This window comes from Halalkalicoccus jeotgali B3, from assembly GCF_000196895.1.
Lineage (GTDB): Archaea > Halobacteriota > Halobacteria > Halobacteriales > Halalkalicoccaceae > Halalkalicoccus > Halalkalicoccus jeotgali.
Genome location: NC_014297.1, coordinates 615,469 through 671,251 on the forward strand (window position 1 = coordinate 615,469; position 55,783 = coordinate 671,251).

The following is a 55,783-nucleotide window of genomic DNA, read 5'->3' on the forward strand; positions in this document are numbered from 1 at the left end:
CCCCATCCGGGTTTCATTTCCGGTTCCAGTCCCTTCGACGACCTCCGCACCGGCCGAAATCGTAAAGCTGGTCGCCTCCGCACCGGCTTCATCCCCAACGACGACATAGAACTGCCACCTGTTGCCCGGACGCAGATCATCGATGTCCTCGGTAGACGCATCGACGAACGCATCGATGACGGTATCGTCGTTGTAGAGTGTCACTGTGACTTCGATGTCGTCGAGACGATTGTCGCTGACGTTTTCGACGACTCCCAATACGCCTACATCGTCACCCGTCGAATACGCGTTGAACGACGGGATTTCCAAGTACTCCGGCGTTTCTTCGATCTCCCCGCTGACCTCTTCCGACGGCCAGTCCGTTTCGTTCGTATCACCATCCGAGCTACTACCGGAACCGCCGATACAACCGGCGACGGCGATGCTGGCGACGGTTGCTCCCGTGGTCGTGAGGAGCGCTCGTCGATCGAGCTCTTTCACGACTCGTGTATGTGCCTGGAGGCGAAAAAATCCATCCGTCTCTGCGACCCTACGTTTACTCATCCAGTCGGATTCCTATGGGGGCGCTGGTCTCCCGATATCGATCTGCGCAACCGATGAAGACGCCGCGACGGGAGGCTTGCGGTCGGCGAGCGTGTCGAGGTTCCGCGTCGTACTCCCTTGAGCTAGCACGCTTCTCGCTACGGTTATGCCGTTACGAAACCATAATTATTGTACACACTATGACTCCACAAACCCTCACTACTGAGAACCACGAGATCGCAGAGCGCGTCTTTACCGACCTCCTCGACGGCCACGATCTCGCGCTCATCCCCGACCTGTACGCAGCGGATTGTGCCCTCTACGGGATGACCGGGCCCGAACCCATCGACCGCGAGGAGTACGAAACCTTCCTCTCGATGTACTTCGAGGCGTTTCCGGACCTCTCGTTCGAGATCGAGGAGACGATCAGCGACGGCGACCGCGTCGGCGTCCGATGGACCTCGCGCGGGACCCATACCGGCGAGCTGATGGACCTCCCCGTGACCGGTAAGCCGGTCACCGTTACGGGGCTCTCGTTCATCCACATCGACGGCGGAATGATTACGGCGGTGTACAACAACCACGACCGGCTGGGACTGCTCGAACAGCTCGGTGCCATCCCCGATTCGCCCCGCAAGATGGTGGGGTTCGTACTCGGTCAACTCCGAGGCCGGCTCGCTCGCCGCTGAGCCCACCGGCGAGCGAGCGGGTCTCAGCCCGAGGGGGTGTCTTTCGTCACCACGCGCTGCTGGCCGCCTTTCGGTCGTCCGAACGAACGTCTTTTCTCGAACGACGGATCGTGCTTCTAGTCCCCGTCGAGACACCGCCCGTCCGCTCGTATGGTTTGAGTGTGACCTACGAAACCGCATCCCCTTACCGGGAGTATTATATGACATGATAGATAAGCCGCCACTCGGACGTTCATACGAGACATGATATCACACAACGAAATTGGACGACGAGAATACATTACCGCAGCCGGAGCCCTCGGGATGAGCGGACTGGCCGGCTGTGCCGGCGAACTCGGTGGCGGCGAGGAAGAAGAGGACTTCCCGACTCAGGACATCGAGATGATCTGTCCGTGGGCGGCCGGCGGTGGTACTGACCTGACCGGTCGCCGGCTCGCGGAACTCGGCCAAGACCCGCTCGGTACTTCGCTGTACGTCACCAACCAGACCGGCGGCAGCGGCAGTGCCGGCTTCAACGCGATCGCGAACGCTGAGGCCGACGGGTACACCGTCGGCATCACCACCGTCGAGATCTGTACGATCTCGCATCTCGGAATCGCGGACGTCACCCCCGAGGACCTCGACGCGGTCATCCAATACAACTTCGATCCGGCCACCCTCACCGTTCCCGGGGACGCCCCCTACAGCACCCTCGAAGAGTTCGTCACATACGCCGAGGAGAATCCCGGTGAGATCCGGGTTTCGAACTCCGGAACCGGGGCGATCTGGCACCTCTCTGCGGCAGGTTTCGCCCAAGAGGCCGGTATCGAACTCAGCCACGTCGGCTACGACGGCGGGTCGCCCGCGACCCAGGCCGTCGTCAGCGGCGAGGTCGAAGCAACGGCGGCGAGCGCACCGGAGGTCGCCGGCCAAGTCCAGGACGGTCCCCTTGAGATCCTCGCCGTGTTCGGCGAGGAGCGCCTCGATATGTTCCCCGAAGTGCCGACGCTTCAGGAGTCGGGCTATGACTTTACCATGGGTGCGTGGCGCGGACTGACGGTCCCGCAAGGGACCGACGAAGAGCGGATCAGCACCCTCGAGGAGGGCTTTACGAGCGTCTATGAGTCCGAGGACTTCCAGTCGTTCATGGAAGAACAGGGCTTCGGGCTCGTCTACCGCGACGCCGAGGAGTTCGGCCAGTTCATGGAGTCGGAGTACGAGCGCTTCGGCGGGATTATCGACGAACTCGGACTGGCACAATCGGGCTGATCGGTGAGCATGGTCTATCGTGTGTTCCGATCGGACGTCATCGCTGCCGGACTCCTGTTCGTGCTCTCGGCGGCCGTTTTCGTCGTCAGCGCCGACTTCCCGGCCGGCCGTGGCGGCGATCCCGGAGCGGCGCTTTTCCCTCGACTCATCACGGGGACGATCGCGGTACTGGCGCTCGGGTTGCTCGTCAAAGATCTCACCGCAAGCGAGCGATCCGCCCACGAGATCGATCCGACCGTCGTCCGCCGACTCGCGGTCGTCGTCGCGTTCCCGACGATCTACATCTTCGCCATGCCGATACTCGGGTTCCCCCTGACGACGGTGGCCTTTCTGGCGGGGCTCATGTGGTACTCCGGAGCGCGATCGGTCCCGGTCGTTCTCGGGAGTTCCATCGGCGTTATGCTCGTTCTGTACTACCTCTTCGGGGTCCTCTTTCAGGTCCCGCTTCCGGAGGGACTCGTTCCGATCGATGCGGTGTTACCGTCGATCGTCGTGGGGCTGATCTGACGTGCCGCCCCTCCTCGACTTCTTCGCTCAGGGTGCCGCGCTCGTTTTCGAACCACTCGCGCTCGTATTGATCGTCATCGGCGTGGTGATCGGGCTTACGATGGGCTCGCTGCCCGGGATGACGGCGACCATGACTGTCGCCGTGCTTGTCTCGTTTACCTTCGGGATGGAGCCCGTCGAGGGGATGATGCTGCTCTTGGGGATCTACGGTGGCGCTCTCTATGCGGGCTCGATCCCGGCGATCCTCATCCGAACGCCGGGGACGCCGAGTGCCGCCGCGACGGTCTTCGACGGCTTCCCGCTGGCTCAGCAGGGAAAAGCCGGTCGAGCGATCGGAATCGCGACCGTCGCCTCGTTCGTCGGTGGCGTCATCAGCGTCGCCGTTCTCGCGATACTCGCACCGCAGATCGCGAACGTCGCACTCGCGTTCCGGTCGCCCGAGAACTTCGCGATCGCCGTCTTCGGATTGACGATCATCGCCAGCATCAGTGGCGACTCCATCATCAAGGGGCTGATCTCGGGGCTGTTGGGTATGTTCCTCGCCACCGTCGGACTCGACCCGAACCTCGGCTTTCCCCGGTTCTCGTTCGGAATCGACGTGCTCACCGCCGGTATCGAGTTCATCGCCGTGATGATCGGGCTGTTCGGTATCGCCGAAGGGCTCACCCGGTATCGTGCCGGGATCGACACCGGCCACGCCGAACAGGACCTCTCTGCGGTCCGGCCGACCCGCGGGGACCTCAAGAACATCGGCAACGTCACCTTCGGGTCGGGTGTGGTCGGCGCGTTTATCGGCGCTATTCCCGGCGCAGGCGGGGACATCGCGTCGTTCGTTACGTACAACGAGGCCAAACGCTGGTGTAGTAATGCGGTCCCAGAGTTCGGCGAGGGCAACGTCCTCGGCGTCGCCGCCGCAGAATCGGGCAACAACGCGAGTACGGGCGGGGCGCTTATTCCAACGCTCACCCTGGGGATTCCCGGCGACTCGGTCACGGCGATCCTCATCGGGGCGTTACTGGTCCACGGTATTCGACCGGGTCCCGGCCTCTTCGAGAGCGAACCCGGCTTGGTCTATGCGATCTTCATCGGGTTCTTCCTCGTGTACGTCGTTATCCTCGTACTCGGACTGCTCGGCGCGCGCTACTGGGCTCGGCTGATCGACTTCCCGTCGATGTATCTCTGGCCCGTGATCTTCATCCTCTGTATCATCGGGTCGATCGCCCTGCGGGGCAATCTGCTCGATGCGTGGGTGATGCTCGGTGCTGGCGTACTCGGCTACTTCATGCGCATGGACGATTACCCGCTGGCACCGATGGTGCTGGGACTCATCCTCGGACCGATCGCCGAGTCGAACCTCAGGCGGTCGCTGCAGGTTTCCGGCGGCTCGCTGGACATCATCTACACCAGTCCGATCGCGATGACGATCCTTCTGTTCAGCGTGGTCTCGTTGTTCCTGCCGTTCGTTCGCCAGGGAATACGGCAATATCAGAGCTGAACGACGAGTTATCCCGTTTTCTCCGGCTCGTGGGCGTTCTTTCTGCTACGAGATGCTTCCGAGGAGGCGTCGTTAGAAATCCTCCCCAAGGGCCTGTGGGTCGACGTCGAAGCCCTCCTCAAAGGTGGATTTAGGGATCTTGCCGTGGATCCCTTTGTTGATGTCGACGACCTGTGAGACGTTGAAATCAACGGCGAGGCTACAGTAGCGATAGGCCTCCGTGGGGGACATTCCTTTCTGGTGGACCAGCACGGAGATCGCCTCCTCAATCGCCTGCTCCATCGCGTCGTCGAGGTCCTCGTTGATTCCCATGATGTAGACGTCGTCGTCGGTCTCCGCGACGGGCCAGTCCATCTGGGCGGCGTCCTTGTGGACGGTGAACTTCAGCGTCCCCGTAAGCGACGTTTCGAGCGCCGTGAGATCTACCTCGCCGTTTCCTTGGAGTGCATGGCCATCGCCAGTGAAGAACAGGGCACCGGGGCGGAAGACCGGGAAATAGAGTGTCGTCCCGACACCCGTTCCCTGAATGTCGATATTACCGCCAAACGGTCCCGGAGGTACGGAGTTTACCCGGCCGGTCGTCAGCGTCGGGCCGACAGCCATGATACCAAGGAACGGCTCCAGGGGTATCTCGATGCCCTCCGAGAGCAGTGCGACCCCCCGTTCCAGATCGAACTCGATTACCTTGCTATCGTTCCACGTAAACTCCGACGGCAATCCACCCTTCCCCTGCCGGAACGTGTTGGCGCCGTAGGGCACACGGAACTCGAGGTCGAGCACTTCGACCTCCAGTACGTCGCCCGGTTCGGCGTCCTCGATATAGACCGGCCCGGTAACCACGTGCGGGCCGGCACCGTCGTGTGGCACTTCGTCGTGAACCCTGACCTGGTCCTTCAAGATCTCCGACTCCGGAATACCGTTGTTCGTAAAGAACTCCTCAGGACCGGGCTGGTCCTCTAGAATGCCCTCGTGCGAAATGGTCTCGATCTCGACCGTCGATCCGGATGGAACCGTCTCAACTGGTTCTTTCGTCGGGTCAATCGCTCCCCAGACCACGTTCTCCGGCGTCGATTCGACGCGGTACGATTCGTCTGCCGATCCACTTTCGCTTGAATCCGCCGATTCGTCGTGTTCTCCCTCGTGTGAGAACGCAACTCCCGTGCCAAGGCTCGCAATTCCTACCGATCCGATTGACTTCATCAGCAATCTCCGATCCATTGTAGACATATAGGCCTCAAACGATTTGTAAATAAACTTCCGCATAGAGACAACAATTGCGAATATGGTGGGGAAATATTCGTACTATTGAGGCACCTTCGAACGAATGACTGCCATAGTCTCGGTTTAAATCCACACTTTCAACACGAATTTACTCCAATCCCCTGTACGCAGTTTCTTTTCCTGTTGCACAACTGAACAGCCAGCGGTTTCTGAGTATGAGGCGGGAACGCCGGCGCTTCGACTCGCAATCTTTGACCGATCGTATCAAGCATTCTCGTTCTCCGAGCTGTACACGCTACGAGCGCCTTCGATAACCGTCGATGCGGGCAGTAGGACGTCCTTGATAGAGTAAGTAAATCCGGCCCAGCTATTACGGTCCATCGACCAATACTTGCATAGATGAGGCCCGATCCGATCGCGATCACCCGTTTCGGGGCGTTGGGACAGATCGGGACGATCGCTCTCGCAGTGATATTCTGGTCTCTCGGACTGACTGGTGGGGTCTACGCGACGTGTATCGCGTATCTCGTCGTCACGATAGCGGGTATCGTCGGCATAGCCAGAACCGAGTCGACTATCGTCGGTCCCCTCGTGTACCCGTTCGTCCTCCCGGGTCTCGTCCCGCTCTACTACTTCGCGACTCGCTGAGCGATCCCGCGGCCGGCCGGTTCGTGGTCCGTTCTCTCTTACTCGTCCATTTCGTCGGCGAGTTCACGGGCCGTTTTTCGCACCGCCCGGTCGCTCTCGAGGGAGACGTCCCATCCCAGTCCCGTGAGTTTCTCGATCGAGAGGCGCATCTTAGGCACGTCGCCGGTCCAGCCGCGCTCACCACCCGTGTACTCGTAGTCGGGATCCAGCCCGAGTTCGTCGCTGACGATGTCGGCGATCCGATTGACCGAGGTCGTCGTCCGCGTACCGAGGTTGAACGTGTTGACCGGGCGCTCGGTGTGCTCGATGACGTGTTCCATCGCGTCCAGACAGTCCTCGATGTACATGTAGGACTTCTCCTGGCGGCCGTTACCGAGGATCGTCAGCGTCTCGGGGTTCGCCCGAAGTTTCTCAACGAAGTCGGGGATCACCGCCCCTCGGAGGTGCGGGCCGACGATGTTCGCGAACCGAAAGGTCCACACTCGCATTCCGTGGGTGTGGGCGTACGTCGAGAGCAGGCTCTCGTCGGCGATCTTGCTCGCCGCGTAGACGCTGATCGGTTCAAGGGGGGCATAGTCCTCGGGTGTGGGACGCGGGGCCTCCCCGTAGACCGTCGAGGAGGAGGTGAAAGCGATCTCGGAGACGTCGGCGGCGTCCATCGCCTCGAGGACGTTGTACGTCATCGCGGAGTTGTCCTCGAACTGCCCGCGTGGGTTCTCATCGTTGACCGATTTGCGTGCGGCGAGGTGGAACACGCCGTCGATATCGCTATCGATCGCCTCGCTTGCGACGTCGCTGTCGGTGAGGTCGCCCTCGATCAGTTCCGCCCCGTCGGGAACAGTTGAGGGGTCGCTGTTGGCGAAGTTGTCGACGACGACGACGTCGTTTCCGGCGTCGAGGAGTCGCTCGGTCAGGTGGGTACCGATGAACCCGGCACCACCCGTTACGAGGAGACGACTCTCGGTCACGTCCATACCCGCCTATCTCACATTCGTCGTATTGATGTTTCGGTCGATGGGAGGTCCTGGAATGCCTCTCGTCCCGTACTGAACGGCGCTACGGCGCTCGAAACACCCGGATAGTGTCCCGCGACGTCGGCTCGCGGATCAGCTGGGCGAGCCCCGCCGTCGAGAAGACCCGCTTCCAGTCGCGGTGATAGAGCGGGAACTCGTCGTCGACGTAGCTGACGGGCGTCTCCTCGCGACCGCGTGTCGGACCGTTGCCCTCGTTTTCGGCCGTCACGAGCAGATCGCTCGTGATGCGGGCGAACTCCTCGAAAACCCACTCGTCATCGGGATGGACGTGCTGGAGGGTCTCGACCGAGTAGACGACGTCGAACGCGTCGTCGTCGAACTCCGGGACGAGCTCCTCGATGGCACCGGTATGGAAGGTTCCTCCCTCCGAGAGTCGCGGGTAGTGCTCGGCCATCACCGAGAACGCCTCGTCGTTGATATCGATTCCGGTGAGGTTCCCGAAGCCGTGCTCGTGCAGGTGGGCCAGATGGCGGCCCGAGCCACACCCGACCTCGAGGATCGCGGCCGAATCGTCGACGTAGTGGGTGAGCACGTCGACGAGCGTCTCGCTGACTTCGTTGGGGCCGATCCGGGCGTAGTACGCCGGCGAGAACTTCCCGGAGCGTTCGGCCCAGTCCTGACGGACGTCGTCCGGGCGCATACCTCGCTACACGTGCGTGGGCAGTATATACTGTGCGAAACGGCGACCGGTCCTGCGATTCGCCCGACGGAAGACACCCGTCGTCGATCCCTGCTCTGATACGGATCCGAATGTTCGAATTCGAGCCTATAATATAGATGATCGTTCGAAAGATACGAGATAACTAGGATAATCAAATGGAATACTGAGTATTATAGACCAAAGTACTATATAGAGGGGTGGTGTAGTGTGGTATAACATGTCTCAATCCAATACCGGATGCGGGCGGATCGTTTCGGGACACGTTCCCAAACGAGCCAACCGCCGTCGCTGGTACGTTCTACGATACCTCGGCGCCTGTACGTATCCCGCTTCCGTCGGCGAACTCGGGGATCACGTCGCCCCGCGGGTCGGTGCCGACTCGGAAACCGTCGCGGAGGCGCTCCGGGAACGGGACCTCTCCACGCTGGCCGACTGTAGTGCCATCGAGTACGACGCCGACTCCGGGCTGGCGTGTCTCTCCGACCGTTACGACTCGTACGGGGAGTGTGCCCGCCGCGCGCTCACCGCTGGTGTCGTCTCCCATCATCAACCGCCGCGTCTCGATTGGCTCCCGATCGAAGAACCCGACCTCGGCGACGTCGCACTATCGGGCGTCCGGTAGGAAAACTGATCGCCGAACCCGAACCCAATCCGTGTTCATCTCCTCCGGACGCCGCGAGTGGGGACTGGCCGACCATCGTCTCAGTCGTTGCTCACCGCCTCCCCACTGGTGTCTCCGATACCGATCCCCGAACCGGTGAGGTCGCTCTCGCGCCACGTCCCGCGCTTGAACCAGCAGTAGGCGACCAGTCCGCCGATGGCGTTCGAGATCGGAAACGATATCCAGAGGCCGAGCGCCCCGAACGTCCCCGCGGCGATCCACGCGACCGGCAGGCGAACGACCCCAAGCGTCAGGATCGAGATGGCCGCGGCGACCAGCGTATCGCCCGCGCCCCGGAACCCCCCGGTGTAAGCGCGCATCACGCCGATGAAGCCGAACGACAGCGCCGCGACGCGCAGGAACGTCGCGCTGTGTTCGATCACCGCCGGGTCGTTAGTGAAGATCGCGGCCACTGGCCGTGCGGCGATCATGATGAGCAGTCCGAGGACTGTCAGGATCGCGAGCATCGAGCGGGCCCCAAAGTGGTTCGTCTCGGCGGCCCGATCCTGCCTGCCGGCGCCGATGTTCTGGCCGGTCATCGTCTCGATCCCCTGGGAGACCGCAAGCGCCGGCAGGAAGATGACCGAGAAGATCCGCGTGCCGATCCCGTAGGCAGCGACGACCGACTCGGGAAACGCCGCGATGACGAACAACAGCAGGTTGATCGACAGCGCGCGGGCGGTCCCCTCGATCGAGGCAGGCACGCCGATATCGATCACCTTTCGAGCGAACGAGAGGTCGGGCGCCATCTGGCGCAGTCTGATCCGGACCCCGCGATCGCCCCGCAGCATGATCGCGAGGCCGACGGCGAAGGCAAGCGCCCGCGAGAACACCGTCGCGACGGCCGCCCCCTCGATGCCCGAGCCGGCGAACCCACTCAGTCCGAACAGCCACGCTTCGAGCCCGCCAAGACCCAGCCACGCGAACAGCGGGTTGTTCTCGAAGCCGAAGATCAACAGCGGGTCGAGCACGATGTTGATGAGGACCGAGCCGGCCATCACGTACATCGGCGTGATCGTATCCCCGTAGCCCCGCATCAGCGACATGAAGACGGCAAAGCCGAAGACGAACAGCAGGCCGACGGCGTACACCCGCATGTACTCGACGACCAGCGGCGCGATGTCGGGGCTCACACCAAGCAGCACCAACGCCTCGTCGACGAAGACGGAGCCGACCACCCCCAGCACGACCGAGGCGATGGCTGCGTAGGCGACCGTCTGGGAGGCGGCGTACGCCGCCTCCCGCTCTCGCCCGGCACCGGTGTACTGGGCCACGAGGACGCTCCCGGCCACCGAGAGCCCGAGCGCAAGCGAGATCATCAGAAACACCATCGGGAACGCGAAGCTGATCGCGGCCAGTGCGCTCGTGCTGTGCTGGCCGAGCCAGAACGTGTCCGCGAGGTTGTAGGCGGTCTGAAACAGGTTCATCACGACGATCGGCAACGAGAGGTAAAACAGCGGCTTGCCGATCCCGCCCGAGGTCAGATCGAACTCGTCGGAACTCTTGAACAGGGCATTGATGGCTCGCCGAACGCCCATCACCACTCCACCCCGAGAGAGCCTGATCGGTCGGTATGTCGTTCGTGATCCCGCCCGCTCGCCTCCTCGCGTCCGCTCTCGTAGCTGTCCCCTCTCGACGGCGTCGGGCGCAGACCTCGCCTGCCCGCCCCGTTCCTTCTCGGACGATTCCGCTGCCCGCTCGCGTCGAGATCCCGGTAGAACACGGCCGCGATATCCGCCAGTCGTTCGTCGCTCGTCTCGGTCATTGCTGTGCTTACTAACTAGTCAGTCAAAAGCATTCTGATCGGGGTACTGTGACGCATACACGCGCGATATTGCGGCTATAGCCCGAATAAGACCTCGATAGTCGGGTGCCGCTATCTAACGAACGAGTCAAAACCGTTAACCGGGTTGCAGTCCATTCGTTCTCTAATGGCCGACTCACCGGATCGATCCGACTCGGATCCCGACGAGGAGATCATGCGGGCGACCTATCGGGCGCTGCGCGAGCACGGCTACGCGGACCTCACGGTCAAACGGATCGCCGACGAGTACGGCAAATCGACGGCCGCGATCCACTACCACTACGATACGAAGGACAACCTGCTGGCGGCGTTTCTGGACTACGTCCTCGGGCGGTTCAAGGACAGCGTCCACGAGGTCGAGACTACCGACCCCGAACAACGACTGGAACTGCTGTTGGATCAACTGCTCGTCGAACTCGAGGACCACCGTGATCTGTTGATCGCGATGCTGGAGATGCGAAGTCAGGCCCCCTACAAGGAGACCTTCAGCGAGCGCTTCCAGCAGAACGACGAGTACGTCCGCTACCTCCTCGAGACGGTGATCGCCCAGGGAATCGAGGCGGGCGCCTTCGCGGAGGTCGATCCCGACCACGTCGCCCGCGCGCTCATGACGATCGTCGACGGCGCACGCACCCGGGAGGTCGTCCTCGAGGGGGACGCGCTTGCTACGGCGAGACAGACCGCCGACGAGTACGTCACGGCCGTGTTGCTCGAGGACGAACCCTGATCGCTCTCACCCACTGATTGATCCTCCCTCCGGACCACTAGTATCGGGAGATCGAATGGACGAACAGCAGCACCTCGAAACGAACGGTCCGTACGTCGTCTCCCTCGACGACGCGGCGACGACCGACCCCACCCTCGTCGGGGGGAAGGGCGCGAACTTGGCCCGCCTCGTCGCCGCCGGAGTGGCGGTTCCCGACGGCTTTTGTGTGACGACGCCCGCGTACCACCATCTGGCGAGCGACGCGTCGGTTCGACGCGCCGTCCGTCGCCTCTCGGAGATCGACCCCGCCGATGGGGAGGCGATCGCGACCGCGGGCGCGACCCTTCGGGAGCGAATCGAAGGCCTCGCGGTTCCCGAGGAAGTCGAGGACGCCATCGAAGCCGGCCTCGCGGGGCTCGGAGGCGACCCCAAGGCGGGCTTTGCCGTCCGGTCGAGCGCGACGGCCGAGGACCTCCCGGCGGCCTCCTTTGCGGGCCAGCAAGAGACGTTCCTCAACGTCCGGGCGGCGGCGGTCGTCGATCGCGTTCGGGCCTGCATGGCGAGTCTGTTCACCGACCGCGCGATCGTCTACCGGGCGCGAAACGGCATCGATCACGAGGACGTCGCGCTCGCCGTCGTGGTCCAGCGGATGGTCGACCCCACGGTCTCGGGAGTCCTCTTTACCGCCGATCCGACCACGGGCAACCGCCGGATCACCGCTATCGAGGCCGGCGTCGGGATCGCCGACGCGTTCGTCTCGGGCGAGGCGACCCCCGACTCGGTCCGCGTCACGACCCGAACGGCCCGGATCCGCGAATACGAGGTCGGAAACCAACAACTGGCGGTCAGATCGCTCCCTGAGGGCGGCACCGAGACGGTCGAACTGCCCGGCGGCCGGACGGCGCGCGCGCTGAGCGACGAGCAGGTGCGCACGCTGGTCGCTCTCGGCGCGCGGATCGAGGCGCTCTTTGGCGCCCCACAGGACGTCGAGTGGTGTCTCGCTGACGGGCGCTTCTGGGTGGTCCAGTCCCGGCCGATCACCACCCTGTTTCCCGTTCCCTCGCCCGAACCCGACGACGACCGCCTCCACGTCTACTACAGCGTCGGCCACGCGCAGGCGTTCCCGGAGGCGATGCCCCCGCTCGTCAGGGACGTCTGGATGTCCTACACCGAGTCCGCTCTCGCGGCGTTCGGACTCGCCACGGAGGCCCCGCTGGGCGCCGAGGCCGGCGGCCGGGTGTACGTCGACATCACGCCGGTCCTGCGGATCGACGCGCTCCGAGACGACGTCCCGGAGCTTCTCTCGGAGGTGAGCGAGCCGATGGGCGCCGCCATCGAGGACCTCCTCGCACGTCGCGGCGACGAGTTTCGAACCGAGCGCTCGGCGCGGGACGTCCTCGGAGTTCTGTCCCCCCTCACCAACACGGCGTGGGCCGTCGTCCGGGGGCTCCCATTCGTCCGGGGGATGATGGGCGGGTTCGTCGGTGCGTTCGTCGGGACGCCGAACCCGCCGACGGACGAGGAGGCGCTCTGGATCGAGTGGGGGAGGGAAGCCGCCGCACAGATCACCGGGCGCGAGACGCTCGTAGAGCGGGTGAAAGCACCGTTCGGCCTCTTCGAGACCGTCGACGCAGTCACAACGTTCCCCCGAACCGGCCCGTTGTTTGCGGCCCTCGCGGTCGACGGGTGGCTCCGATGGCGATTCGCGGACGCGCCGGCGGACGTCAACGCCGTCGGGCGGGGGTTCCCGGACGAACTGGTGACCCGGATCAACTTCGGACTCGGCGATCTGGCGGACGTGGCGCGCGACCACCCCGAGGTCGCAGCCGCGCTCCGCGAGGGCGTCTCGCTCGAGGAAATCGGGTCGGTGGCGGGTGGGGACGTCTTCCGTGAGGCGTTCGAGGCCTATCTCGAGGAGTTCGGCCACCGCGCGACCGGCGAACTCGACCTCAGCAGGCCCCGGTGGCGCGAGGACCCGTCGTGGCTGCTGGCGACCGTTCGCGCGAACCTCGAACACGCCGGGAAAGGCACGCACCGCGAGCACGTCGCGCGGATGGAACGCGAGGCGCTCGCGGCGGCCGCGCGGCTCGAACGGCGGGCGGATCGCGGCCCGCTCGGCCCGATCCGGCGGCGAGCAGTCCGGCGGCTGATCCGCACGTATCGCGGGTACATCCAGACGCGGGAGTACCCCAAGCAGGGGTCAGCATACCTGTTCGCCGCGTGGCGCGAGGTGCTGTGTGAGGCCGGCGAGCACCTCGTCGCCGACGCACGGCTGGACGACGTTGACGACGTCTGGTTCCTGCGAAAGGACGAACTGTTCGCGGCGCTTGCGGGCGAGGCGATCACCGTCGATATCGCCGCGAGACGCGACGAGTTCGACCGACACGCGGCAATGACCGCGCCGCCGGTGCTGACAAGCGAGGGCGAAGCGCCGACTCCGGCGGTCGGTCGGGAGGACCTGCCGGCGGGGGTACTCGTCGGGACTGGCGTCTCCGGCGGCGTCGTCGAGGGCGTGGCACGCGTCGTTCGTGACCCGACCCGCGAGACGATCGAACGGGGGGAAATCCTCGTCGCGCCGTCGTCGGATCCCGGCTGGACGCCGCTGTTCTTGAACGCGGCCGGGATGGTCGTAGAGGTCGGGGGCCGGATGAGCCACGGCGCGCTCGTCGCCCGCGAGTACGGGCTGCCGGCGGTGGTCTCGGTGCCGGACGCGACCCGCCGTATCGAGACCGGACAGCGGGTTCGCGTCGACGGGACCGACGGGACCGTCGAGATCCTCGAGTGACCCGGCCCGCGAACTCCGTAGCTGCTGGTTCCAGTCGGTACATCCGCCCCGCCTACACCGGCCCCAAAAGGAGTACGACACACGACCGTGCCGCCGGGAGGTCCTGCACGCTCGGATCGCTCGTCGACGGGACGACTGTGGGTCTCATCCTCGCCCGGCCGCCGAGTCCTCGTAAACGGACTCCCCGTGCTCAGGTCGAGGCGACGGGCGGTACACCCACTGCCGCAGTCCGCGATCAGTCGATCGAAACGACTTCGACGTCGAACTCGAGGGTCTCGCCGGCCAATTCGTGGTTGAAGTCGATCCGCACGACGTCCTCGCCGACGTCGATGACCTCACCGATCTGTCCGTTTTCCGTCTGGATCTGCATCCCTTCCTCGGCGGCCTGCCCGTCGAGTTGGCGCTCGAACTCGTCGCGGTCGTGTTCGATGACCTGCCCGTCGCGTCGCTCGCCGTAGCCCTTCTCGGGGGGGACGGTGATGGTCTCGGTGTCGCCCTCCTCCAGTCCCATGAGTCCCTCCTCGAATCCTTCGATGAGCTGTCCGGCACCGAGTTCGACCGACAGCGGGTCGTATTCGCGGCCGGGCTGGGTCTCTGCTAGTCCCGAGTCCGCCGCGACCTGCTCGCGGGACGTATCGAAGACGGTCCCCTCCTCGTCGGCCAGTCGTCCGGTGTACTCGATCGTTGCCTGATCGCCAGGTTCGATTCCCATGGGAGCGCTATCGTCTCTAGGGGGAAAAACCCCGTATCTCGTCCGCACTCGTTCGGATCGTTGTCACCTGCATCACCCGCCCATCCCGACCCCGAGTACCGCCGGTCGCTACGGACCGTTGCCCTCGTGGCAGAACGGAAGGCGTATTCGGGTCGTAGCGGTATGGAGGTCGTACTGATGTCCGGAGATCGCATAGCGTCGGTCCGGCGGGAAGCGAGCGGGCTCTGGGCGGGTGGAACGGGCAAACTGCTGATCGTGATCGCCTGCGGATGGGGGCTGTTGAACGGCACGCGGATGATCTATCCGGTGTTACTTCCGTATCTCAGTGCCGAGTTCGATCTCACGCTCACCACCGCCGGCCTGCTGGTGACGCTCATCTGGCTCGGGTATGCGATCGGACAGGTGCCAAGCGGCGTCCTCGCCGACCGCCGCGGCGAGCGAGCGGTTCTGACTGCGGGCGTCGCGATCGTCGCGGTCAGTCTCGTCCTGGTCGTCTTCGCACCCTCCGCGTTCGCGTTGTTCGTCGCCACCGGATTCGTCGGGCTTGGACTGTCCCTCTATCCGGTCGCCCGGATCACCGTCCTCTCGGATATGTACCCCGACCGAATCGGACGGGCCCTCGGCGTGACGATGGCGATGGGCGATATCGGACAGACGGTCCTCCCGCCGGTGGCGGCCGCGATCGCGGCCGCGGTCGCGTGGCAGGCCGGTCTGGGGTTCATCGTTCCCCCCTTGCTGGCGGTCGTCCTCGCGCTGTGGGTGACGCTTCCTGCAGGGACCACTACCCCGGGAGATGAATCCGTTGACGACGGCCCCAACGGGATCGGTGAGGCCCTCGCGACGTTGCGCCATCCTACCCTCCTTACCATGGGGATTATCCTGTTTTTGTATATCGGCACGCTTCAGACGTTCTCGGCGTTCTATCCGATCTACCTGACCGACCAGAAGGGACTCTCATCGACGGCGGCGAGCGTGCTGTTCGGCCTGTTTTTCGCCATCGGCGTCGTCGCCAAGCCACTGGCCGGAACGGCCTACGACCGGATCGGGATCCGCCGATCGCTGCCGATCGTGCTCGCGGGCGCCGTCGTGGGGTTCGCAATCCTTCCTCTCGTCGAGCGACTGGTCTCGCTCGTCGCCGTCACCGTACTCATCAGTACAATGCTCGGATCGGGGGCGATCACGCAGTCGTATCTCTCGGATACGATCCCCGCGGAGATCCAGGGAACCGGTCTGGGGCTGATCCGATCGAGCGCCGCGATGCTGGGGGCAACGGGGCCGGTGCTCTTTGGCGCCGTGGCCGACCGCGGGTACTTCAACGAGGCCTATTTCGTGCTGGCGGCCCTCGTCGGGGCGATCACCCTCCTCACGCTTCGCCTTCCCCGCGAGTGAGGAACGAGCCTCCTCGAGACGGCGTTCGTTGACCGACGTGCCGTTCGTCCGTTGGACTCAGACGTCGATTCGCTCGAATCGTCCCTCCCCGACCTGCCTGTGACTTTCGGCCAGTGCCGAGGACAGCACCGTCCGTTCGGCCTTCCGGAGGTGCTCGTGGAGCGTCGCACGGCTGATTCCCAGTTTCTCGGCGAGTTTCTCGTTCGTTATCCCCCGCGGCCAATCATAGTACCCGCGTGCGAGCGCTTGTGCGGCGACCTCGTGTTGTCGTTCGGTCAGGGGCGGCTCGACACCAGGAGTAAACTCCTCGAGTTTGCCGAGTGTAACTGTACCAAACGTCCCCAAATCCTCGATGATGTTTCTGAGGTCCTCGCGGCGAAATACGAGAACCGTGTACTCTCGTTGACGACCCGAGACGGTGTTCGAGCGCCGGAGCGTGCCGTGGTTCCGGTAGATCGCCGAGTACGCCCCACAGGACGGCTTCGTCACGAGCAGGTTCTCCTCGTCCAGTCGCGTGACGTGTTCGACGTGTTCGGCGGCTTCGAGTTCCGATTGGAAACCGTCCGTGTGCTCGCCCGACCGGAGGACGAACGTCACGACGCCGTTTTGGATCTCCTCGATCTCGATCGGGATCGGCGCGTCGACGCCCGCCGTGAGCCGTCGGAGAATGCAGTTTCTGTGCTGTGTGAAGTGAACCGTCGCAGTGAACATCCCGGATCTCGTGTGTCAACGGAACCCACGGTGAAAAGCGTATCCGACCGATCCCCGACCAGTCGCTTGCCGGCTGCATCTATATAAAGAGCCAACAGCTGTTGGGGGAATTCTTACTCCCCGACGTGCCATCCGACATAGTGTACGATATCACATGACACACAATCTCGGTGTCGACGTCGGTGGGACGTTCACGGACGTGATCATCTTCGACGAGACGACGCACGAACTCACGATAGACAAGGTGCTCTCGACGCCCGCGAATCCCGCGGAGGGAGTGATACACGGCATCGAGGAGGCAACAGCCAAGGCTGACACCACGGTGGCGGATCTGAAGCTCCTGTTTCACGGTACGACCGTCGTAACGAACATGCTCTTAGAGGAGGCGGGCTCGCGGGTCGGGCTCGTTACGACGGCGGGCCACGAGGACGTTCTACACCTAGCGCGGGCGTGGACGCCCGGCCCGCTGTACGGCTGGATGAGCATGGAGAAACCGGCCCCGCTCGCCGATCTGGTGGACACACGAGGAGTCGGCGGCCGGATCTCCTCGCCCGCAGGAGAAGAGATCGAGCCGCTCGACGAGACCGCAGTCAGGGAGGCGGTTCGGGAACTCGAGGCGGCCGGCGTCGAGTCGATAACCGTCGCACTGTTGAACGCCTATCTGAATCCCGCACACGAACAGCGAGTACGGGAGATCGTCGCCGAGGAGGCCCCGGAGCTTCCCGTGTCGATCTCTTCGGAAATCGTCCCCGAATACGGCGAGTACGAGCGAACCCTCACGACGGTCATCAACGACTACGCGCGGCCGACAGTGATCAGCTATCTCGACGATCTCGACGAGTCGCTCTCGGCGGCCGGCTCGGAAGCGACGATGAACGTCGTGCGCTCGGACGGCGGGCTCATGAGCTCCGGGGCTGCAAAGGAGCGTCCCGTCGAACTCGCGCTCTCTGGGCCGAGCGGCGGCGTCGTCGGGGCGGCGACCATCGCCTCGGCGAAGGGCGTTCCCGACGTTCTGACCCTCGATATGGGTGGGACCTCGACGGACGTCTCGCTCGTCGAGGACGGCACCGCCGAGACGACACGCCAGACGAAGGTCGGCTATCGGGAGTTCAAATCCCGGTCAGTCGACGTCAATACTGTGGGCGCCGGCGGCGGTTCCATTGCTCGCGTCCAGTTGAACGGATCGCTGCAGGTCGGCCCCGAGAGCGCCGGTGCCGACCCCGGACCGGCGTGTTACGGCCAGGGCGGCGAGGAACCGACCGTCACGGACGCGAACGTCGTCTTAGGGCGGATTCCACCCTCGGTTCAGCTCGGCGGTCGGATGGAGCTGGATAGAGAGGCCGCCCGCGATGCGGTCGCGACGATCGCCGACGAGCGAGGGAGTACCGTCGAGGAGGCCGCCCAAGCGATCCTCGATATCGTCAACGAGAACATGCACGGTGCGCTCCGGGTCGTCTCGGTCGAACGCGGCTACGACCCACGCGAGTTCGGGCTCGTCGCCTTCGGGGGCGCCGGCCCGATGCACGCCAACGCGCTGGCCGACGTGATGGACACGTATCCGCTACTTATCCCGCCGGGTCCAGGGGTTATGTCCGCCTTCGGGTTTCTCACCTCCGACATCCAAAACGAGTTCGCAGAGACGTACCTCGAAACTGACGAGGACGTCGACGGGGCGGACGTCGCCGAGGAGTTCCGCGCGCTCGAAGCCGAGGCGACGTCGTGGCTTGCTTCCGAAGGCGTCGACGAAGCCGACCACGCCTTCGAGTACGCCGCCGACTGCCGGTACTTCCGCCAGGACATCCAGATGTCGATTCCGGTCTCCCCCGAGAACCTTCAGCGCGAGTCCGGGCTCGCGGAGATCAAGGACGACTTCGAAGCCCGTCACGACCGCCAGTTCGGCTTCTCGCTCGATGCGCCACTCGAAATCGCGAACCTACGCGTGATCGGCAAAGGCCGGCTGCAGGGGGTCACGATCGAGGACCAGCCACTCGGTGACGCCGATCCGAGCGATGCCGAACTCGCCATCGAGGAAGTGTACTTCGACGGTGAGCACTACGACACGGCGATCTACGACAGAACCGAACTCCGGCCGGGTAACGCTATCGACGGGCCAGCCATCGTCACGGACGCCGACTCGACGGTCGTCGTTCAGCCCGACCACGACGCGACCATCGACCGCTATGGTAACATCGAGATCAACCGAGGTGAAAACAGATGAGTGAGACGCCCGACTTCGTCGGCGAACACGACGTCGACCGAACGACGCTCGATATCATCGAGAGCACGCTCTCGAACACCCGCTACGAGATGGATCGCGTGGTCGAAACGACGGCCATCAGTCCAGTCATCCGCGAACAGTCCGACCAGTTCCCGCTGATCGCCGACGCGAAGGGGCGAATGGTCATAGGCCAGTTCGGTTCGGCCATCGACACCATCCTCGCGAACTCGGCGTTCGAGCGCGAGGACCTCGCCGATGGCGACGTGATCGCGACCAACGATCCGTACATGTGTGCCGGTGCGGTCTCGCACACGCCGGACATGCTGCTGTTGCGACCGATCTTCTACGAGGGCGATCTCGTGGGCTTTTCGAGCCAGTGGGGCAACCTGATGGACGTCGGCGGGAAGACGCCCGGCAGCATGCCCGTTCAGGCGCGGACGATCTTCGAGGAGGGGGTGCGACTGCCGCCTGTAAAACTCTACAAGGGCGGCGAGATCGACGACGAACTGCTCGAAAGCTTCGCACACAACACCCGCCTGCCCGAACACGCCGAGGCCGACATCAAGGCGCTGGCGGCGGGGACGAAAGCTGCAGAAACCCGCATCCACGAGCTCTGTGATCGCTTCGGGAAGGAGACGTACGTCGAGGCCTGCGACGCCATCCTCGACCGCACCCGCGACGGAATGATAAACCTCATTCACGAGTTCGTCCCCGAGGGCGAGCGCTACACCTTCGAGGACTACGTCGACGACGACGGGATGGGCAACGGGCCCATCAAACTCCACCTCGAGATCTACCGGGAGGGCGAGACCGTCTACCTCGACTGGACGGGCACTGACGAGCAGGTCCCGGGGACGGTGAACTTCCTGTTGAACGAGAAGATGTTCAAGATGTTTACGGGAGTGTTCCTCATCATGGCCTTCGACCCGCTGCTCACCTTCAACGACGGCTACTACGACCTCTTCGAGGTGACACTGCCCGAAGGATCCGTGGTCCAGCCGGAGTTCCCGGCCGCACTGGGCAATCGCCTCCCGCTGATGGCCCGGCAGTTCGACGTCCTGCAGGCGACGTTCTCGAAGCTCATCGAGGGCTTCTCGGTCGCGGGCAGCTACGGCACCTCGCCGAACCTCGTCTACGCCGGGACGGACTCGGAGGGCAACGACTTCCAGATGCTCGAGATCCTCTACGGTGGGATCCCCGCTCGGCCGGGCGGCGACGGCCTCGATGGACACTCGTGGTGGCCAATGTTCCGAACAGTACCTGCCGAATACCAGGAGGCGTACTACCCCCTGAGCATCGACGAGTACAGCACCCGCACTGACACCGGTGGTCCCGGCGAGTTCCGCGGCGGGCACGGCATCACGAAGGTCTACACCTTCGAGGAGCCGGGTGCGATCACCTTCCAGGACGATCGGGCCCACACCTACCCGTGGGGCGTCGACGGCGGTAGCCACGCCGAAACGAGCGAGAAGACACTGGTGCGGACCGACGGGACCGAAGAGGAGTTACCGTCAAAAGTCGAAAACGTCGCCGTCGCGGCGGGTGATAAACTCGTCTTCAGTACCGCCGGCGGCGGTGGGCTCGGCGATCCACTTGAACGCGATCCCACGGTCGTCGCACGCGAGGTCCGTCGGGGGCTCATCTCGGAATCCGCTGCCCGCACCGAGTACGGGGTCGTCCTCGACGAGGGGAGCGTCGACGACGTAGCCACCGAGGATCGACGCGGAGAGCTCGACGGGACCCGCGACGAGCCACCGGCGTTCGATTACGGTCCACTACCGGACGACGAGACCCTCGAAGCACGCATCGCCGCCGAACGACGCGAGTTCGCCGAGCGTCACGATTGACCGTCGACACCGATCATGGACTGGCCACACGACATCGACACCGAATACGACGAGGCGGATTTCGGCGCGAGCGTCGGCCTCGGCGACCGGCCCGCGCTGCTCGTTATCGACCTGATCAACGCCTTCACCGATCCGACCACTCGCCTCGGCGCGGACGTAACCGACGTCCTCGAACAGACGGAACGGTTGCTCACGACCTTTCGTGAACACGACCTGCCGCGTTATTTCACGACCGTCGCGTTCGAGGACTCCTATGGTGACGCCGGGCGGTTCATCGAGAAGGTGCCCGCCCTGAAGGAGCTCCGTCTCGGCACCGAGGCGGTCGAAGTCGACGAGCGAATCGCACCCGTCGACGACGAACGAGTCATCCTGAAGAAGTACGCCAGTGCCTTCTTCGGAACCGATCTGGCAACGGAGCTGACGACCGACCGCGTGGACACGCTCGTCCTCGCCGGCGTCACGACGAGCGGCTGTGTCCGTGCGACCGCGGTCGATAGCCTGCAACACGGCTACCGGACGATCGTCCCCGCCGACGCGGTCGGCGACCGCGCCGACGGCCCACATCGGGCGAACCTCTTCGACATCGACGCGAAGTACGGTGACGTCGTTACGACCGATGCCGTACTCAACCACCTCTCACATGACGTATAACGACACCCACGACGACCGACTCGAACCGACAGCTACCTCCGTGTGTCCCTCGCGAGGCCAGCCATGACCACCACCGGTGGAGCGCTCCGCGAGCGTCTCGCGAGTGACGAGATCCTCGCCTGTCCCGGCGTTCACGATCCGCTGACGGCCGCCGTCGCCGACCACGTCGGCTTCGACGCTATCTACATGACCGGCTACGGCACCTCCCTGTCGAAGACCGGCTACCCCGATGCTGGCTTCATTACGATGCCCGAGATGATCGAGAACGCCGCGAACATCCAGGAACGGATCGACGTCCCGCTGATCGCCGACGCCGATAACGGCTACGGCAACGCGACGAACGTCGTTCGGACGGTCCGCGAGTACATCAAAGCCGGCGTCGGTGCTATCCACATCGAGGACCAGACGTTCCCGAAACGCTGCGGGCACACGAAAGGCCGGCAGGTCATCCCACGAGCGGAGGCGGTCGGCAAGATCGAAGCCGCGGCCGCCGTCCGCGACGAGCGCGACCCCGAGTTCGTGCTGATCGCCCGGACCGACGCCCGCGGAACCGGCGACGGCTCGCTAGAGGAGGCGATCGGCCGCGCGAACGACTTCCTTGATGCGGGCGCGGACGTCGCCTTTGTCGAGGGCCCCACCGACGAAGCGGAACTCGAACGCATCGGACAGGAGGTCGAGGGGCCGCTCGTCTACAACTTCGTCGGCGATCTGGGCTCCTCGCCGTACGTCGACCTGTCCGCGCTCGAACGATGGAGCTTCGATCTGGTGGTGTTTCCCGTCGCCTCGACGCTCTCGGCGATCGCACACGTCCACGAGGACCTCTCGACATTCGCCGACGATCCAGTCGCGGCCATGCGGGACATCGACGACGCGTTCAACGCTCAACCCGTCGGGAGCCTCCACGACTTCTCGGGCTTTCCCGAGGTCGTCGAGTGGGAGCGACTGTTCCTCTCCGACGCCGAGCAGGACAAGTACGACGGCTCGCTCGGCGACGACCTCTGAGCCGGGGCCCGTGTGCGATTGAGCCTCGGCTCAGGCCCGGGCGATGCTCGGCGCTTCGCCGAGTCCGCCGAGCGCGAGCGCGGCGGTCGAGTCGGACTCCTCGGGTTGGAGTTCGACGGTCGTCCCGTCGTCCTCAGGGATATCGATCTCGCCAAGCGAGGCCGGCTCGTACCCTTCGGCCGCGATCTGCGTGTCGTAGCGACACGTCGTCGGTGAGAGGGTTTCGGCCTCGAGTTCGCCGCTCGCGTTCGACTCCCCGGTGATGTACGCGTCACCGCTCGAATACCACAGATCACACATCCCGCTGATCTCGGCGCCCTCGATCGGCTCGCCGGTCCCGGCGTCGAGGACGGTGTAGGTGATCGAATCGCCCTGCTGGAGGGTGATCGTCCTGTCCTCAGCGACGCCGATCGACAGCATCGGATCGACGTACTCCTCCTGTTCGGCACTGATCTCGTACATGTCTTCGAGGACGGTGAACTCGACCGTCCCGTCGGTGGCCTCGCGCGTCGTGGTCGCGCCGTCCGAGAGGCGCTCGATCGTTACCGGCCCCTCAGCCTCGACGGTCAGCGTGTACGTCTCGGGGTCATCGCTTTCGTTCCCCTCACTGCTGTTTCCGTCGCTTTCGTTCTCGTCGGGAGTGTTCTCGTCACTGGTGTTCCCATCCTCAGCAGTCCCTTCGTCGTCCTCGCTCTCATTGGCGGGTGGTTCCTCGGGCGATGACTCATCACCGTTATCCGCCCCATCATCGGATCCACTCGACTCGTCTCCGGTCTCGTCGGTATTGTCGTCCGCTCCGTCGTCGGCGTTATCCGAGGACCCGTCCCCGGCGTCGTCAGCGTCGTCCGCGGAGCCGCTGTCGGTGTCTTCGGATCCTTCGGTTGCGTCTTCACTGTCCGACCCTTCACTGTCCGACGCGTCGGTTCCGCTCGAGTCGGACGCCGGGTCGTCGTTCGAGCCGGCGCTCGCGGACGACGCCGACGCCGATGCCGATGACGCCGAGTCGTCGCTCGACTGTGTCGCCACCGTCGAATCGTCGTTCGACGAGGTGGACTGATCCACCGACTCGCTCGACTCGGAGTCCGTGTCCCCGACGCTCGTCTCCGAGTCCGAATCCGCGTTCGGGTCCCCGTCGTCGCTTCCGGCGTCGTCCCCGCCGTCAGTTCCGCCGCTGTCGCTTTCCTCGGCGTTCGTCTCCTCTCCGGACGCGTTCGTGGCGTTCGTCCCGTCCGAGGAGTCGCCGCCGTCCTGTTCGTCATCGATGTCGCCACTGCCCGCGTTGGCGACGTCTGGGTCCTCGGCTGGCGAGCCGGTTCCCCAACCGGCACACCCGGACAGAGCGACCGCGAAACAGAGCAGTAAAAGTACCACAAGTCGCCGTCGGGAAGGTCGTAGTTCTGGTGTCATGTGCGTTGGTTCGTCGCGTCGGCTCCGCGGTGAACCCCGATCGTCGGTTCGCCACCGCGAGCGCGTCCGTCGACTATTTTCACCGTGTTTAACGGTTATCCGTATCAATAATACGGGTGTATTATAAATGCTACCATCAGGTCGTTCTCGGTCCGCGTTCCGGTGGACGCTCGTGGCTCCCGTATGCGCCCGGACCGGTACGGTCGCTCGGAGGTATTCGACCGGATTCGTCCCGTTCGTATCAAAAGACTTCAACCGCCGTCTCGAAATCGGCGTGCTACGACTGTCCGTCGGTCATCGAAATACGGCCACTATCCCTGCGACTCGAGCGACCTGAGGGCAGCCCGAAGCGCCCGGCGGCGCTCCTCGCTGAGCAGCGGTTTGCCGTCCATCGGGTCGTCGAGGTTGACCGGCGCGCCGACTCCCGATTCGTGGGTCTCGCTGACGCCGTATTGGTTGTCCGAGGCGTACCAGCCCGACCAGGTGCCCGACCCGAGGTTGATCTGTCGGTAGGGGACCGGCTGGTAGCTCGTGTTCGCGGGGTTCTCGAAGCCCGGCTCGATATCGTGGAGGAACCGGTTGTTCTCCGTGACGTACTCGTCGTCGGGATAGCCCCGGAACGCGATCGCCTGGCAGTTGTTGTCCTTGATGCTGTGGGTGAAGGCGAACGTACACCGGCGAACCTCGACGCGCCCGCCCGCGGTGAGGTCGTCGCCGCCGCCGTTCTCGGCAAGACAGTGCATGTCGACGGCGCGGCTGTAGGTCGTCGGCCCGAACAGACAGTCTTCGAGCGTGTACCCGCAGGTCGGGTAGCCAAAACCGTTGACCGAGTGGCGCGTCGCGTTGAAGTAGCTCAGCTCGATGGTCGGGTGCCCGTTGATCACGTCGATGACGTAGCCCGCACCCACCATCATACAGTCGTGGCCGTAGATGTGGTGGATGTGCGGCGAGACGACCGTCGAGGAGGCGCCGATGGAGATGGCCTGGTTTGGCCAGCCGTAGATCTCGCAGTTGTCGACCTCGGCGTCGTCGGTGAGGATCCGGATGCCGCGAGCGTATCGGCCCTCACGCTTGCGCCGGCGCTCGCTTACTTGCCGCTGTCGAACGGGAGGTAGCCGGATACTCACCGCTATCGTAGTAGTCGTGGTACGGACCGCGGTACCTGATCCCGGAGATGCGCGAGCCGCCACGCATAGTGATCACATCCCGATCCGAGGAGCCGTTACCCCATGCGGGACTGTCCTTCCCGTGGTCGGTGGCGTACAACAGCGCACCCGCCGAGCCATCGACATCGCAATCTGAGACGATGGTCTGATCCGAGCAGGGTCGGAGATCCCGATCTCGCTGGCCGACGACCCGAGGGCGTCGAAGAACGCCTCACGGCTCTCGACGATCACGTCGGCGTCGTCAAGGCCGACGTCAGCGCGATGACCGACGCCGCCGCCGATCCCGCGTCCCTCGATGCATTTAAGAACTCGTTCGTTGGTGAAGTACGGTGTCATCGTTCAGAAGTGGGCGTCTTCGTATGCGGCCATGTTTAGATCGAAGTAGTATACCACAAGCGGTTGTCGCTGAAATCGAGGTTACCTCCACAGTGAAGTGTCAGTCCGTCGCCAATCTGGCTCTCTCAGCCCGACCACACCGTACGGCGCAGAGGGAAGCTTCCGTCGCGCGTGGTTCTCGCTCATGCCCAGTCCAACAAGCACGTGCGGGTTTAACTATACGGAGTTGTCGACCTGTGAGAGCCCGGCGACCATCAACAGGAGCTTGATCTATGTGATGTCCGGTAGACCCTGCTGCCGATGGCCCGTCTTTCCAGAAGGATCGTCCGCCGCCGTTTCCAGCCATCGACGCATAAACGACCGCCCCCGAAAGCCGCGTGTGCCACTCCATTTGGTTCCGCTGACGGGCGGTCATATCGCAGAAGAGTTCTTTCGCTATCGTATTCGATATCGCAGTAGCTCACCCGACGAACTAGCGGTGTGCTTACCACTCGAGTCGGAAAGCAGTACGACCGTTTCGCTCGAACCTGCGCCCGATTGAACACAACGTCCGGGACGACGATTGGTTTTCCCGAACTGTCATCCCGCTCAGTACACGCCGTCGATTCAACTAGCTATAACGAACCTATATGCGTCTGACAGTTCCTGACGCAGAGGCCATGCAGGCACAGAGCGCACGCTCCTCGTCGGGATCGGAGCGATAGTGGCGGGTATCGCTACGGGTAGTAACGCACTGGCAGACGAGCATTCGGACGGTGCGGACGGCAACTCCACAGACGGGAATACCGGCAGTGGGGACGCCGGGATCGATCTCCCGCGGGAGTACCACGTACACCTACAGGACGAGGCCGAATCATAGGACGTCCGGACCGAAGCGTCCGGAGAGGCACGCTTTCACGTCGACGCCGACGGGACGGAAGCCACCTACGAGGTGACGATCGCGGACATCTGCAACGTCACGCAGGCGCATATCCATTTGGGATCCGAGGGCGAGGACGGTCCCGTCGTCGCCTGGCTCTATCCAGAAGGAGGAATGGAGCCGGAACGCATCGGCGGTCGGTTCTCGGGCATCCTCACCGAGGACTCTATCACGGCCGAGGACCTTGTCGGGGAGTGGGAGGTCGCCGACTTCGAGGATGTGGTCGGGACCTTCGAACAGGTGGGTGCGTACGTCAACGTCCACACGGAACAGTATCCGGACGGCGAGATTCGCGGTCAGATCCTGCCGCCCCACGAGTAAACGCACAGAGTCGGGCCGTCCCGAATGGGGTGCCGTTTCCGACGGTTCGACTCGCTCGGCCGATCGGATATGAGCCTTCCGACGGTCGAATCACGTCCGAATGGCTACGACTATGCCGTGGGACACCGAAGATGGGAGAATGGACCGAGACAATCGTTCCCACTGTAGGGGGATCGCACCGTGAGCGAGATCTCGTTTACCTTCCTCGGGTCGGGCGACCCGCTCGGGAGCGGCGGCCGATTACAGACCTGTTTTCACGTCGCCGCGCCCTCCGGTCGATTTCTCATCGATTGCGGGGCGACGTCCATGGCGGCGATGAAACGGGAGGGCGTCGATCGCAACGCCATCGAGGCGATCTTCATCACGCACCTCCACGGGGATCACATCGGCGGGCTCCCGTATTTCGTCCTCGACGCGCAACTGATCGCCGAACGGACGGAACCGCTGGTCATCGCCGGGCCGCCGGGGCTCGAAGAGCGCCTTCGGGCCGCGATGGACGTCTCGTTTCCGGGCCTCTCGGGGGTCAAGCAACGCTTCGAGCTCCAGATCGTCGAACTGGAGGCAGACCGGAAGACCGCCATCGGGCCCGTCGACGTGACCCCCACCGAAGTCGTCCACGCCTGTGGCGCCCCGCCGTACGCGCTTCGACTCGACATCGACGGGAAGACGCTCGCGTACTCCGGGGACACGGAGTGGACCGACGCGCTCTTCGAGGTCGCACGCGGCGCGGATCTGTTCGTCTGTGAGTCCTATTTCTACGAGAAGGCAGTTCCGAACCACCTGAACTACCGGACGCTATCATCCCACCGAGACGAACTCGACTGCGAGCGACTGGTGATTACCCACATGGGCGAGGACATGCTCTCGCGGCTTCCCGACCTCGACGTCGAGTACGCACGGGACGGCAAGCGGATCTCGATCTGAGTCCGTCCTCGACTCGCCCGGTCGACCGTCGGCGTCCGCTCGCGATCGGAAACGAGGGTATTATACATCACTCGGTGTGACCACTGGGTAATGAAACGACGAACGTTCCTCGGATCGGGGGCGGCCGTGACGGCCTGCCTCGCCGGTTGCTCGGCGAACCCGGTAGACAGCGACGAGAGCGACGACGGGACGCTTGCCGTTGCGACCTACGGATCGTTCGTCGACGCCCCGAGCGACAGCCCGGGCGCGTGGATCAAAGAGGAGTTCGATGCACGCCACGACGCTACACTCGAATGGCACACGCCCGATCAGGGCATCAACTACTACATCGAACGCCACAATTCCGACGTCGAAATCGAACCGGATCTCTATCTCGGATTCGGTCCCCACGAACTCGTGCGCGTCGATCGGAACACGGACGGTGAGCTGTTCGGCCAGTGGGACGAGAGTCGCTTCGAGCACCTCGCTGACGTCGACGAGCAGTTCTATTTCGATCCGCAGGACCGGACCATCCCGGTCGACAGCAGTTACTGTGCGCTCGTCTACGACGGCCGAACTGTCCCCGAACCCGAAACCCTCGAGGACCTCCTCGACCCGGCCTACGAGGGACGAATCGCGCTCGCGAACCCTCAGGGAGCGACGACGGGGCTGCTCTTTTTGCTCTGGACGATCGACGAGTTCGGAGAGGAGGGGTACCTCGAGTACTGGCAGGGGCTGCTCGAGAACGACGTCCGGATCCTCGACTCGTGGGCCGACGTCTATACGCAGTTCGAGGAGGGCGAGGCCCCCGTGATCGTCTCGTACTCGAACGACCGGGTGTACGCAAAACGGGCCGGCAGCGACCTCGAGAAACACCGTGTGGCGATGCCAAACGGCGAGGCCTACGCGAGCATCGAGGGGATGGCCCGCTTTGCCGAGGGAACGAACGACGGGCCGGCCCACCAGTTCGCCGATTTCGTCCTCTCGCCGGAGGTCCAGGCGGTAATCGCCGAGCGAAACGTCACCGGGCCCGTCAACACCGAGGCGACACCGCCAGAGGTCTACCGGGAGTTCGCAAGAGAACCCGACGAACCGGTTTTCTTCGGGTACGACGCGCTCGCGGAGGGTCTGCCGGGCTGGATCGAGGACTGGAGCGACGCCGTTGCCGGTGGCCGATAGCCCCCGATCTGGGATGGACGCAAGCACCACGTCGACCGCGGGCGACGACGCCGCCGAAAGCGACGCGCCCGAACCCACCGACTGCGGGCGCGTACGCCGTGCTCGCGACGCCCTCGAGCGACGAACCATCGCACTCCTCGCGGTCGGGACGACGCTGGTGCTCGCCCTCCTGTTCTATTACCCGGTCACGACCGTCTTCGTCGAGTCGCTCCTCGTCGAGGGGCGGCTCACGCTTTCGGCGTTCGGGGCCCTGCTCCGTGATCCGTTCTACTTCGGCGATCTCGCCCGCCTGTTCGCGGGCGATTCACCGTTCGTGGTCGGTCGGGCGCTCCTCTCGGGCGAGCGGCGACTCGGGATCGTCGGTTTTACGGCCTTTCAGGCGGCCCTCTCGACGCTTGCGAGCCTCGCGCTCGGCCTCCCCGCGGCGTACGTCCTCGCGCGCTACGAGTTCCGTGGGCGGCGAACGCTTCGGTCGCTGACGATCCTGCCGTTCGTGCTCCCCTCGATCATGGTCGCGATCGGCTTCGTCGCCACGTTCGGCCGGAACGGCACGCTCAACGCCGTCCTCGGGACGATCGGGCTCGGGCCCGTCGATCTGTTGTTCACCCTGGAGGCGGTCGTGATCGCCCACGCCTTCTATAACGCGCCACTCGTCGCCCGGGTGACCACCGCCGCCTGGGAGTCGGTCGACGCCCGGACCGTCGAGACCGCACGCAGCCTCGGGGCGAGCCCGATTCGGGCCTTCCGGGACGTGATCGCCCCGCAGCTCTATCCTGCGGTGGTGATGGGGGCCGCGCTGACGTTCGTCTTTACCTTCGGGACCTTCCCGATCATCTTGGCGCTCGGCGGGTTCGAACTCGCGACCGTCGAGGTGTTCGTCTACCAGCTCGTCGGGGACCTGAACTACACCGAGGCCGCGGCGCTGGCGATCGTCGAACTCGCGATCTCGCTCGGCGTCCTCTACGCGTATCTGCGCTACGAGGCCCGCCACACCGTCCGTTCGCAGGGGGTTCGCCCGCTCGCCCGAGCGCCCCTCGTCCCGAGCGAGCGTTCGGTACGGGCGCTCCTCGCACGCTTCGGGATCGGCGCTTACGCACTGGTCGCGCTGGTCGTGTTCGTCGCCCCGATCGCGAGCATGCTCTATACTAGCGTCGCCGGTCCGGACGGGCTGACCCTCGACCATTATCGGTTTCTCCTCGACCGACAGGCGACCGGGGCGGCGTTTCAGGTCCGGCCGTGGGACGCGATCCGCAACTCGCTGGTGTTCGCCCTCGGCGCGCTCGCGCTTTCGGTCCCGATGGGCGTGGTGATCTCGGTGCTGACGACCCGGCGATATCGCGGCCGGAAGCTGGTCGATACCGTCGCGATGGCGCCGCTTGCGGTCTCGGGGGTGATCGTCGGGATCGGGCTACTCCGGGGACCGGTCTTCGGCGTCGAGATCGCCGGGTGGCGACTCTCCGTCGGCGGGGCGCTCGCGATCGTCGCCGCCCACGCCGTCTCCTGCTATCCCTTCGTCGTCCGCACCGTCTCCCCGGGGTTCGAGTCGCTGGACGGGCGGTTCGTCGAGTCCGCCCGGGCGCTCGGTGCCTCCCGGGTGCGCGCCCTGCTCGACATCGAACTCCCGCTTGTCCGACCGGGAGTGATCGCGGGCGCGGCGTTCGCGACGGCGATCTCGATCGGGGAGTTCTCCTCGACGGTCGTGCTCGCGACGGGGACCGATCAGTACACGATGCCGGTCGCGATCGAGCAGTTCATCGGCCGGCGGCTCGGACCTGCGACCGCGATGGGCGTCGTCCTGCTTTTGGTCTCGAGTGCCAGTTTCGTGATCATCGACCGTCTCGGGGGTGAGACCGATGGCCTCTGAGCCGACCAACCCGGTCGCGCTCTCGCTTTCGGACGTGACGGTCCGCTACGGGGAGACGACCGCCGTCGAGGGGCTCTCGCTCGGGGTTCGGGAGGGGGAGTTTTTCACCCTCGTCGGCCCCTCGGGCTGCGGGAAGACGACGCCCCTCCGGCTGATCGCCGGCTTCGAGTCGCCGACGGCGGGGTCGGTCGCCATCGGCGGAACACGCGTCGCGGAGGTCCCCCCGGAGGAGCGAAACGTCGGCGTCGTCTTCCAGAACTACGCGCTGTTTCCCCACATGAGCGTCGCCCAAAACGTCGGCTACGGGCTCCGCTTTGCGGACCCGCCCGGCGGCGTCTCCCGCGAAAAGCGCGTCGCCGACCTCTTAGACCTCGTCGATCTCGCGGACGCCGGCGAGCGCTCGCCCGAGGAGCTCTCGGGTGGCCAACAACAGCGCGTCGCCATCGCGCGGGCGCTCGCGCCCGGCCCCGACGTCCTCCTGCTCGATGAGCCCATGAGCGCGCTCGACGCCCGGCTGCGCGAACGGCTGCGCGGGCAGGTCCGGTCGATCCAGCGCGAACTCGACATCACGACGGTGTACGTCACCCACGACCAGGAGGAGGCGCTTGCGATCTCGGACCGCGTCGCCGTCATGCGTGCGGGCCGGGTCGAGCAGATCGACCCCCCGCGAACGGTCTACGACGCCCCCCGAACGCGGTTCGTCGCCGAGTTCGTCGGCGATAACAACGTCCTCACCGGGACGGTCGTCGAGCCGTCCGCGGACCGTTCCCCGGAGCCCCTTCCCGTCCGAGTCGGCGAGGAGACGCTCGCGATCGCGGCCGACGCCATCGAGTGTGACCGCGGCGATCGCGTGACCTTCTGCGTGCGCCCCGAGGACCTCCTCCCGGGGGCCGAAACCAACCGGCTCGAAGCGACGGTCGAGAGCGCGGAGTTCCTCGGTTCGAGCACTCGAACCCGTCTGCGCTGGCAAGGCCGGGAGCTGATCGCCCGAAGCGAGGCCCGACCGGGCGATCGGCTTCGCATTGGGTTCTCCCCCGAGGACGCCCACGTGGTCTCTCTCGACGCCGACGGGTGAGCCTGCGTCCTACAGTTCGACGACGTCGCCGCCCTCGGCGGCCTCGTGGATCGCCCGGATGATGCGCATGTCCTCGAGCCCGTGGCGCCCGTCGGGGCGGATGTCCTCTCCGGTCAGGACCCGATCGGCGAAGTAGTCGAACTCCTCACGCATCTCCTCTTCGGCGTCGAAGGTCTCGTGGTCGACCTGCACCTGCAGGTCGTTTCGCGAGAGCCGGAGGGTCACCTCCCCGTGGAACGCCGGCTGGAGTTCGATCTGGCCCTCCGTGCCGGTGATCTTCAACTCGGTGTCCGTGTAAGCGCGCTGGCTCGCGGTCGTGACCATCTTCACGTCGTCTTCGAGGACGAGCAGGGCAGAGGAGCGCTCGTCGGGGACGTCCCCGAAAGCCTCGTGGTGGGAACTCATCTCCGAGCGGACGGCGACGGGATCCCGATCGAGCAGGTAGCGGGCGGTGTTGATCGAGTAGATGCCCAGATCCATCACCGAGGTACCGTACCCCGACAGGTCAGGGTCGAGACGCCACTGATCGTGATCGGGGATCATCTCCAGTAGTCGCTGGCTGTTGTGGCCGTGGACCGACACCGGCTCGCCGAGAAAGCCCTCAGAGATCAGTTCCTTCGCGCGCTGGACGGCGGGCTCGGTGTGCATCCGGTAGGCGATCATCAGGGGGACGTCGGCGTCCTCACACGTCTCGACCATCCGCTCGGCGCGCTCGACGGTGCTTTCCATGGGTTTCTCACAGAGGATCGCCTTGTCCAGCCCGGCGGCCGTCTCGACGTACTCCAGATGATAGGCATTGGGCGTCCCGACGTAGACGGCGTCGTACGTCTCATGTTTCGCGCCGTCGTGGAACTCCTCGTAGCTGATGCCGTGGACCACGCCGTTGTCCTCGGCGAGTCGCTCTGCCTTCTCGGTCGAACTGCTCACGAACGTTGTCACCTCCCCGAGGTCGGAGGACTCGATTGCCGGCAGGGCGACGTCGATCGTCCACCAGCCGAGCCCGATCAGGGCGTATCTCACCGTCCCCTCGGTCGTCGTCTGCCACTCGCGGTCCTCGTAGGAGTCGATCCAGTCGAGCATTGGTCGTACTACCGGCCGTGGGAGTAAAACGCTCGGGTCTTCGGACGGATTGGCACCCGCCCGCGGGCCGACGGTTCCGAGGATCTCGATTCTCGCGGGAACGAACCGGTTCGTCTCCCCGTTCAGACGCCGAGGATCGCCCGCGCCAACCCGAGGAAGATGAAAAACCCGAGCACGTCCGTCGCGGTCGTGATGAAGATCGTCGCGGAGGTCGCCGGGTCGACCTCGAGGCGATCGAGCACCAGCGGGATGACCGTCCCGAAGAACCCGGCGATCACGAGGTTCAACACCATCGAGGTGCCCAGAACGAGGCCCAACAGCGGGCTCTGATTGAACACTGTCGCGATCGCCGCGACCAGCACACCGGTGATCGCCCCGTTGGCCCCGCCGGCGAGGATCTCGTTGAGGACCGCCCGCCCGCCGGTCGACAGCGAGACCTGCTCCAGGGCGAGTCCGCGTACCGTTACGGCCATCGACTGCGTTCCCGCGTTGCCGCCCATTCCGGCCACGACCGGCATGTAGACGGCAAGCAGCGTGAACGCGGCGATCGTTTCCTCGAACAGCCCGACGACGGCCGCGGCCAGAAACGCCGTCCCGAGGTTGACGATGAGCCATTTGTACCGATTGCGGACCTTCGAGAGCGCGCCATCGAGGACGCTTTCCTCCTCGACGACGCCCGTAAACTCGTAGAGGGTCCTGTTCGCCTCCTCCTCGACGATCCGGAGGACGTCCTCGGCGTCGATAACCCCGATGACCGTCTCCCCATCGTCCTCCTGATCGAGGACCGCCACCGTGCTCTCGGGGTTCGCACGGAAGACTTCGAGGACGTCCTCCCGGTCGTCGTCGAACCCGGCGGTCGGCGTCTCCTGGACGTAGTCGGTGATGGCCTCCGAATCGCCGGTGTCCATCGCGAGCGCCTGGCCGGGCAACTCGCCGATCAGTCGCCCGTTTTCGGTCACGAGGATCGTCGGGAACCGATCCGTCCGGTCCTCGTAGCGACGGACCCGTCGGGTCACGTCCGCGAAACTGCTGTGGCTGTCGACCGTGACGTAGTCGATATGCATGATCCCCGCCGCGCTCTCGGGGTCGAACTCGAGGAGAAACTCGATGTTTCGGCGCCGATCCTCGTCGAGGCGGCGGAGGATCGCCTCCCGAGGCCTCTCGTCGGTCAGCGCGAGGACGTCGGTCGCCTCGTCCGGATCGAGGCGACGGACGAACCGGTGGAGCTGCTGGCGACTCAGGTCCGCGACGATGTCCGCTTGGGTCGGATGGGACAACTGGAAGAACACCTCCCGTTGGCGCGACCACGGGAGGGTCCGAAACCGCTCTCCCGGCGACGGTGCCGTCGATAATGCCAGTTGAACCTCGGCTGTATCCGCCATGATCTGACCCGTTATCACGACGAGTAAGAAGGTGCTACGATCCCGGCGTGACGGGAGCACCATCGCGGGCCCGCCCGATCAGCGCCGCGTCGGCGCTCAACTGACGAACAGCCGACGGTCGGCCCGTTCGTGGCACATTCCCTGTACGTCGATCAGCGGCGTACACGAGCGAAGCGCCTCCAGACCCCGGCCCGCCGCCTCGCGCTCGACATCCTCGATGACCGGAAAGAGGCCATGGAGGACGCGCTGAACCTCGCTGTGGCCCAGCCGGAGGAGGCGCTGGGCCGCCCCCAACAGGCCGGTGACGAAGGCGTACCCACAGACGAGTCGGGCTTCACGCTCGGAGAGCCCTTTTCTCGCGGTCACGACGCCGAGTGCGGTCGGAAAGTGACCGCGAACCGAGTCCCCGACTTGGGCCGCGTACTCGTCGACGAACGCGCGTTCCCCGGCGACGACGTCAAGCAACCGTTTGCCCGACGTCAGCGAACTCTCGCGGAACTCGCGTGCGAGCAGCGTCGCGTGCAGTCGATCGTCAATCCGTGCGAGGCGCTCTCGGTCCCCCTCGCGGGCCGCTCGGTGGGCCACAGAGAGCGCGACCATGTCACAGGGACCGACCTGCCCGCGAAGGTAGTCCGCCAGCAGCCCCCGCAGATCGTCGGCGTCCGCGACCCGGTCCTCCTCGACGAACGTTTCGAGGCCGTACGAGAGGGTATAGGAGCCAACCGGCAGAAACGAGTCGGCGAGCCTGAGCGCCGAAAGTAGGCCGCCGTCGTCCGTCCCGCCCATCAGTGCTCACCGTGGGGATGGCCGTGCGCGTGGTCGTGGTCTGCCGTCGCGTCGTCGAACAGCGCCGGGTCGACCGCCTCGGTCCCGATCGTCGCGCCCTCGGACAGCTCCTCGCGGAGGGTTCGCTCCATCAGCCGGCGCTCGCCGACGATCGGGACCAGCAGTTCGTCGCCGCGGACCGCGAGTTCCCAGTGTTGGTTGCCCATGTGGTGACCCAGTTCGAGCGCCTCCTTCCAGTTCATCTCGGGGACCGAGACCACGAGCACCTCCCGACGCTCGAACTCGACGACGACCATTCGCTCGTCGTCCGCGACGAGGACGTCCCCCGGCGAGAGCTCGTGATCCCCGAGGACGATCCCCAGTTCGGTGCCGTCTTCGAGTTCGGTCTTGAACCGCGAGCGGTTCCGCTCGCGCTCGTCGACGGTGATCCGTTCGAGGGTTCCTCGCTCCTCGTGGTGCTCTCGTTTCCCGGCCAGTTCCTCGACGGTGCCGAGTGTCTCGCGGACGACGATCACGGCCGGCCCTCCGGGATCCGTGCTCCTAGATGCGACTCCCGGATGGCGGCCCAGGCCTCCCGGAGTGCGTCGGTCACCGGGGCTCGGCGCTCACCGAGCGCGCGGACGATCACGCCTCGGTCGCCGGGAGCGAGGCTCACACCCGCGTGGGCCTCGCTGTCGAGTCGGTCGTGGATCCGGTCCGTTATCGCATCGGGGTCCTCGACCCCGAGTGCGTAGAGGGTCCCCACCACTGCGAACTCGCCGAGGACGCCCGGCGACTGGGGCGAGCGCTCGTCGGGTGCGAGATCGAGCGCGTCGTACACGAGCGGCGTTCCGTCCGGCGCATCGACGCACAGTCTGGAGCGATAGCGGTCGTACGCGAAGCACTCACCGCGCGCCAAGCGACCGGGGACGACGACGTCCGAGAACAGGAGCGTTCCGCCCTCGTGAAGCGTCACGTCGGCCGTCTGCAGACACCGGGTCCCCTCGTGGAGGATCACCGGCTCGGGCAGGTACTCGAGGTACGCCCCCTCCTCGACTTCGAGGTCGACCGCGAGTCGGGCGTAGTTCCGGGTCATCGACTGGACTTTCGTCGCACTCTGGGCGGTGACGTGGGCCTTTGTACCCTGTTTCGCGACGACCTCGGTCCGATGGCGATCCCCCTGTGCGACCCCGCCGGTCGGCGTCTGGATACAGCGGGTGAGAAGCCCCGGAACGGGGTCGTGATACAACCCGCGGGTGAGGTGGAAGGGCACCTCGACGTACTCGTGGACCGCTCGCGTCACGCCCTCGGTATCGGGCGCGAGCGTGAGTTCGAGGCGGCCGTCCTTGCCGGGCGAACCGGCCGGGGTCGGAAGCTCCTCGGCGGCATATCCCTCGAAGGCGGCGGGCACCGACCGGGTCATCAAAAGAGCACCCGCTGTTCGATGTCCGCCACCACCTCGTCGATCCCGTCGCCGGTCTTGCAGTTCGTAAACAGCGAGGGTCCCTCGCGCACGTCGGCGGCGTCGGTCCGCATCACGTCCAGATCCGCCCCGACGTGTTCTGCGAGGTCGGTCTTGTTGATCACGAGCAGGTCGGCCTCGACGACGCCCGGGCCACGTTTCCGGGGGATATCGTCTCCCTCTGCCGTCGAGATGACGAAGGCGTAGTAATCGGCGAGCTCGGGGTTGAACGTCGCCGCGAGGTTGTCCCCGCCGCTTTCCAGCACCACGAGATCGAGGTCGGGATACGCTTCGAGGAACGAGTCGATCGCCGCGAGGTTCATCGAGGGGTCCTCCCTGATCCCGGTGTGTGGACACGCGCCGGTCTCGACGCCGACGACGAGATCCTCGGGGAGGTCGTCCGCAAAGGCCCGTTTGAACTGCTCTGCGTCCTCCTGGGTGAGGATGTCGTTTGCGATCACACCGATCTCCAGACCCGCCTCGCGGAGTCGGGGAACGAGCCGTTTGATCAGCGCCGTCTTCCCCGAGCCGACGGGGCCGCCGATTCCCACAGTGGGTACGTCCCGGTGGGTCGGTCCGCTGCTCATTCGTCCTCACCTCCTTCGAGCCGAATGGGGTCGTGGACGGTCACGAGCTTCGTCCCGTCGGGGAAGACGGGCTCGACTTGCACCATGTCGATCATCGACGGGACGCCCTCCATGACGTCCTCACGGGTGAGCAACTGGGTCGCCTCCGAGCGCAATTCGGCGACGCGTTTGCCCTCGCGGGCGCCCTCACAGACCCAGTCGGCGATGTAAGCGACGGATTCGGGGTGGTTGAGCGGCACGCCGCGGTCCTTGCGACGGCGTGCCATCTGTGCGACGTTGAACAGCGTGAGGCGTTCTTCTTCTTTGGGTGTTAGGTTCATGATAGGGTGAGTGGGTGGTGGCGTTAGAGCAGGTAGCGCTGGGTCAGGGGCAGTTCCTCGGCGGGCTCGGCGGTCACCGGCTCGCCGCCGATGAACACCTCGAAGGTCTCCGAATCGACCTCGAGATCGTCGGGACAGTACGTGTTGTGCACCATGTCCTCCTTCGAGAGTGGGCGGGTGTCTTCTACTGGAACGACCTCCGACTGGAGGCCGTATTCGTCGCCGACGCCGGCCTCGGCGGCCGCACCGCTGACGAACGTCATGCTGGTGGCGTGACGGGCCGTTCCCTCCGCACCGAACCAGGGGCGCTGGCGTTTGGGCTCGCAGGTCATCAGCGAGCCGTTGGCCTCGCCCATGTTCGCCGAGGCGGGATACCCACCTTTCAGAACCCATTCGGGTTTGATCCCGAAGAACGCGGGCTTCCAGAGCGCGACGTCTGCGAGCTTGCCGGGTTCGAGCGATCCCACATGGGAGCTGATCCCCGCCGTGATCGCGGGATTGATGGTGTATTTGGCGATATACCGGAGGATACGGGCGTTGTCGTTGTCGCTTCCCTCGTCGGCGGACAGGGGCCCGCGCTGGCGCTTCATCTTATCGGCAGTCTGCCAGGTGCGAGAGATCAGCTCGGCCTGGCGACCCATCGCCATCGAGTCGGTCGCCATCATGCTGATCGCGCCGCGATCGTGCAAGACGTCCTCGGCGCCGAGCGTCTCCGCGCGGATGCGCGACTCGGCGAAGGCGACGTCCTCGGGGACGTCCGGGTTGAGGTGATGACAGACCATCACCATATCGAGGTGCTCGTCGAACGTGTTGGTGGTAAACGGCATCGAGGGGTTCGTCGAGGAGGGCAGCATGTGGGGATGGCCCACGAGCTCGAGGACGTCCGGCGCGTGGCCCCCGCCGGCGCCCTCGATGTGGAAGGTGTGGATCGTCCGCCCGTCGATTGCGTCGAAGGTTTCCTCGACGAAGCCCGACTCGTTGAGAGTGTCGGTGTGAAGACAGACCTGCACGTCGGTCTCCTCGGCGACCGAGAGGCAGGTATCGATCGCGGCGGGGGTCGCTCCCCAATCCTCGTGAACCTTCATTCCGCAGGCGCCGGCCTCGACCTGCTCTCTGAGGGGCTCGGGCCGACTCGAGGATCCCTTCCCGTAGACGCCGACGTTGACGGGCCACTCGTCGGCGGCCCGCAACAGCATCTCGATGTTTCGAGGGCCGGGGGTCGCGGTGGTCGCCCCGCCGCCGAAGCCCCCGCCCATCATCGTCGTGATCCCGCTTGCGATGGCGTGGTCAGCGAGTTGCGGCGTGTTGAAGTGGACGTGGACGTCGATCCCGCCGGGGGTGGCGATCAGGCCCTCGCCGGGGATCGCGTCGGTGCTCGGGCCGACGATCAGCTCCTCGTCGACGCCGTCCATCGTCTCGGGGTTGCCCGCGGAGCCGAGGCCGACGGTACGTCCGTCCTTGATCCCCAGATCGCCCTTCTCGATGCCCAGTACGGGGTCGATCACGGTGACGTTGGTCAGCACCCAGTCGAGGGCGCCCTCGGCGCTCGTGACGCCCGAGGTCATCCCCATGCCGTCCCGCAGGGTCTTTCCGCCGCCGAAGACGCTCTCGTCACCCTTCGCCGTGTGATCGCGCTCGACCTCGGCGATCAGGTCGGTGTCCGCGAGTCGCAGGCGGTCGCCCTCCGTGGGCCCGTACAGCCGGGCGTACCGGTCGCGGTCGATCTCCCGCATCAGTCCGCCCCGCCGAAGCCGCTCTCGCGGGCACGTTCGAGTGCGCCCGCTTGTTCCACATCGAGATCACCGTCGACGAGCCCGTGCATCCCGTAGATCACTCGATCCCCGCCGATCGCCACCAGATCGACTTCCTGGCGGTCGCCCGGCTCGAACCGGGTCGCGGTGCCCGCAGGAACGTCTAGGCGCATTCCATAGCTCGCCTCCCGATCGAACGCCAGTGCGGGGTTGACCTCGAAGAAGTGAACGTGCGAGCCGACCTGCACGGGCCGATCGCCCGTGTTCTCGACGGCGACGTTCGCCGTCTCACGACCCTCGTTGATCCGAACCGTCCCGTCGGCCGGCAGTAACTCGCCCGGGTTCATCTTCCCCTCCGTCGTTCGGTCATGTCCACTCCTTTTCGGAGGTCCGGTATATCCGTTGCCGTCGAAGAAATATTTGTCCAGTCTACTCCGAAGAACTAACTGATATCGACTATATTGGATCGAATATATGACGTACGTTCGGATAAAGAACTCCCGGATAGCCCGTCGTGGACGTTCGTCTACCGGTGATGATCGTTCCGTACCGGGTCCGATTCGAAGACCGGTTTTCCGACCCGGAGAACGACCGCTTCTGGACGAACATCTGGTTAATTTCCGAACATTAGGGGTGCATTATACAATATAGCCGAGTTAATGAACGGAAAGGGGATCGTAGGGAACCTTTTTGTAGATGGATCGGAACCGACTGACGTCAACAACGAATGGACGGACAACCACTAGTAAGAGATTTTAGATCAAATGACGACGAGTAATCCGCTCTCAACTGGTCGTTCGTCGACCCGTCGAGCCTTTCTCGCGGCGGGAGCGGCGGGGATCGCCGCGACGGCGGGCTGCACTGGCAGCGCCGAGCCGAGCGAGGACGTCGTCAGGATCGGAGTATTGGAGGACCGATCGGGGGGATTCGCGCTCAACGGCACCTCGAAGTGGCAGACGAGCGTGTTGGCGATCGAGGAGCTAAACGAGTCGGGCGGTATCCTCGGCAAGGAGATCGAGCTGTTCGATCCCGACCCGCAGTCGGACAACCAGCGCTATCAGGAGCTGACTCGACGGCTGATCCAGCGCGAGAAGGTCGACGCGCTGTGGGCGGGCTATTCGAGTGCCGCCCGCGAGACGATCCGGCCGCTGATCAATCAGTACGAGCAGCTGTATTTTTACACCACCCAGTACGAGGGCGGCGTGTGTGACAGTACGATCTTCCCGGTGGGCGCGACCGCCCGTCAGCAACTCGGTGCGGTCGTCCCTCATCTGATCGAGGAGTACGGCCCACGGATCTACACCATCGCCGCCGATTACAACTTCGGGCAGATCTCCGGGGACTGGGTGCGGATCCTCGCCGAGGAGAACGGTGGGGAAGTGATCGGCGAGGAGTTCATCCCGCTGGACGTCTCGCAGTTCGGCTCGACGATAAACAGGATCCAGGAGGCGGACCCGGACTTCGTGATGTCGATGCTGGTCGGCCAGAACCACACCTCGTTTTACAACCAGCGCGCCTCCGCCGGACTCGACATACCGATTGGGAGTTCGACGACGATGGCCCAGGGCTACGAGCATCGTCGGCTGAACCCGCCCGCACTCGCTGATATGTATGTTGGGGTCAACTACATGGAGGAGGTCGACACCGAGGCCAGCAACGCGTTCGTCGAGCGCTTTTACGACCGGTGGCCCGACGCGCCCTACCTCAACCAGGAGGCCCAGAACAACTACTTCTCGATCCACATGTACGCCGAGGCCGCAGAACGCGCCGGGACGACCGATCAGGAGGCGGTGATCGAGGAATTAGAAAAGGGCGTCGAGATTGAGGCCCCGGAAGGCACGATCGAACTCGACGGCGACACCCACCACATGAACCACCACATGCGAATCGGGCATGCCGACTCGAATCACGACCTGAGCTTCGGCAACGAGCAGTACATCGGCGCGGGCTTCCTCCAGGAAGTGGGCTGTTCGCTGCCCGACGACCCCGAGACGACCCAGTACCTCCCCGCGGAGGTCTACGACCTATGATATACGACACGCTCAACCTGTTGTTCCAGTTCCTGGATAGCTTCGCCTTCATCGTGCTCGCGACCGTCGGCTTGGCGGTCATCTTCGGCATGATGGGCATCATCAACCTCGCACACGGCGAGTTCATCCTCGTCGGGGCCTATGGGACGACCCTCTCGTATGGGGCGGGCCTCCCGCTCGCACTAGCGATGGGCGTCGGCGTCCTCGCGACCACCGTCTTCGGGCTCGTCCTCGAACGAACGGTGATGAGACGGCTCTATCACCGGCCGCTGGACTCGATGGTCGCCACGTGGGGCCTGAGCCTCCTCTCGATCCAGCTCGCACGGATCGTCTTCGGCAACACGCTGTCCCAAGTCGGGACGCCGCTGGGAAGCATCTCATATGGAGCGTTCTCGTACTCGGCCTACCGGGTCGCCCTCGCGGGCATCGCCGTCGCGGTCCTCGGTGGACTGTACTGGCTGTTCATGTACACCGAGTTCGGAACACAAGCCCGCGCGACGATGGAGGACGAACCCACGGCACGGAGCATGGGCATCGATACCGACCGGATCTATCTCGGAACCTTCGGCCTGGGCTCGGCGCTCGCCGGACTGACGGGGGCGCTGTACGCCCCGACGATCACGATGACGCCCGAACTCGGCGCGTCCTTTCTCGTCGAGGCGTTCGTCACCGTCGTCGTCGGCGGTTCCTCGGTGCTCGTGGGCACCTCGCTTGCAGGTGGTTTCCTCGGAGTGGTGAACGCCACCTTCACCAACCTCGCAGGCACGTTCATCGGCCAAGTCGCGATGCTGCTCGCGGCGATCCTCGCGATCCGCCTGCTCCCGGAGGGTATCACCGGCCTGATCGACTCGTGGCGTGCGAAGCGCGCGGAGGGCGGCCAATGAGTCTCAGAACTGTCCTCGACGGCCCCAACACCCGCGGGACCTCCGACCGATTCTGGGCGGGCTTCGGGCTCGCGGTGTTCGCGCTTCTTGGCTACCCGCTGGTGGCCTCGACGTACGCGGTCGCCAACGCCGCGCTGTTTCTCCTCTATGCGATTCTCGGCCTCAGCCTCTGTGTGATTTGGGGCTACTGCGGGATCCTCAGCTTCGGGCAGGTCGCCTTCTTCGGAATCGGGGGCTACACCTTCGGGATCGTCGGGATCAACCTCACGGGCGGGATCGGCCCGACGCTCGGCCTGCTCGCGGGTATCGGGGTCGCGACGCTGTTTGCGTTCGTGCTGGGTTATTTTATGTTCTACGGCGGGGTTCGGGACGTCTACGTGACGATCATGACGCTGGTCGTCGCGCTCGTGATCCACACGTTTATGGGCCAGACCGCCGGCAGCGAGTGGGCGATCGGCGAGGCCGCACTGGGCGGGTTCGACGGGATGACGAACATCCCCAACCTCGCGGTCGGCGGGGTCGAACTGATCGACACGGCCTTCTATTACGTGGTGCTTCTCGCGCTCCTCGGGACGTACCTCGGGCTGCGCGCGCTGGTCAACAGCGACTTCGGCCGGGCGATGGTCGCGGTCCGCGAGGACGAAGAGCGGACCGAACTGCTCGGCTACGATACGAAACGGATTAAACTGCTCGTGTTCACGCTCGGCGGCACGCTCGCGGGCCTCTCGGGCGTGCTGTACGCCTCCTGGGGCAACTACATGAACCCCGCCGTCTTCGGCATCACCTTCGCCGCCCTGCCGGTGGTGTGGGTCAGCGTCGGCGGCCGGGACTCGCTGCTGGGCGCGATCGGCGCGACCTACGCCGTCGAGTGGTTCTCCCAGCAGCTCTCGATCACCGGCAACGAGTACGCGCTGGTGGTCGTCGGCGGGCTGTTGCTGGTGACGATCCTCTGGCTGCCCGAGGGCGTCGCACCTGCCGTGGCCGACTGGCTCGGCGAGCGAACGAACCGTCCGGCCGCCCGCGGCCGCGAGGAGGTGGCCGACTGATGGCCGCCGGACCCGAACCCCTGCTCGCGACCGACGGGCTCCGAAAGGAGTTCGGCGGACTCACGGCGACCGACGACGTTTCGCTCACCGTCTCGCCCGGCGAGCGGCGGTGTCTGATCGGACCCAACGGCGCGGGCAAGTCGACGCTGCTGTCGTTGCTCACCGGCCAACTCGACCCGACGGCGGGTTCGATCCGTTTTGCCGGCGAGGAGATCGATGGGCTCGCGCCCCACGAGCGGGTCGATCGGGGGTTGAGTGTGAAGTTCCAGGTACCGAGCGTCTACGGGGCGTTCAGCACCCGCGAGAACCTCCGGCTCGCCCTCCAGCGTCGACGGTCGGGAGACGGTCTCGAGGAAGCGATCGACGAGTCGCTGGCCCGGTTCGATCTCGTCGAGGAAGCCGAGATGGACGCCAGCGCACTCTCCCACGGGCAGAAACAGCGCCTCGAGATCGCCATCGCCAGTGCGCTCGACCCCTCGCTCCTGTTGCTCGACGAACCGGTCGCGGGCCTCTCGGTCGAGGAGACCGACCGGATCGTCGAGCTGTTGATCGACCTCAACGAATCGCGGGGAATCGCCCTGCTCGTGATCGAACACGACATGGCGTTCGTGCGCGCGCTCGCCGAGCGCGTGACGGTCCTCCACCAGGGGGCGATCCTCACCGAGGGCGAGATGGAATCGGTCGCGAACGATCCGACGGTCCGGGAGGTCTATCTCGGGGAGGAGGTCTGATCGCGATGCTCGCGATCGAGGACGTACACGCCTCCTACGACTCGACGCCCGTCCTCCGCGGGGTCGATCTCACGGTCGGCGAGGGCGAGGTCGTCGGCGTCGTCGGGAAGAACGGCGCGGGAAAGACCACGCTGATGAAGACTGTCATCGGACTCCTCGAACCCGACTCCGGGACGATCCGCTTCGGCGACCGGGACGTGACGGACGACCCTGCCGACGCCCGCGCCCGCGGCGGGATGGGCTATATCCCCCAGGGCCGGGACGTCTTTCCCTCCCTGACCGTTGCGGAGAACCTGCGGATGGGCGAGTCGATCAACGGGGACGGCGAGCCGCGTTATGACGCGGTCTACGACTACTTCCCGATCCTCGGAGAGCGCCGGGAGCAGAAAGCCGGGACGATGAGCGGCGGCCAACAGCAGATGCTCGCGGTCGGCCGGGCGCTCGTAGGCGACCCCGACCTCCTCCTATTGGACGAACCCTCGGAGGGTGTCCAGCCCTCGATCGTTACGGAGATGAGCGGGACGATCGGGCGGATCAGCGACGAACTGGGCACCACCGTGCTGTTCGTCGAGCAGAACCTCTCGGTGATCGACGCGCTCGCACAGCGGTGTTACGTCATGGAGAAAGGCCGCGTCGTCGAGGAGCTGTCGGCCGTCGAACGCGAGACGATCGCCTCGCACCTCGCGGTGTAACACCTCCCGTAAAGCGCGAGTAGAGCCCGGGGAACTCGCGTTGGTAGGTCGTTCCCTCGAACCGGTCCTCTCGAAAGGGCCAGAACGCCAACAGGGTCGCCGTTTCTCCGTCGAGCGCCCGCACGAGGTGTGGTGATTTCTGGGGGGTCACCAGCGTGTCGTACGGTTCGAGTTCGACTCGCTCGTCGTCGACGAGGAAGTCGAGACGCCCCTCGATGAGCATGTTCGTCTGCTCGTACGGAATGGGTGTGTGGCTCGCCCACCGGTCGGAACCGGTCGAGTCGATCTACGTCACTTATATACGGCCGAATCGATCCGGAGAGTGACGATGAGTGAGGAATCCGAAAACAGTCGCTGGGATCCGATCCGGCTCACGGGCCGGTGGGGGATCCACGCACGGACACATCTGACGGTGCTGGCGATCGTGATCGTCGCGGAACTGATCGGGACGATCGAGTATCCGGTGGGACCTGGGACGCTCGTCTTGCTCCCGATGCTGTATGCGGTCGTCATCGGTATCGCGGTGAGCTATCGCGTGCTCGGACAGTACAGCGGACGGCTCAAGCGGATCGTCTCGCGGGAGGTCAGCGTGATCAGCTCCCCGCTATTGATCGTCGCCCTCATGCCGCTCGGAGTCAAGTACGGGACGCTGGTCGGCCCCTCCTTTGATGCGTTGATCGACGCTGGCCCGGCCTTTCTCCTCCAGGAACTCGGGAACCTCGGGACGATCTTCATCGCGCTTCCGATCGCGCTCTTGCTCGGGCTGAAACGCGAGGCGATCGGGAGTGCAGTCAGTATCGCCCGCGAGCCCACCCTCGGGATCGTCACGGACAAGTACGGGATCGAATCGCCCGAAGGACGGGGCGTGCTGGGGACCTATCTCACCGGAACGGTCCTCGGGACGATCTTCTTCGGCCTGCTCGGCGGGTTCGCGACGGCCACCGGTCTGCACCCGCTCGCGCTCGCGATGGCGTGTGGGATGGGTAGTGCCAGCATGATGACCGCCTGTTCGGCGTCGCTTGCAGAGGCCGTTCCGGGGACGGCGGTAACGAGCGATCAGATCCTCTCGTTTGCGGCGACGAGCAACCTCCTGACCGGGGTGACAGGGCTCTACGTCGTGCTGTTCGTCGGCTTGCCCCTGATCAACGCGCTCTACGGCCTCCTCGCGCCGCGGCTGGTCGACGGGGCCGATACCGCAGCGGGGACCGGCTCCGACGGAGGTGAGGAGTGATGGCCCTCTCGGAGCGGGAGTTCGGCTTCGATTCGCTGGCCATGCTGATCGTCGTTGGCGTACTCACGCTCGCGGCCAACTACGTCGGCTACGGTATCTCGCCGCTCGCGGCTGCGCCGGGGATGGGACTGGTCGTCGCGATCGGGTTCGTCTCGTTGCTCTTGGGCCGCTACCTGCCCCTCGAACTGCCGTCGTTCGCGTACGCGATGGTGATCGCCTTCCTGCTGGCACTGCCGTTCTCGCCCGTTCAAGGGTTCGTCCTCGACCTCACCGACCGGATAGAGTTCCTCGCCACGACGACGCCGATCCTCGCCTACGCGGGTCTCTCGATCGGACTGCAGGTCCGGCGGATGCGAGAGATCAGCTGGAAGCTAGTCGTCGTCGCCGTGTTCGTCTTCTTCGGGACGTTCTTCGGGTCCGCGCTCGTCGCCCAGTTCGTCCTGTCGTGGCAAGGAATCATCTGATCCGTTCGGTCGGCGATCGCCGAGGGGCGTTCGATCGCGACCCCGGTCCGTCACGACGCCGTCTCGGTGGTCCGTCGGCCGACAGGATTAGGGGCGACCGACCCGTATTCGGCCGACCGTGGCGACAGACGCTCCCGAGAATACGGGGACCGACCGAACGCACCTCCCCTGCCCGTCGTGTGGTGATCTCCATCCCGTCCAGTCGGAGGCGCCCATCGAGTGGCGCTGTCCGTCCTGTCGGATCCTCCTGAAACAGACCGACAAACGCACGGGGCTCGTCCAGTTCGCCGACCGGGACAGCCGGACGCGACACATCGACGTCCCGGACCGCTGTCGGTACTGCGGACACGAGAAGGTCACGTCCTGGACCCAAGAAGACGAGACGTGGGTCCGCCACCGATGCCAGGAGTGCCGACGCGAATGGACGGACAACACCGGTCGGGTGGCCGCCTTCTTCGACTGGGGGGCGAACTACCTCCGGACGCGGGGCTGGCTCTGAGCGGGTGGCGATCAGCCACGCGCGGGCCCCGGGGAGGGGGCGTTTTCCCTCCCGCCCGCAAGCGTCTCGTCCAGCCAATCGTAGACGACGCTCGTCGCGAGCCGGAGGTTGCCGACCTGGCAGTGTTCCCCCGCGCCCTCCTCGGTTTTGAACACCCGGGCGGTCGTCGGGGCCCGCAACTCTTCGAGGAACTCCTCGGCCAACCCGAGGGGGACGAAGTGGTCGTCCTCGCCCGCGAGCACGAGCATCGGACAGTCGATCCGACCCGCGACCCCCGACAGCGAATACCGACGCAGGGTCCGTTGTAGTTCGGCCGCCGACTCGACGCCGAAGACCCACCTGGAGTTCTCCATCAGCCAGCGCGCCTCGACGCTGAACCGTTCCCCGGCCGTCGCCAGCGCGTTGACGGTCACGTCGGGGACCCGTTCGAGCAGGGGCGCGAGCCGGGGGTGCTCGTAGGCCGACGCCCGCCACAGGTCGTGCATGTGGTCGAACGCGACGCAGGCGGCGATCCGTCCGTCGTACGCCGCCGCCCGCGGCGCGTAATAGCCTCCGAAACTGACCCCGATCACGCCGATCCGATCCGGATCGACCGACCCGTAGGGCGAAAGCGCGTCGATTACCGGCCCGACGACGCGTTCCCAGTCCGGACGGGCCGTCAGTTCGCGCTGGCGCAACGGCGCACCCTGTCCCGGGCCGTCGAAGAGCAAGACGGTGTAGCCCCGTGCGAGCGCCTCGGGCACCCCACAGAGGAAGTACAGCTCCTCGGCGAGCGAATCGAAGCCCCCCAGACAGATCACTGTCGGACCCGGGCCGCTCCGTTCGGGCGGTTCGAAGAGATACCCCGGAAGGGTGGTGTCCTCGTAGGGGAGATCGACCCGGCGTGGTGGAGCATCGAGCAGCGCCACACCGGCCCGGAACGTCTCACGGCACCGTTCGTAGGTCGGACGCCGGCGGGGATCGCGTGCGGACAGGAAGAACTCGGCGGTTCGGTAGTAGTTGTGTGCGCGCAGGTAGGCGAACCGGGCCGTCCGGTGGCGCGAAGCCGCCGCCGCCTCGTCGGCCGCCCGTTCGGTTCGTTCAGCCGTCTCGCGCCACTCGGCGTGCCAGGACGCCGTCTCGCCCTCCTCGATCCGCTCGACCGTCGTCAGTACCTCGCCCGGTTCGGCACCGCCGAAGGTGGTATAGGCCATCGTCCGGAGCGTCTGATAGTCGAAGATCCGAGTCGAGAAGTGGACGCGCATGGCATATCCATTCCTCGCCTGACGATACCTGTTGTGGCTCCGGGGACCTCGGACGGCTCCGCAGCGACACAGGACTCCCTTCAGGAGCCGTCTCCCGCCCGACGTGGGGTGAGCCCGACGCCCTCGGCCAGCAGTTCGTGGGAGCGCAGCGCGTCGTCGTGGTCGGAGATGACGTGCTGGATCATCACCTCATCGACGCCGACGCGATCCGTGAGTTGCTCCAACAGCCCTGCGATCGTCTCGGGGCTCCCCGAGATCGCCCGTGGCCACTCGTCGTCGTCGAGCGTCGCGGGCGTCGGGTCGGGCACGCCGCCGAGTTCCCCGATCGCCTCCTCGACGGAAGGCGTGGTGCCGACGATCCCGCGTTGCATCCGCTGATACGACGCCTCGGCCACGGCCCGCAGCCGCGCCGCTTCCTCGTCGGTCTCCGCACAGACCGCGTTCACCGCGAGTATCCCCTCGGGCTCGTCCGTGCTGCCGGCCAGTTCCGACGCCCGGAACCCTTCGCGGTACTGCTCGAAGGCATGAACGGCGAACTGGGGTCGGATGAACGCCGCGAAACAGTAGCGCAACCCGAGTTCGCCCGCGATGGCCGCACTCGACGGGCTCGATCCGAGTGCCCACGGGATCGCCGGGCCCTCCCCCGAGCGGGGGATCGCCAGATCGCTGTAGGGGTGACCCTCGGGGTAGTCGTCGTAGAGGTGATTGACGACGGCCTCGATCTTCTCGCGGTGGTCGCCGTCGGGGTCCTGCACGTGTCGGTCGGTCCCGAGCGCGCGGTCCGACGCCGGCGAGCCGTTCGCGCGCCCGAGTCCCGCGTCGATCCGTCCCGGCGCGAGCCCGTCGAGCGCGCCGAACAGCTCCGCGACCTTGAACGGGCTGTAGTGATTGAGCAACACCGCACCCGACCCCAGTCGAATCGAGTCGGTCTCGCCGGCGAGACGTCCGAGCAACACCTCGGGGCTCGTTCCGGCGAGGGTATCGGCCATCGCGTGGTGTTCGGCCACCCAGAAGCGAGAGTAACCCAGGCGCTCGGCTTGGCGTGCGGCCTCGACGGTGTTTGCGTACGCGTCGGCCGCGGTCCCGTCGTCCGGGACCGGCGAAAGGTCGACCGCAGAGAGTTCCATGGCCGGCACTCGCGGAGTCGGCGATATAACGGTTCGGCTACCAGCAGTCTCTCCCCGTTCTGGCGATTTCGGGGATCGCGCGACACGCTCGCTATCTACTCTTCGCGCTCCCAGTACGGCGGCACCCAGATATCGTCTTCGACCATCGCCTCGATGCGTGCTTGGGTGACCTCCTCTTCGTAGGTCTCGTGATCGACCGGCTGGTCGTCCAGCCAGAGGTTCGGCGGGTACAATTCGCGGTCGCCTCGACGGGTTCGGATGCGTGCAGGGCGTCAACACGGACCGGAAGGGATTTGTCCCGCGACGCTCGCCTACGAGCAATGACCTACGAGATCGCGCTCATCCCGGGCGACGGGATCGGCCCCGAGGTCGTCGACCGATCGCTGCCGGTCGTCGAGGCGGCGGCGGACGCCCACGGCGTCTCGCTCGAAACCACCCGCTACGACTGGGGATCCGACCGGTATCTCGCCGAGGGCGCGATGATGCCCGACGACGGCCTCGACCGACTCCGGGGGTACGACGCGATCTTTCTCGGCGCGGTGGGCCACCCCGAAGTCCCCGACCACGTGACCCTCCGTGGGCTCCGTCTGGAGATCACGAAGGGGTTCAAACAGCACGTCTGTAAGCGGCCGTCCTACCTCTTCGAGGGCGTCACCGGTCCGCTGCGGGACTACGGGGCCGGCGAGATCGACTTCGTCGTCTACAGACAGAACACCGAGGGCGAGTACGCCGACATCGGCGGTCGGGAGTACCGCGGTCACGACAACGAGGTCGCCTTTCAGGGTGCGATGTTCACCCGCGAGGGCACCGAGACGATCGTCCGGGCGGCCTTCGAGGCCGCAAGCGAGCGCGAGGGCAAGCTGACGAACGTCACGAAGTCGAACGCGCAGGCCTACGGGATGGTCTTCTGGGACGACGTCCTCAGGGAGATCGCAGGGGAGTACCCCGACGTCGAGGTCGAGCGCCTGCTCGTGGACGCCGCTTCGATGGACTTCGTCCGCCGGCCCGACGAGTTCGACGTGCTCGTCGCCTCGAACCTCTTCGGGGACATCCTCACCGATCTCGGGGCCGGTATCTCGGGCAGCATGGGGCTTGCCCCCTCCTCGAACATCGACCCGACTCAGACCCATCCCTCGATGTTCGAACCGGTCCATGGAAGCGCCTTCGACATCACCGGCGAGGGCGTCGCGAACCCGATCGGCACCGTCCTCTCGTGGGAACTACTCTGGGCACACCTCGGCGAGGACGCGCTCGCCCGCGAGCTGCGGGCGGCCGTGCGGGCCCAGCTCGCCGACCCCGACGCCCCACGCACCCCCGACATCGGCGGCGAGTCCGGAAGCGAGGCCGTCGCGAACGATCTCCGGACTCGGCTCGGGTGAGACACCGGTGCGGGACCGTTCCGGCCGCCGAGCTCTCCGCCGGGAGAACGCTCGTCGGAGTCGGCGTGGCGGCGATCGTCGACGTCCCTTACACGTTTTATCGCTCGCCCGCTACGGAGGAGCATGAACCACGAGGACACCCGAACGGTGTTGCTGACGGGTGCGACGAGCGGCATCGGCGCCATCGCCGCCCGGAAACTGGCGGCGACCGGCGCGACGGTCGCGGCCGTCGGCCGCGACGCCGATCGGGGACGGCGCCTCGCCGAGGACGCGACCGCTGAGAACCCCGGTACGGTCCGGTTCCACCGGGCTGACTTCGCGACTCAGGATGCGGTTCGGCGGCTGGCAGCGGACGTCGAAGCCGAGTACGACCGCCTCGACGTCCTCGCGCACAACGCCGGGCTCTCGACGCGCGAGCGGACGATCACCGACGACGGTGCCGAGTTGACCCTCGCGGTCAATCACCTCGCGCCGTACCTGCTCACGCATGAGCTCCTCGGCTCGCTTCGTGACGCCGCGCCCGCACGCGTCCTCGTCACCGCATCCGGGGTCCACACTCGCGGAACCCTGGCGTTCGACGATCTCCGGCTCGAACGCGAGTACAGCGCGCTCGCGGCCTACGCCCGCTCGAAACTGGCAAACGTCGCCTTCACGATCGAACTCGCCGACCGTCTCGATGGCGACGGGTCCGTCGTCGCGAACTGCTTCCATCCGGGGTTCATCCCGTCGACGGACCTGTTTCGGGACGCCGCGCCCCGGACGCGCCTGTTCGTTCGCCTCGCCGCGGCCGTCCCCGGGATCGGCACGACCGCCGAGGCGGGCGCGGACCGTCTCGTCGAGCTGGCCACGGCCCCGGAGTACGGCTCTCGCTCCGGTCTCTACGTCGGTGACGACGGTCCACGGGACCCCGCGCCGGCGGCGACCGATCCCGAGTTGCGCGAGGAACTCTGGCGGGTCAGCGCCGACCTCGTCGGCGTCGATCCCGACTGGCCGTGAGCGCTCGGACCTCCCCGTCGCTGGTCCACCTCGCCCCCTCTTCCCGATAGTGACCGCCTAACGTCCGCTACCGCGGATTAGGCGGTGAGATACTATGTGGCGTGCGAGGGTCGGACGATACAGGATGTCACGTACCGAGTCGGACTACGCGAGGATGATCTCGCGACGCGTCCCCCGGGAGGCGAACCGCTATCGCTGGCAACTGCTGCGCTACGTCGCCGATCGGCCACACGCATCGACCGAGACGGTCGCCGCGTACCTCGCCCCCCGTGTCGGTGAGGAGCCCGCGGCCGTCGAGGAGGCGATCAGAACGCGGGATCTGCCGGCGTTGGCCGACTGTGATGCGATCGAGTACGAGCCCGATTCGGGGCGAGTCCGCCTCTCGGCGGCCTCGATCGCCGACTGTGCCCGTCGGGCACTCGCCGCCGGGGTCGTCTCGCATCACCGGCCGCCGCGCTTCGAGCGACTGCCGCACGGCGTGGTCGACTCGACGATCGCTCCTCCCGACTCGCCCCGACGGTAGCCGTAGGCGCTATCGGTCCCGACGAGCGAGCGCGCTCGCCGTCGCGCCGGCACCGGCCTCGAGGTCGACCTCCGCACCCTCCTCGGCCAGCACCGCTCCGAACGCCGAGACGAACTGCGAGACGTTCGCCGGGCGCGCCGAGTGACCCATACAGCCCACACGGAAGATCTCCCCGTCGAGCGCGCCCAGCCCGCCGACGATCTCGATACCGTGCTCGGTGAGCAGGCGGTCGATGACCTGCCCGTCCTCGACGCCGTCGGGCACGCGAACGGGATTGAGTGTCGGCAGCCAGTACTCCTCGGGCGTGTTCAGCCCGACACCCATCGCCTCGACGCCATCGGTGAGCGCGCCCGCAACGTGTTCGTGGCGCTCCCACGTCGCTTCGAGGCCCTCCTCGGCGAGGAGTCGCAGGGCCTCGCGCAGCGCGTACAGCGTCGAAACCGGGGCGGTGTGGTGGTAGTTTCGTTCCTCACCCCAGTACTCCCAGACCCCCTCGAGGTCGAGATACCACGACCGTGCGGGCTCCTCGCGGGCGTGGACCTTCTCTACCGCGCGGTCGTTGAAGGTGATCGGGCTGGCACCCGGCGGCGCCGAGAGACACTTCTGGGAGCCCGAGTAGACGACGTCGACGTCCCACTCGTCGGTGCGGAACTCCACGCCCCCGAGCGAGGCGACCGTGTCGGCGACGACGTAGGCATCGTTCTCGTGGGCGATCTCGGTCAGTTCCGACACCCGCGTCTGGCGCACGCCCGTCGAGGTCTCACCGTGGACGAACCCGAAGACGGTCGGGGAGTGCTCCTCGAAGGCCGCCTCGACGTCCGCGGGGTCGAGGGGCTCGCCCCACGGCGCGCTCACCGTGTGGACCTCGCCGCCGGCGCGTTCTGCCATCTCGCCCATTCGCGCGCCGAAGTAGCCGTTGTCGGGCACCAGTACGGTCTCGTCGGGTTCGACCAGGTTGCCGAAGGCGGTCTCCATCGCGGCCGAACCCGTCCCGCTGACCGCGAGCGTGTGTTCGTTGTCGGTCTGAAACAGGTATCGAAGCCCTTCCTGGATGTCGTCCATGATCTCGACGCAGTAGTCGTCGAGATAGCCGACCAGCGGCGTCGCCATCGAGCGCAACACTCGGGGATGAACGTCGCTGGGCCCGGGGCCCATGAGCGTCCGATCCGGTGGAAGGAGCTCCGCGAACGCGGGTGAATCGTCCATGTCCATTACTCCCCGTAGCGAACCAAAAAAGGCCCGTTCCGCCCGCCCGATTTGATCGGCCGTATCGGCCCACAGAACCCACGATAGGGCGCTTGTGGCCCCGCTCGCCGCGGTCCTAATATTGCTAGTATATCTCTATCGCGATTATTCAATATATAGAACGAACTTATATTCGAATAAAGCCACCGTCGAACGCACGCGGAGACGGCGTCCCCGGTATGGGTTCCCCCCGCCAACACCGCCATCCAGAACCGATGGACATCACGACACTCGCGAGCGAACTGAGTTCCGAGGACCCGACGCTCCCCCCAGCGGAGGCCCGGTTCGTCGAAGCCGTCGAGGACGCACGAGCGGCCCTTGAGGACGGCGAGATCGATCGCGAGGAGTATCACGCGCGGGTCGCCGCGGCCAGCGAGCGGTATCGCCGCGGGCCCGATCCCGATCCCTGAGATCGCACGATTCGGCTGCCTCGATTAATCCGGTCCATCGGGCGTGATTACCTCGTTTGCGTACCCTATTCGATCGCCCGCCGGGTCGAGCGTTCGGCATCGAAACCGGCCGTATGCGGGACCCGTCACGTTCGCCCCGACGCCAACGTTGAGGTGGCTCGTGCCCTTGGTCGCGCTATGGGCTCGCTTAACCCCGACTTCACGGACGAAACGGTGGTCGTCACTGGTGGCAGTTCCGGCATCGGTCGTGCGATCGCCATCGCGTTCGGCGATGCCGGTGCGACAGTGCTCAACGCGGATCTCGATCCCGAACCGAAGGATACGGGTCTCGAAACGCCGACTCACGAGGTGATCCGCAATGCGGACGGAACCGCCGCCTACGTTGAGTGTGACGTCGCTGATCCCGAGCAATTGGACGTCGTCATCGAGGCCGCCCGCGAACTTGACGACGACGATCTCGCCCCCGGCGTCGACGTGATGGTCAACAACGCGGGGCTGTACACGAAACGGCGGTTCAGGGACGTTTCCCCCGAGGAGTTCGACCGCGTCAACGCGGTCAACGCCCGCGGGGCGTTCTTCGGCACACAGAAGGCCGCAAACGACATGATCGAACGCGACGATCCGGGGGTGATCGTCAACACGACCTCCGACACGCAGGGTCGCGCGACGTGGGATCACTCCCACTACGCCGCCAGCAAGGGCGCGATTCGCATGCTCACGCGCAGCGCCGCGCTCGAACTCGCCGGCGACGGGGTCCGGGTCAACGCCGTCGCCCCCGGCCCGATCGCCACCGAGATCCGGGAGGGCTGGGCCGAGGAAGCCCGGAAGATGGAGCCGACCGGCGAGACACCCGATCTGCCGCGATACGCGGGCAAGCCGGCGGACCTCCCCGGTGCGTACCTCTATCTCGCGAGCGACGACGCCTCGTACGTCACCGGCGAAACGATCTGGGTCGACGGGGGCGGTCACGTCTGTTGAACCCCTCCTCGAGACCGCGAGGAGGAATACTATTTATCGGTCGAACTGAGATGTAACGAACGGGCTGGACACGGCCCGAAACACCCATGAAACTCGATGAATTCCGCACGGCGAACGCGCCCGTAGAGGGCGACGAGACGTTCCAACTCGAAAACAGCAAGCTGCTCGACGTCGCGCTCGACGGAAGCGTGATGGCCAGGGCCGGCTCGATGATCGCCTACACCGGCGATATCTCGTTTTCGGGCAAGGCCTCCGCCGAGGGAGGGATCACCGGCTTCCTGAAGGGCGCGGCGCTCGGCGAGGGCACACCGGTCATGGAGGCGACCGGGAACGGGCACGTCTATCTCGCCGATCAGGGCAAACGGGTCCAAGTGATCGATCTCGCGGCCGATGAGGAGCTCTCGGTCAACGGCAACGACGTCCTCGCGTTCGAGTCGGACGTGGACTACGAGGTCCGTACCATCGATAGCATCGCCGGCTCGTCGGCGGGCGGGCTGACGAACGTCTTTCTGAGCGGGCCCGGGACCGTCGCGATCACGACCTACGGCGACCCACTGGTGTTGACACCGCCGGTTCGGACCGATCCCGACGCCACGGTCGCTTGGAGCGGAACCGCCCCCGGCGGGAACGTCAACCGGAGCCTCTCGGATCTGGTGGGCCAATCCTCCGACGAGACCTACCAGCTCGATTTCACCGGCTCCGAGGGGTTCGTCATCGTCCAGCCCTTCGAGGAGGGCCACACTCGACAGTAGCCCCGTTGGGCCGGCCAACCGAAACCGGAACGGTCCATCGGGGCCAACAGCGGGTAATGGCCGAGGGACTGACGGGCGTCGGGCTGGATCTGGTCGTCCAGTACGGCTATCTCGCACTGTTCGTGTTCATGTTTCTCGAGACGTCGATGCTGTTTCCGCTCCTCCCCAGCGAGGTCACCGTCCCCTTCGCGGCGGCGGTTCTCGTCACCGGACCGACCTCCTTCGGACTGTTCGTGCTCGCCGCAACGGCCGGAGCGACGCTCGGCAGCGTCGTCGCCTACTACCTCTTCGCTGGGACCGGCGACCGCGCGCTTGCGCGCTACCGCGACCGGGTCCGGATCTCGGAGGCCGACCTCGAACGCGGCCGGCGGTGGTTCCGTCGCTGGGGCGAGGGCACGGTGTTCTGGGGGCGACTGTTCCCGGTGGCGCGCTCGATCATCTCGATCCCGGCGGGGCTGGCCGCGATGGATCTCCGGCGCTTTACGGCCTATTCGGCCGGTGGATCGGCCTGTTTCGCGGCGGGC

Annotated in this window: 57 protein-coding genes and 1 pseudogene (2 of these 58 running past the window's edge); 33 read left to right on the forward strand and 25 right to left on the reverse strand. The window is 65.5% G+C overall.

Features of this window, described 5'->3' with window-relative positions; translation table 11 throughout:
• On the reverse strand, nt 1-480 hold the 5' portion of the coding sequence (locus tag HACJB3_RS02950) for an FxLYD domain-containing protein (protein ID WP_008418112.1). The gene continues 24 nt to the left of window position 1, outside the view; 480 of the gene's 504 nt are visible here — the first part of the coding sequence; its start codon is at nt 478-480; its stop codon lies beyond the left edge, outside the window.
• Between the two features lie 242 nt (nt 481-722).
• On the opposite strand from HACJB3_RS02950, the gene HACJB3_RS02955 reads away from it, so the two are divergent.
• The 4 genes from HACJB3_RS02955 (at nt 723) to HACJB3_RS02970 (ending at nt 4,461) form a co-directional block, all read left to right on the forward strand.
• Complete coding sequence (locus HACJB3_RS02955; RefSeq protein ID WP_008418111.1) at nt 723-1,211, forward strand: ester cyclase; 489 nt, start codon at nt 723-725, stop codon at nt 1,209-1,211.
• Between the two features lie 303 nt (nt 1,212-1,514).
• Entirely contained in the window at nt 1,515-2,459 is a 945-nt protein-coding gene (locus tag HACJB3_RS02960; RefSeq protein WP_008418110.1) for a Bug family tripartite tricarboxylate transporter substrate binding protein, read from the forward strand.
• A gap of 21 nt (nt 2,460-2,480) precedes the next feature.
• On the forward strand, nt 2,481-2,966 hold the full coding sequence (locus HACJB3_RS02965; RefSeq protein WP_238532811.1) for a tripartite tricarboxylate transporter TctB family protein: 486 nt from the start codon (nt 2,481-2,483) through the stop codon (nt 2,964-2,966).
• 1 nt (nt 2,967) lies between these two features.
• Nucleotides 2,968-4,461, forward strand: a complete 1,494-nt coding sequence (locus tag HACJB3_RS02970; protein WP_008418108.1) for a tripartite tricarboxylate transporter permease — start codon at nt 2,968-2,970, stop codon at nt 4,459-4,461.
• Between the two features lie 72 nt (nt 4,462-4,533).
• Here the strand turns inward: HACJB3_RS02970 and HACJB3_RS02975 are convergent, their stop codons facing one another.
• Nucleotides 4,534-5,661, reverse strand: a complete 1,128-nt coding sequence (locus HACJB3_RS02975) for an acetamidase/formamidase family protein (protein WP_008418107.1) — start codon at nt 5,659-5,661, stop codon at nt 4,534-4,536.
• A 420-nt stretch (nt 5,662-6,081) separates the two neighbouring features.
• Here HACJB3_RS02975 and HACJB3_RS02980 point away from each other — a divergent pair, with 420 nt between their 5' ends.
• A complete protein-coding gene (locus tag HACJB3_RS02980) occupies nt 6,082-6,330 on the forward strand; it encodes a hypothetical protein (protein WP_008418105.1) in 249 nt (82 codons plus the stop codon).
• 38 nt (nt 6,331-6,368) lie between these two features.
• On the opposite strand, the gene HACJB3_RS02985 is transcribed toward HACJB3_RS02980, so the two are convergent.
• Both HACJB3_RS02985 and HACJB3_RS02990 read right to left on the reverse strand, forming a co-directional pair.
• A complete protein-coding gene (locus HACJB3_RS02985) occupies nt 6,369-7,304 on the reverse strand; it encodes an NAD-dependent epimerase/dehydratase family protein (RefSeq protein WP_008418103.1) in 936 nt (311 codons plus the stop codon).
• 82 nt (nt 7,305-7,386) lie between these two features.
• Nucleotides 7,387-8,004 (reverse strand): class I SAM-dependent methyltransferase, encoded by a 618-nt coding sequence (locus HACJB3_RS02990; RefSeq protein ID WP_008418102.1) that lies wholly within the window; start codon nt 8,002-8,004, stop codon nt 7,387-7,389.
• A 238-nt stretch (nt 8,005-8,242) separates the two neighbouring features.
• Here HACJB3_RS02990 and HACJB3_RS02995 point away from each other — a divergent pair, with 238 nt between their 5' ends.
• Nucleotides 8,243-8,647: a DUF7344 domain-containing protein gene (locus HACJB3_RS02995; RefSeq protein WP_008418101.1), complete on the forward strand. Its 405-nt coding sequence runs from the start codon at nt 8,243-8,245 to the stop codon at nt 8,645-8,647.
• 80 nt (nt 8,648-8,727) lie between these two features.
• On the opposite strand, the gene HACJB3_RS03000 is transcribed toward HACJB3_RS02995, so the two are convergent.
• Entirely contained in the window at nt 8,728-10,224 is a 1,497-nt protein-coding gene (locus tag HACJB3_RS03000) for an MATE family efflux transporter (protein WP_008418100.1), read from the reverse strand.
• On the reverse strand, nt 10,224-10,451 hold the full coding sequence (locus HACJB3_RS03005; protein WP_008418098.1) for a hypothetical protein: 228 nt from the start codon (nt 10,449-10,451) through the stop codon (nt 10,224-10,226). The genes HACJB3_RS03000 and HACJB3_RS03005 overlap by 1 nt, the downstream gene beginning before the upstream one ends.
• A gap of 166 nt (nt 10,452-10,617) precedes the next feature.
• Between HACJB3_RS03005 and HACJB3_RS03010 the strand changes: the two genes are divergently transcribed.
• Complete coding sequence (locus HACJB3_RS03010; protein WP_008418094.1) at nt 10,618-11,217, forward strand: TetR/AcrR family transcriptional regulator; 600 nt, start codon at nt 10,618-10,620, stop codon at nt 11,215-11,217.
• Between the two features lie 55 nt (nt 11,218-11,272).
• A complete protein-coding gene (locus HACJB3_RS03015) occupies nt 11,273-13,981 on the forward strand; it encodes a PEP/pyruvate-binding domain-containing protein (RefSeq protein ID WP_008418092.1) in 2,709 nt (902 codons plus the stop codon).
• A gap of 235 nt (nt 13,982-14,216) precedes the next feature.
• Here the strand turns inward: HACJB3_RS03015 and HACJB3_RS03020 are convergent, their stop codons facing one another.
• Complete coding sequence (locus tag HACJB3_RS03020) at nt 14,217-14,693, reverse strand: FKBP-type peptidyl-prolyl cis-trans isomerase (RefSeq protein WP_008418090.1); 477 nt, start codon at nt 14,691-14,693, stop codon at nt 14,217-14,219.
• Nucleotides 14,694-14,855: 162 nt separating this feature from the next.
• On the opposite strand from HACJB3_RS03020, the gene HACJB3_RS03025 reads away from it, so the two are divergent.
• On the forward strand, nt 14,856-16,082 hold the full coding sequence (locus HACJB3_RS03025) for an MFS transporter (protein WP_008418089.1): 1,227 nt from the start codon (nt 14,856-14,858) through the stop codon (nt 16,080-16,082).
• A gap of 57 nt (nt 16,083-16,139) precedes the next feature.
• Here HACJB3_RS03025 and HACJB3_RS03030 read toward each other — a convergent pair whose 3' ends face one another.
• Nucleotides 16,140-16,793, reverse strand: a complete 654-nt coding sequence (locus HACJB3_RS03030) for a helix-turn-helix domain-containing protein (RefSeq protein WP_008418087.1) — start codon at nt 16,791-16,793, stop codon at nt 16,140-16,142.
• A gap of 154 nt (nt 16,794-16,947) precedes the next feature.
• Here HACJB3_RS03030 and HACJB3_RS03035 point away from each other — a divergent pair, with 154 nt between their 5' ends.
• The 4 genes from HACJB3_RS03035 to HACJB3_RS03050 all read left to right on the forward strand — a co-directional run bounded on the left by HACJB3_RS03035 (nt 16,948) and on the right by HACJB3_RS03050 (nt 22,511).
• Nucleotides 16,948-19,011, forward strand: coding sequence for a hydantoinase/oxoprolinase family protein (locus tag HACJB3_RS03035; RefSeq protein ID WP_008418084.1), 2,064 nt, complete (start codon nt 16,948-16,950; stop codon nt 19,009-19,011).
• Nucleotides 19,008-20,858 carry a hydantoinase B/oxoprolinase family protein gene (locus HACJB3_RS03040; RefSeq protein WP_008418082.1) on the forward strand — a complete coding sequence of 617 codons (1,851 nt, stop codon included), beginning with the start codon at nt 19,008-19,010 and terminating at the stop codon, nt 20,856-20,858. Before HACJB3_RS03035 ends, HACJB3_RS03040 begins: the two co-directional genes overlap by 4 nt.
• Nucleotides 20,859-20,873: 15 nt before the next feature.
• Nucleotides 20,874-21,509 carry an isochorismatase family protein gene (locus tag HACJB3_RS03045; RefSeq protein WP_008418080.1) on the forward strand — a complete coding sequence of 212 codons (636 nt, stop codon included), beginning with the start codon at nt 20,874-20,876 and terminating at the stop codon, nt 21,507-21,509.
• Between the two features lie 63 nt (nt 21,510-21,572).
• Nucleotides 21,573-22,511 carry an isocitrate lyase/PEP mutase family protein gene (locus HACJB3_RS03050; RefSeq protein ID WP_008418079.1) on the forward strand — a complete coding sequence of 313 codons (939 nt, stop codon included), beginning with the start codon at nt 21,573-21,575 and terminating at the stop codon, nt 22,509-22,511.
• Nucleotides 22,512-22,541: 30 nt separating this feature from the next.
• Here HACJB3_RS03050 and HACJB3_RS03055 read toward each other — a convergent pair whose 3' ends face one another.
• From HACJB3_RS03055 to HACJB3_RS20585, 3 genes are all read right to left on the reverse strand, one after another.
• Entirely contained in the window at nt 22,542-23,882 is a 1,341-nt protein-coding gene (locus HACJB3_RS03055; RefSeq protein WP_008418077.1) for a hypothetical protein, read from the reverse strand.
• A gap of 347 nt (nt 23,883-24,229) precedes the next feature.
• Nucleotides 24,230-25,045: a hypothetical protein gene (locus HACJB3_RS03060; protein ID WP_013199369.1), complete on the reverse strand. Its 816-nt coding sequence runs from the start codon at nt 25,043-25,045 to the stop codon at nt 24,230-24,232.
• 72 nt (nt 25,046-25,117) lie between these two features.
• A complete protein-coding gene (locus HACJB3_RS20585) occupies nt 25,118-25,420 on the reverse strand; it encodes a hypothetical protein (RefSeq protein ID WP_013199370.1) in 303 nt (100 codons plus the stop codon).
• 922 nt (nt 25,421-26,342) lie between these two features.
• On the opposite strand from HACJB3_RS20585, the pseudogene HACJB3_RS03065 reads away from it, so the two are divergent.
• The 5 genes and pseudogenes from HACJB3_RS03065 to HACJB3_RS03085 all read left to right on the forward strand — a co-directional run.
• Nucleotides 26,343-26,660: pseudogene (locus tag HACJB3_RS03065) on the forward strand (CHRD domain-containing protein); the annotation flags it as partial.
• Nucleotides 26,661-26,840: 180 nt separating this feature from the next.
• On the forward strand, nt 26,841-27,584 hold the full coding sequence (locus HACJB3_RS03070) for an MBL fold metallo-hydrolase (protein WP_008418075.1): 744 nt from the start codon (nt 26,841-26,843) through the stop codon (nt 27,582-27,584).
• Nucleotides 27,585-27,674: 90 nt separating this feature from the next.
• Nucleotides 27,675-28,742, forward strand: a complete 1,068-nt coding sequence (locus HACJB3_RS03075) for a thiamine ABC transporter substrate-binding protein (protein ID WP_008418074.1) — start codon at nt 27,675-27,677, stop codon at nt 28,740-28,742.
• Between the two features lie 13 nt (nt 28,743-28,755).
• Entirely contained in the window at nt 28,756-30,606 is a 1,851-nt protein-coding gene (locus tag HACJB3_RS03080; RefSeq protein ID WP_008418073.1) for an ABC transporter permease, read from the forward strand.
• Nucleotides 30,596-31,681: an ABC transporter ATP-binding protein gene (locus HACJB3_RS03085; protein WP_008418072.1), complete on the forward strand. Its 1,086-nt coding sequence runs from the start codon at nt 30,596-30,598 to the stop codon at nt 31,679-31,681. Before HACJB3_RS03080 ends, HACJB3_RS03085 begins: the two co-directional genes overlap by 11 nt.
• 9 nt (nt 31,682-31,690) lie before the next feature.
• Here HACJB3_RS03085 and gfo6 read toward each other — a convergent pair whose 3' ends face one another.
• The 9 genes from gfo6 to HACJB3_RS03130 form a co-directional block, all read right to left on the reverse strand.
• Nucleotides 31,691-32,761, reverse strand: coding sequence for a D-xylose 1-dehydrogenase Gfo6 (gfo6, locus tag HACJB3_RS03090; protein WP_008418071.1), 1,071 nt, complete (start codon nt 32,759-32,761; stop codon nt 31,691-31,693).
• Between the two features lie 122 nt (nt 32,762-32,883).
• A complete protein-coding gene (locus HACJB3_RS03095; RefSeq protein ID WP_013199371.1) occupies nt 32,884-34,143 on the reverse strand; it encodes a magnesium transporter in 1,260 nt (419 codons plus the stop codon).
• Nucleotides 34,144-34,239: 96 nt separating this feature from the next.
• The gene (locus HACJB3_RS03100) at nt 34,240-34,929 is read right to left on the reverse strand and encodes an urease accessory protein UreF (protein WP_008418067.1); all 690 of its coding nucleotides are present in this window, start codon (nt 34,927-34,929) and stop codon (nt 34,240-34,242) included.
• Nucleotides 34,929-35,444 (reverse strand): urease accessory protein UreE, encoded by a 516-nt coding sequence (locus tag HACJB3_RS03105; RefSeq protein WP_008418066.1) that lies wholly within the window; start codon nt 35,442-35,444, stop codon nt 34,929-34,931. The genes HACJB3_RS03100 and HACJB3_RS03105 overlap by 1 nt, the downstream gene beginning before the upstream one ends.
• On the reverse strand, nt 35,441-36,331 hold the full coding sequence (locus tag HACJB3_RS03110; protein ID WP_008418065.1) for an urease accessory protein UreD: 891 nt from the start codon (nt 36,329-36,331) through the stop codon (nt 35,441-35,443). Before HACJB3_RS03110 ends, HACJB3_RS03105 begins: the two co-directional genes overlap by 4 nt.
• On the reverse strand, nt 36,331-36,957 hold the full coding sequence (gene ureG, locus HACJB3_RS03115; RefSeq protein WP_008418064.1) for an urease accessory protein UreG: 627 nt from the start codon (nt 36,955-36,957) through the stop codon (nt 36,331-36,333). The genes HACJB3_RS03110 and ureG overlap by 1 nt, the downstream gene beginning before the upstream one ends.
• Nucleotides 36,954-37,277 (reverse strand): urease subunit gamma, encoded by a 324-nt coding sequence (locus HACJB3_RS03120; protein ID WP_008418063.1) that lies wholly within the window; start codon nt 37,275-37,277, stop codon nt 36,954-36,956. The genes ureG and HACJB3_RS03120 overlap by 4 nt, the downstream gene beginning before the upstream one ends.
• 23 nt (nt 37,278-37,300) lie before the next feature.
• Nucleotides 37,301-39,013, reverse strand: coding sequence for an urease subunit alpha (gene ureC / locus HACJB3_RS03125; RefSeq protein ID WP_049934251.1), 1,713 nt, complete (start codon nt 39,011-39,013; stop codon nt 37,301-37,303).
• A complete protein-coding gene (locus HACJB3_RS03130) occupies nt 39,010-39,375 on the reverse strand; it encodes an urease subunit beta (RefSeq protein ID WP_008418060.1) in 366 nt (121 codons plus the stop codon). Before HACJB3_RS03130 ends, ureC begins: the two co-directional genes overlap by 4 nt.
• A gap of 417 nt (nt 39,376-39,792) precedes the next feature.
• On the opposite strand from HACJB3_RS03130, the gene HACJB3_RS03135 reads away from it, so the two are divergent.
• The 5 genes from HACJB3_RS03135 to HACJB3_RS03155 are packed head-to-tail and all read left to right on the forward strand — an operon-like array spanning nt 39,793 to nt 44,411.
• The gene (locus HACJB3_RS03135) at nt 39,793-41,058 is read left to right on the forward strand and encodes an urea ABC transporter substrate-binding protein (RefSeq protein WP_008418058.1); all 1,266 of its coding nucleotides are present in this window, start codon (nt 39,793-39,795) and stop codon (nt 41,056-41,058) included.
• Nucleotides 41,055-41,942, forward strand: coding sequence for an urea ABC transporter, permease protein UrtB (gene urtB, locus HACJB3_RS03140; RefSeq protein WP_008418057.1), 888 nt, complete (start codon nt 41,055-41,057; stop codon nt 41,940-41,942). Before HACJB3_RS03135 ends, urtB begins: the two co-directional genes overlap by 4 nt.
• Complete coding sequence (locus HACJB3_RS03145) at nt 41,939-42,988, forward strand: ABC transporter permease subunit (RefSeq protein ID WP_008418056.1); 1,050 nt, start codon at nt 41,939-41,941, stop codon at nt 42,986-42,988. The genes urtB and HACJB3_RS03145 overlap by 4 nt, the downstream gene beginning before the upstream one ends.
• Entirely contained in the window at nt 42,988-43,719 is a 732-nt protein-coding gene (locus tag HACJB3_RS03150) for an ABC transporter ATP-binding protein (RefSeq protein WP_008418055.1), read from the forward strand. Before HACJB3_RS03145 ends, HACJB3_RS03150 begins: the two co-directional genes overlap by 1 nt.
• A gap of 5 nt (nt 43,720-43,724) precedes the next feature.
• Nucleotides 43,725-44,411, forward strand: a complete 687-nt coding sequence (locus HACJB3_RS03155; protein WP_008418054.1) for an ABC transporter ATP-binding protein — start codon at nt 43,725-43,727, stop codon at nt 44,409-44,411.
• On the opposite strand, the gene HACJB3_RS18685 is transcribed toward HACJB3_RS03155, so the two are convergent.
• The gene (locus HACJB3_RS18685) at nt 44,335-44,634 is read right to left on the reverse strand and encodes a cupin domain-containing protein (protein ID WP_008418053.1); all 300 of its coding nucleotides are present in this window, start codon (nt 44,632-44,634) and stop codon (nt 44,335-44,337) included. The two genes, HACJB3_RS03155 and HACJB3_RS18685, sit on opposite strands and share 77 nt — an antisense overlap.
• 105 nt (nt 44,635-44,739) lie before the next feature.
• Between HACJB3_RS18685 and HACJB3_RS03160 the strand changes: the two genes are divergently transcribed.
• The 3 genes from HACJB3_RS03160 to HACJB3_RS03170 all read left to right on the forward strand — a co-directional run bounded on the left by HACJB3_RS03160 (nt 44,740) and on the right by HACJB3_RS03170 (nt 46,605).
• Complete coding sequence (locus HACJB3_RS03160; protein WP_008418052.1) at nt 44,740-45,642, forward strand: DUF3100 domain-containing protein; 903 nt, start codon at nt 44,740-44,742, stop codon at nt 45,640-45,642.
• A complete protein-coding gene (locus HACJB3_RS03165; protein WP_008418047.1) occupies nt 45,642-46,106 on the forward strand; it encodes a hypothetical protein in 465 nt (154 codons plus the stop codon). Before HACJB3_RS03160 ends, HACJB3_RS03165 begins: the two co-directional genes overlap by 1 nt.
• A gap of 118 nt (nt 46,107-46,224) precedes the next feature.
• Nucleotides 46,225-46,605: a hypothetical protein gene (locus HACJB3_RS03170; RefSeq protein ID WP_008418046.1), complete on the forward strand. Its 381-nt coding sequence runs from the start codon at nt 46,225-46,227 to the stop codon at nt 46,603-46,605.
• Between the two features lie 11 nt (nt 46,606-46,616).
• Here HACJB3_RS03170 and HACJB3_RS03175 read toward each other — a convergent pair whose 3' ends face one another.
• The 3 genes from HACJB3_RS03175 to HACJB3_RS20095 form a co-directional block, all read right to left on the reverse strand.
• Nucleotides 46,617-47,849, reverse strand: a complete 1,233-nt coding sequence (locus HACJB3_RS03175; RefSeq protein WP_008418045.1) for an alpha/beta hydrolase family protein — start codon at nt 47,847-47,849, stop codon at nt 46,617-46,619.
• An 80-nt stretch (nt 47,850-47,929) separates the two neighbouring features.
• Nucleotides 47,930-48,976, reverse strand: a complete 1,047-nt coding sequence (locus tag HACJB3_RS03180; RefSeq protein ID WP_008418044.1) for an LLM class flavin-dependent oxidoreductase — start codon at nt 48,974-48,976, stop codon at nt 47,930-47,932.
• 95 nt (nt 48,977-49,071) lie between these two features.
• Complete coding sequence (locus HACJB3_RS20095; RefSeq protein WP_008418043.1) at nt 49,072-49,209, reverse strand: hypothetical protein; 138 nt, start codon at nt 49,207-49,209, stop codon at nt 49,072-49,074.
• Nucleotides 49,210-49,296: 87 nt separating this feature from the next.
• Here HACJB3_RS20095 and HACJB3_RS03185 point away from each other — a divergent pair, with 87 nt between their 5' ends.
• From HACJB3_RS03185 to HACJB3_RS03195, 3 genes are all read left to right on the forward strand, one after another.
• Nucleotides 49,297-50,355 carry an isocitrate/isopropylmalate dehydrogenase family protein gene (locus HACJB3_RS03185; protein WP_008418042.1) on the forward strand — a complete coding sequence of 353 codons (1,059 nt, stop codon included), beginning with the start codon at nt 49,297-49,299 and terminating at the stop codon, nt 50,353-50,355.
• Nucleotides 50,356-50,478: 123 nt separating this feature from the next.
• On the forward strand, nt 50,479-51,351 hold the full coding sequence (locus HACJB3_RS03190) for an SDR family NAD(P)-dependent oxidoreductase (RefSeq protein WP_008418041.1): 873 nt from the start codon (nt 50,479-50,481) through the stop codon (nt 51,349-51,351).
• Nucleotides 51,352-51,475: 124 nt separating this feature from the next.
• On the forward strand, nt 51,476-51,874 hold the full coding sequence (locus tag HACJB3_RS03195; protein WP_008418036.1) for a hypothetical protein: 399 nt from the start codon (nt 51,476-51,478) through the stop codon (nt 51,872-51,874).
• A 9-nt stretch (nt 51,875-51,883) separates the two neighbouring features.
• Here HACJB3_RS03195 and HACJB3_RS03200 read toward each other — a convergent pair whose 3' ends face one another.
• Nucleotides 51,884-53,080: a pyridoxal-phosphate-dependent aminotransferase family protein gene (locus tag HACJB3_RS03200; protein ID WP_174264852.1), complete on the reverse strand. Its 1,197-nt coding sequence runs from the start codon at nt 53,078-53,080 to the stop codon at nt 51,884-51,886.
• Between the two features lie 218 nt (nt 53,081-53,298).
• On the opposite strand from HACJB3_RS03200, the gene HACJB3_RS03205 reads away from it, so the two are divergent.
• The 4 genes from HACJB3_RS03205 to HACJB3_RS03220 form a co-directional block, all read left to right on the forward strand.
• The gene (locus HACJB3_RS03205) at nt 53,299-53,529 is read left to right on the forward strand and encodes a hypothetical protein (protein WP_238532812.1); all 231 of its coding nucleotides are present in this window, start codon (nt 53,299-53,301) and stop codon (nt 53,527-53,529) included.
• A gap of 177 nt (nt 53,530-53,706) precedes the next feature.
• The gene (locus tag HACJB3_RS03210) at nt 53,707-54,507 is read left to right on the forward strand and encodes an SDR family NAD(P)-dependent oxidoreductase (protein ID WP_008418033.1); all 801 of its coding nucleotides are present in this window, start codon (nt 53,707-53,709) and stop codon (nt 54,505-54,507) included.
• Nucleotides 54,508-54,593: 86 nt separating this feature from the next.
• Nucleotides 54,594-55,259, forward strand: a complete 666-nt coding sequence (locus HACJB3_RS03215; RefSeq protein WP_008418032.1) for an AIM24 family protein — start codon at nt 54,594-54,596, stop codon at nt 55,257-55,259.
• Between the two features lie 56 nt (nt 55,260-55,315).
• Nucleotides 55,316-55,783 carry the 5' portion of a DedA family protein gene (locus HACJB3_RS03220; protein WP_008418031.1) on the forward strand. 171 nt of this gene lie beyond the right edge of the window, so the window shows 468 of its 639 coding nt (coding positions 1-468); it begins with the start codon at nt 55,316-55,318; its stop codon lies off the right edge, out of view.

Bases quoted from the DNA above. Each gene is read 5' to 3' on its own strand.
- HACJB3_RS03160 (WP_008418052.1), top strand. From the start codon at position 44,740: ATGAGTGAGGAATCCGAAAACAGTCGCTGGGATCCGATCCGGCTCACG.
- HACJB3_RS03000 (WP_008418100.1), bottom strand. From the start codon at position 10,224: ATGGGCGTTCGGCGAGCCATCAATGCCCTGTTCAAGAGTTCCGACGAG.
- HACJB3_RS03185 (WP_008418042.1), top strand. From the start codon at position 49,297: ATGACCTACGAGATCGCGCTCATCCCGGGCGACGGGATCGGCCCCGAG.
- HACJB3_RS03195 (WP_008418036.1), top strand. From the start codon at position 51,476: ATGTCACGTACCGAGTCGGACTACGCGAGGATGATCTCGCGACGCGTC.
- HACJB3_RS03040 (WP_008418082.1), top strand. From the start codon at position 19,008: ATGAGTGAGACGCCCGACTTCGTCGGCGAACACGACGTCGACCGAACG.
- HACJB3_RS02980 (WP_008418105.1), top strand. From the start codon at position 6,082: ATGAGGCCCGATCCGATCGCGATCACCCGTTTCGGGGCGTTGGGACAG.
- HACJB3_RS03190 (WP_008418041.1), top strand. From the start codon at position 50,479: ATGAACCACGAGGACACCCGAACGGTGTTGCTGACGGGTGCGACGAGC.
- HACJB3_RS03025 (WP_008418089.1), top strand. From the start codon at position 14,856: ATGGAGGTCGTACTGATGTCCGGAGATCGCATAGCGTCGGTCCGGCGG.
- HACJB3_RS03210 (WP_008418033.1), top strand. From the start codon at position 53,707: ATGGGCTCGCTTAACCCCGACTTCACGGACGAAACGGTGGTCGTCACT.
- HACJB3_RS03095 (WP_013199371.1), bottom strand. From the start codon at position 34,143: ATGGCGGATACAGCCGAGGTTCAACTGGCATTATCGACGGCACCGTCG.
- HACJB3_RS03030 (WP_008418087.1), bottom strand. From the start codon at position 16,793: ATGTTCACTGCGACGGTTCACTTCACACAGCACAGAAACTGCATTCTC.
- HACJB3_RS03050 (WP_008418079.1), top strand. From the start codon at position 21,573: ATGACCACCACCGGTGGAGCGCTCCGCGAGCGTCTCGCGAGTGACGAG.
- gfo6 (WP_008418071.1), bottom strand. From the start codon at position 32,761: ATGCTCGACTGGATCGACTCCTACGAGGACCGCGAGTGGCAGACGACG.
- HACJB3_RS03100 (WP_008418067.1), bottom strand. From the start codon at position 34,929: ATGGGCGGGACGGACGACGGCGGCCTACTTTCGGCGCTCAGGCTCGCC.
- HACJB3_RS03045 (WP_008418080.1), top strand. From the start codon at position 20,874: ATGGACTGGCCACACGACATCGACACCGAATACGACGAGGCGGATTTC.
- HACJB3_RS02960 (WP_008418110.1), top strand. From the start codon at position 1,515: ATGAGCGGACTGGCCGGCTGTGCCGGCGAACTCGGTGGCGGCGAGGAA.
- HACJB3_RS03015 (WP_008418092.1), top strand. From the start codon at position 11,273: ATGGACGAACAGCAGCACCTCGAAACGAACGGTCCGTACGTCGTCTCC.
- HACJB3_RS03020 (WP_008418090.1), bottom strand. From the start codon at position 14,693: ATGGGAATCGAACCTGGCGATCAGGCAACGATCGAGTACACCGGACGA.
- HACJB3_RS03110 (WP_008418065.1), bottom strand. From the start codon at position 36,331: ATGACCCGGTCGGTGCCCGCCGCCTTCGAGGGATATGCCGCCGAGGAG.
- HACJB3_RS02975 (WP_008418107.1), bottom strand. From the start codon at position 5,661: ATGAAGTCAATCGGATCGGTAGGAATTGCGAGCCTTGGCACGGGAGTT.
- HACJB3_RS03215 (WP_008418032.1), top strand. From the start codon at position 54,594: ATGAAACTCGATGAATTCCGCACGGCGAACGCGCCCGTAGAGGGCGAC.
- HACJB3_RS03120 (WP_008418063.1), bottom strand. From the start codon at position 37,277: ATGAACCTAACACCCAAAGAAGAAGAACGCCTCACGCTGTTCAACGTC.
- HACJB3_RS03205 (WP_238532812.1), top strand. From the start codon at position 53,299: ATGGGTTCCCCCCGCCAACACCGCCATCCAGAACCGATGGACATCACG.
- HACJB3_RS03150 (WP_008418055.1), top strand. From the start codon at position 42,988: ATGGCCGCCGGACCCGAACCCCTGCTCGCGACCGACGGGCTCCGAAAG.
- HACJB3_RS03080 (WP_008418073.1), top strand. From the start codon at position 28,756: ATGGACGCAAGCACCACGTCGACCGCGGGCGACGACGCCGCCGAAAGC.
- HACJB3_RS03180 (WP_008418044.1), bottom strand. From the start codon at position 48,976: ATGGAACTCTCTGCGGTCGACCTTTCGCCGGTCCCGGACGACGGGACC.
- HACJB3_RS20585 (WP_013199370.1), bottom strand. From the start codon at position 25,420: ATGACACCGTACTTCACCAACGAACGAGTTCTTAAATGCATCGAGGGA.
- HACJB3_RS03135 (WP_008418058.1), top strand. From the start codon at position 39,793: ATGACGACGAGTAATCCGCTCTCAACTGGTCGTTCGTCGACCCGTCGA.
- HACJB3_RS03165 (WP_008418047.1), top strand. From the start codon at position 45,642: ATGGCCCTCTCGGAGCGGGAGTTCGGCTTCGATTCGCTGGCCATGCTG.
- HACJB3_RS03130 (WP_008418060.1), bottom strand. From the start codon at position 39,375: ATGAACCCGGGCGAGTTACTGCCGGCCGACGGGACGGTTCGGATCAAC.
- HACJB3_RS02955 (WP_008418111.1), top strand. From the start codon at position 723: ATGACTCCACAAACCCTCACTACTGAGAACCACGAGATCGCAGAGCGC.
- HACJB3_RS03175 (WP_008418045.1), bottom strand. From the start codon at position 47,849: ATGCGCGTCCACTTCTCGACTCGGATCTTCGACTATCAGACGCTCCGG.
- HACJB3_RS02995 (WP_008418101.1), top strand. From the start codon at position 8,243: ATGTCTCAATCCAATACCGGATGCGGGCGGATCGTTTCGGGACACGTT.
- HACJB3_RS03035 (WP_008418084.1), top strand. From the start codon at position 16,948: ATGACACACAATCTCGGTGTCGACGTCGGTGGGACGTTCACGGACGTG.
- ureG (WP_008418064.1), bottom strand. From the start codon at position 36,957: ATGAGCAGCGGACCGACCCACCGGGACGTACCCACTGTGGGAATCGGC.
- HACJB3_RS03085 (WP_008418072.1), top strand. From the start codon at position 30,596: ATGGCCTCTGAGCCGACCAACCCGGTCGCGCTCTCGCTTTCGGACGTG.
- HACJB3_RS03075 (WP_008418074.1), top strand. From the start codon at position 27,675: ATGAAACGACGAACGTTCCTCGGATCGGGGGCGGCCGTGACGGCCTGC.
- HACJB3_RS03145 (WP_008418056.1), top strand. From the start codon at position 41,939: ATGAGTCTCAGAACTGTCCTCGACGGCCCCAACACCCGCGGGACCTCC.
- HACJB3_RS02985 (WP_008418103.1), bottom strand. From the start codon at position 7,304: ATGGACGTGACCGAGAGTCGTCTCCTCGTAACGGGTGGTGCCGGGTTC.
- urtB (WP_008418057.1), top strand. From the start codon at position 41,055: ATGATATACGACACGCTCAACCTGTTGTTCCAGTTCCTGGATAGCTTC.
- HACJB3_RS03155 (WP_008418054.1), top strand. From the start codon at position 43,725: ATGCTCGCGATCGAGGACGTACACGCCTCCTACGACTCGACGCCCGTC.
- HACJB3_RS02990 (WP_008418102.1), bottom strand. From the start codon at position 8,004: ATGCGCCCGGACGACGTCCGTCAGGACTGGGCCGAACGCTCCGGGAAG.
- HACJB3_RS03005 (WP_008418098.1), bottom strand. From the start codon at position 10,451: ATGACCGAGACGAGCGACGAACGACTGGCGGATATCGCGGCCGTGTTC.
- HACJB3_RS03200 (WP_174264852.1), bottom strand. From the start codon at position 53,080: ATGGACGATTCACCCGCGTTCGCGGAGCTCCTTCCACCGGATCGGACG.
- HACJB3_RS18685 (WP_008418053.1), bottom strand. From the start codon at position 44,634: ATGCTCATCGAGGGGCGTCTCGACTTCCTCGTCGACGACGAGCGAGTC.
- HACJB3_RS03010 (WP_008418094.1), top strand. From the start codon at position 10,618: ATGGCCGACTCACCGGATCGATCCGACTCGGATCCCGACGAGGAGATC.